54 protein-coding genes (1 of these 54 running past the window's edge) are annotated in these 57,671 nt (G+C 28.3%); 27 read left to right on the top strand and 27 right to left on the bottom strand.

Annotated elements, in window-relative coordinates:
* The 8 genes from BT997_RS02270 to BT997_RS02235 form a co-directional block, all read left to right on the top strand.
* Positions 1–305: the final stretch of a hypothetical protein gene (locus BT997_RS02270; RefSeq protein ID WP_072679780.1), read on the top strand. 1,000 nt of this gene lie to the left of the window's left edge; 305 of the gene's 1,305 nt are visible here — the last part of the coding sequence; its start codon lies beyond the left edge, outside the window; it ends in the stop codon at positions 303–305.
* Positions 306–373: 68 nt separating this feature from the next.
* Positions 374–1,966 carry an AAA family ATPase gene (locus BT997_RS02265; protein ID WP_072679779.1) on the top strand — a complete coding sequence of 531 codons (1,593 nt, stop codon included), beginning with the start codon at positions 374–376 and terminating at the stop codon, positions 1,964–1,966.
* A complete protein-coding gene (locus BT997_RS02260; protein ID WP_072679778.1) occupies positions 1,963–3,567 on the top strand; it encodes a CpaF family protein in 1,605 nt (534 codons plus the stop codon). Before BT997_RS02265 ends, BT997_RS02260 begins: the two co-directional genes overlap by 4 nt.
* Positions 3,568–4,497, top strand: a complete 930-nt coding sequence (locus tag BT997_RS02255; RefSeq protein WP_072679777.1) for a type II secretion system F family protein — start codon at positions 3,568–3,570, stop codon at positions 4,495–4,497.
* A gap of 1 nt (position 4,498) precedes the next feature.
* Positions 4,499–5,335, top strand: coding sequence for a type II secretion system F family protein (locus BT997_RS02250; RefSeq protein WP_072679776.1), 837 nt, complete (start codon positions 4,499–4,501; stop codon positions 5,333–5,335).
* Positions 5,336–5,353: 18 nt separating this feature from the next.
* Positions 5,354–6,529: a hypothetical protein gene (locus BT997_RS02245; protein WP_072679775.1), complete on the top strand. Its 1,176-nt coding sequence runs from the start codon at positions 5,354–5,356 to the stop codon at positions 6,527–6,529.
* 9 nt (positions 6,530–6,538) lie between these two features.
* Positions 6,539–7,000, top strand: a complete 462-nt coding sequence (locus BT997_RS02240) for a hypothetical protein (RefSeq protein WP_072679774.1) — start codon at positions 6,539–6,541, stop codon at positions 6,998–7,000.
* 8 nt (positions 7,001–7,008) lie between these two features.
* Positions 7,009–8,652: a type II and III secretion system protein gene (locus BT997_RS02235; protein ID WP_174247183.1), complete on the top strand. Its 1,644-nt coding sequence runs from the start codon at positions 7,009–7,011 to the stop codon at positions 8,650–8,652.
* A gap of 25 nt (positions 8,653–8,677) precedes the next feature.
* Here BT997_RS02235 and dxs read toward each other — a convergent pair whose 3' ends face one another.
* The 9 genes from dxs to gap all read right to left on the bottom strand — a co-directional run bounded on the left by dxs (position 8,678) and on the right by gap (position 18,659).
* Positions 8,678–10,480, bottom strand: coding sequence for a 1-deoxy-D-xylulose-5-phosphate synthase (gene dxs, locus BT997_RS02230; protein WP_072679772.1), 1,803 nt, complete (start codon positions 10,478–10,480; stop codon positions 8,678–8,680).
* A 16-nt stretch (positions 10,481–10,496) separates the two neighbouring features.
* Complete coding sequence (gene hisC, locus BT997_RS02225) at positions 10,497–11,618, bottom strand: histidinol-phosphate transaminase (protein WP_072679771.1); 1,122 nt, start codon at positions 11,616–11,618, stop codon at positions 10,497–10,499.
* Between the two features lie 8 nt (positions 11,619–11,626).
* The gene (gene pheA / locus BT997_RS02220) at positions 11,627–12,694 is read right to left on the bottom strand and encodes a chorismate mutase (protein ID WP_072679770.1); all 1,068 of its coding nucleotides are present in this window, start codon (positions 12,692–12,694) and stop codon (positions 11,627–11,629) included.
* The gene (locus BT997_RS02215; protein ID WP_072679769.1) at positions 12,691–13,470 is read right to left on the bottom strand and encodes an HAD-IIA family hydrolase; all 780 of its coding nucleotides are present in this window, start codon (positions 13,468–13,470) and stop codon (positions 12,691–12,693) included. The genes pheA and BT997_RS02215 overlap by 4 nt, the downstream gene beginning before the upstream one ends.
* 12 nt (positions 13,471–13,482) lie before the next feature.
* Entirely contained in the window at positions 13,483–14,691 is a 1,209-nt protein-coding gene (gene lysA / locus BT997_RS02210) for a diaminopimelate decarboxylase (RefSeq protein ID WP_072679768.1), read from the bottom strand.
* Between the two features lie 216 nt (positions 14,692–14,907).
* Complete coding sequence (gene fabI, locus BT997_RS02205; RefSeq protein ID WP_072679767.1) at positions 14,908–15,735, bottom strand: enoyl-ACP reductase FabI; 828 nt, start codon at positions 15,733–15,735, stop codon at positions 14,908–14,910.
* A 1-nt stretch (position 15,736) separates the two neighbouring features.
* Positions 15,737–16,447 (bottom strand): triose-phosphate isomerase, encoded by a 711-nt coding sequence (locus BT997_RS02200; RefSeq protein WP_072679766.1) that lies wholly within the window; start codon positions 16,445–16,447, stop codon positions 15,737–15,739.
* Positions 16,447–17,646: a phosphoglycerate kinase gene (locus BT997_RS02195; protein WP_072679765.1), complete on the bottom strand. Its 1,200-nt coding sequence runs from the start codon at positions 17,644–17,646 to the stop codon at positions 16,447–16,449. Before BT997_RS02195 ends, BT997_RS02200 begins: the two co-directional genes overlap by 1 nt.
* A gap of 14 nt (positions 17,647–17,660) precedes the next feature.
* Positions 17,661–18,659 carry a type I glyceraldehyde-3-phosphate dehydrogenase gene (gap, locus tag BT997_RS02190; RefSeq protein WP_072679764.1) on the bottom strand — a complete coding sequence of 333 codons (999 nt, stop codon included), beginning with the start codon at positions 18,657–18,659 and terminating at the stop codon, positions 17,661–17,663.
* A gap of 89 nt (positions 18,660–18,748) precedes the next feature.
* On the opposite strand from gap, the gene nadD reads away from it, so the two are divergent.
* Both nadD and rsfS read left to right on the top strand, forming a co-directional pair.
* The gene (gene nadD / locus BT997_RS02185; RefSeq protein ID WP_072679763.1) at positions 18,749–19,300 is read left to right on the top strand and encodes a nicotinate (nicotinamide) nucleotide adenylyltransferase; all 552 of its coding nucleotides are present in this window, start codon (positions 18,749–18,751) and stop codon (positions 19,298–19,300) included.
* Positions 19,297–19,623, top strand: a complete 327-nt coding sequence (gene rsfS / locus BT997_RS02180) for a ribosome silencing factor (protein ID WP_072679762.1) — start codon at positions 19,297–19,299, stop codon at positions 19,621–19,623. Before nadD ends, rsfS begins: the two co-directional genes overlap by 4 nt.
* A 21-nt stretch (positions 19,624–19,644) precedes the next feature.
* On the opposite strand, the gene BT997_RS15660 is transcribed toward rsfS, so the two are convergent.
* The 10 genes from BT997_RS15660 to BT997_RS02135 form a co-directional block, all read right to left on the bottom strand.
* Positions 19,645–19,779, bottom strand: a complete 135-nt coding sequence (locus BT997_RS15660; protein ID WP_258239408.1) for a hypothetical protein — start codon at positions 19,777–19,779, stop codon at positions 19,645–19,647.
* Positions 19,779–21,368 (bottom strand): arginine--tRNA ligase, encoded by a 1,590-nt coding sequence (gene argS / locus BT997_RS02175; RefSeq protein WP_072679761.1) that lies wholly within the window; start codon positions 21,366–21,368, stop codon positions 19,779–19,781. The genes BT997_RS15660 and argS overlap by 1 nt, the downstream gene beginning before the upstream one ends.
* Positions 21,369–21,377: 9 nt before the next feature.
* The gene (gene tatA / locus BT997_RS02170) at positions 21,378–21,605 is read right to left on the bottom strand and encodes a twin-arginine translocase TatA/TatE family subunit (protein WP_072679760.1); all 228 of its coding nucleotides are present in this window, start codon (positions 21,603–21,605) and stop codon (positions 21,378–21,380) included.
* 95 nt (positions 21,606–21,700) lie between these two features.
* Positions 21,701–22,087 carry a fluoride efflux transporter CrcB gene (gene crcB, locus BT997_RS02165; RefSeq protein ID WP_072679759.1) on the bottom strand — a complete coding sequence of 129 codons (387 nt, stop codon included), beginning with the start codon at positions 22,085–22,087 and terminating at the stop codon, positions 21,701–21,703.
* Positions 22,077–22,766 carry a 1-acyl-sn-glycerol-3-phosphate acyltransferase gene (locus BT997_RS02160; protein ID WP_072679758.1) on the bottom strand — a complete coding sequence of 230 codons (690 nt, stop codon included), beginning with the start codon at positions 22,764–22,766 and terminating at the stop codon, positions 22,077–22,079. Before BT997_RS02160 ends, crcB begins: the two co-directional genes overlap by 11 nt.
* A complete protein-coding gene (locus tag BT997_RS02155) occupies positions 22,750–23,904 on the bottom strand; it encodes a hypothetical protein (RefSeq protein WP_072679757.1) in 1,155 nt (384 codons plus the stop codon). Before BT997_RS02155 ends, BT997_RS02160 begins: the two co-directional genes overlap by 17 nt.
* Positions 23,904–24,575: a phosphoribosylformylglycinamidine synthase I gene (gene purQ / locus BT997_RS02150; RefSeq protein ID WP_072679756.1), complete on the bottom strand. Its 672-nt coding sequence runs from the start codon at positions 24,573–24,575 to the stop codon at positions 23,904–23,906. Before purQ ends, BT997_RS02155 begins: the two co-directional genes overlap by 1 nt.
* A 4-nt stretch (positions 24,576–24,579) precedes the next feature.
* Entirely contained in the window at positions 24,580–24,825 is a 246-nt protein-coding gene (gene purS, locus BT997_RS02145; protein WP_072679755.1) for a phosphoribosylformylglycinamidine synthase subunit PurS, read from the bottom strand.
* Positions 24,826–24,919: 94 nt separating this feature from the next.
* On the bottom strand, positions 24,920–25,873 hold the full coding sequence (locus BT997_RS02140) for a phosphoribosylaminoimidazolesuccinocarboxamide synthase (RefSeq protein ID WP_072679754.1): 954 nt from the start codon (positions 25,871–25,873) through the stop codon (positions 24,920–24,922).
* Between the two features lie 8 nt (positions 25,874–25,881).
* Positions 25,882–27,174: a S41 family peptidase gene (locus tag BT997_RS02135; protein WP_072679753.1), complete on the bottom strand. Its 1,293-nt coding sequence runs from the start codon at positions 27,172–27,174 to the stop codon at positions 25,882–25,884.
* Positions 27,175–27,286: 112 nt separating this feature from the next.
* Here BT997_RS02135 and BT997_RS02130 point away from each other — a divergent pair, with 112 nt between their 5' ends.
* The 3 genes from BT997_RS02130 to BT997_RS02120 all read left to right on the top strand — a co-directional run bounded on the left by BT997_RS02130 (position 27,287) and on the right by BT997_RS02120 (position 30,081).
* Positions 27,287–27,868, top strand: a complete 582-nt coding sequence (locus BT997_RS02130; protein WP_072679752.1) for a hypothetical protein — start codon at positions 27,287–27,289, stop codon at positions 27,866–27,868.
* A 10-nt stretch (positions 27,869–27,878) separates the two neighbouring features.
* Complete coding sequence (locus tag BT997_RS02125) at positions 27,879–28,853, top strand: hypothetical protein (protein WP_072679751.1); 975 nt, start codon at positions 27,879–27,881, stop codon at positions 28,851–28,853.
* Between the two features lie 136 nt (positions 28,854–28,989).
* Positions 28,990–30,081: an enolase C-terminal domain-like protein gene (locus BT997_RS02120; RefSeq protein ID WP_072679750.1), complete on the top strand. Its 1,092-nt coding sequence runs from the start codon at positions 28,990–28,992 to the stop codon at positions 30,079–30,081.
* A gap of 52 nt (positions 30,082–30,133) precedes the next feature.
* Here the strand turns inward: BT997_RS02120 and BT997_RS02115 are convergent, their stop codons facing one another.
* The 3 genes from BT997_RS02115 to BT997_RS02105 all read right to left on the bottom strand — a co-directional run bounded on the left by BT997_RS02115 (position 30,134) and on the right by BT997_RS02105 (position 33,267).
* Complete coding sequence (locus BT997_RS02115) at positions 30,134–30,928, bottom strand: ABC transporter ATP-binding protein (RefSeq protein ID WP_072679749.1); 795 nt, start codon at positions 30,926–30,928, stop codon at positions 30,134–30,136.
* Between the two features lie 11 nt (positions 30,929–30,939).
* Positions 30,940–31,749 carry a nitrate ABC transporter permease gene (gene ntrB / locus BT997_RS02110; RefSeq protein ID WP_072679748.1) on the bottom strand — a complete coding sequence of 270 codons (810 nt, stop codon included), beginning with the start codon at positions 31,747–31,749 and terminating at the stop codon, positions 30,940–30,942.
* A gap of 141 nt (positions 31,750–31,890) precedes the next feature.
* Positions 31,891–33,267 carry a CmpA/NrtA family ABC transporter substrate-binding protein gene (locus tag BT997_RS02105; protein ID WP_072679747.1) on the bottom strand — a complete coding sequence of 459 codons (1,377 nt, stop codon included), beginning with the start codon at positions 33,265–33,267 and terminating at the stop codon, positions 31,891–31,893.
* Between the two features lie 352 nt (positions 33,268–33,619).
* Here BT997_RS02105 and BT997_RS02100 point away from each other — a divergent pair, with 352 nt between their 5' ends.
* The 7 genes from BT997_RS02100 (at position 33,620) to BT997_RS02070 (ending at position 43,891) form a co-directional block, all read left to right on the top strand.
* A complete protein-coding gene (locus BT997_RS02100; protein ID WP_072679746.1) occupies positions 33,620–34,900 on the top strand; it encodes a nitrate/nitrite transporter in 1,281 nt (426 codons plus the stop codon).
* 110 nt (positions 34,901–35,010) lie between these two features.
* Positions 35,011–36,636, top strand: a complete 1,626-nt coding sequence (locus BT997_RS02095; protein ID WP_143145146.1) for a protein phosphatase 2C domain-containing protein — start codon at positions 35,011–35,013, stop codon at positions 36,634–36,636.
* Between the two features lie 83 nt (positions 36,637–36,719).
* Entirely contained in the window at positions 36,720–38,708 is a 1,989-nt protein-coding gene (locus tag BT997_RS02090) for a molybdopterin oxidoreductase family protein (RefSeq protein WP_072679745.1), read from the top strand.
* 136 nt (positions 38,709–38,844) lie between these two features.
* Positions 38,845–40,437, top strand: coding sequence for a DmsC/YnfH family molybdoenzyme membrane anchor subunit (locus tag BT997_RS02085; RefSeq protein WP_072679744.1), 1,593 nt, complete (start codon positions 38,845–38,847; stop codon positions 40,435–40,437).
* Between the two features lie 2 nt (positions 40,438–40,439).
* Positions 40,440–42,752 (top strand): molybdopterin oxidoreductase family protein, encoded by a 2,313-nt coding sequence (locus tag BT997_RS02080; protein ID WP_083568397.1) that lies wholly within the window; start codon positions 40,440–40,442, stop codon positions 42,750–42,752.
* A gap of 258 nt (positions 42,753–43,010) precedes the next feature.
* Positions 43,011–43,652, top strand: a complete 642-nt coding sequence (locus tag BT997_RS02075; RefSeq protein WP_072679742.1) for a LysE family translocator — start codon at positions 43,011–43,013, stop codon at positions 43,650–43,652.
* 20 nt (positions 43,653–43,672) lie between these two features.
* Positions 43,673–43,891, top strand: coding sequence for a hypothetical protein (locus BT997_RS02070; RefSeq protein ID WP_072679741.1), 219 nt, complete (start codon positions 43,673–43,675; stop codon positions 43,889–43,891).
* A gap of 4 nt (positions 43,892–43,895) precedes the next feature.
* Here BT997_RS02070 and BT997_RS02065 read toward each other — a convergent pair whose 3' ends face one another.
* Both BT997_RS02065 and BT997_RS02060 read right to left on the bottom strand, forming a co-directional pair.
* Positions 43,896–44,576 (bottom strand): response regulator transcription factor, encoded by a 681-nt coding sequence (locus BT997_RS02065; protein ID WP_083568394.1) that lies wholly within the window; start codon positions 44,574–44,576, stop codon positions 43,896–43,898.
* Positions 44,563–46,062: a DUF3365 domain-containing protein gene (locus BT997_RS02060; protein ID WP_072679740.1), complete on the bottom strand. Its 1,500-nt coding sequence runs from the start codon at positions 46,060–46,062 to the stop codon at positions 44,563–44,565. Before BT997_RS02060 ends, BT997_RS02065 begins: the two co-directional genes overlap by 14 nt.
* Positions 46,063–46,264: 202 nt before the next feature.
* Here BT997_RS02060 and BT997_RS02055 point away from each other — a divergent pair, with 202 nt between their 5' ends.
* From BT997_RS02055 to nirD, 5 genes are all read left to right on the top strand, one after another.
* A complete protein-coding gene (locus tag BT997_RS02055; RefSeq protein ID WP_072679739.1) occupies positions 46,265–47,101 on the top strand; it encodes a formate/nitrite transporter family protein in 837 nt (278 codons plus the stop codon).
* Positions 47,102–47,146: 45 nt separating this feature from the next.
* The gene (gene cynS, locus BT997_RS02050; protein WP_072679738.1) at positions 47,147–47,587 is read left to right on the top strand and encodes a cyanase; all 441 of its coding nucleotides are present in this window, start codon (positions 47,147–47,149) and stop codon (positions 47,585–47,587) included.
* A gap of 62 nt (positions 47,588–47,649) precedes the next feature.
* Positions 47,650–49,374 carry a bifunctional protein-serine/threonine kinase/phosphatase gene (locus BT997_RS02045; protein WP_072679737.1) on the top strand — a complete coding sequence of 575 codons (1,725 nt, stop codon included), beginning with the start codon at positions 47,650–47,652 and terminating at the stop codon, positions 49,372–49,374.
* A 185-nt stretch (positions 49,375–49,559) separates the two neighbouring features.
* A complete protein-coding gene (gene nirB, locus BT997_RS02040; RefSeq protein ID WP_072679736.1) occupies positions 49,560–52,025 on the top strand; it encodes a nitrite reductase large subunit NirB in 2,466 nt (821 codons plus the stop codon).
* Positions 52,025–52,333 (top strand): nitrite reductase small subunit NirD, encoded by a 309-nt coding sequence (nirD, locus tag BT997_RS02035; protein ID WP_072679735.1) that lies wholly within the window; start codon positions 52,025–52,027, stop codon positions 52,331–52,333. Before nirB ends, nirD begins: the two co-directional genes overlap by 1 nt.
* 16 nt (positions 52,334–52,349) lie before the next feature.
* Here nirD and BT997_RS02030 read toward each other — a convergent pair whose 3' ends face one another.
* Entirely contained in the window at positions 52,350–53,351 is a 1,002-nt protein-coding gene (locus BT997_RS02030; RefSeq protein ID WP_072679734.1) for a tRNA pseudouridine(13) synthase TruD, read from the bottom strand.
* 61 nt (positions 53,352–53,412) lie between these two features.
* Here BT997_RS02030 and BT997_RS02025 point away from each other — a divergent pair, with 61 nt between their 5' ends.
* Complete coding sequence (locus tag BT997_RS02025; protein WP_072679733.1) at positions 53,413–53,760, top strand: nucleotide pyrophosphohydrolase; 348 nt, start codon at positions 53,413–53,415, stop codon at positions 53,758–53,760.
* Between the two features lie 9 nt (positions 53,761–53,769).
* Complete coding sequence (locus BT997_RS02020; RefSeq protein ID WP_072679732.1) at positions 53,770–54,270, top strand: nucleoside 2-deoxyribosyltransferase; 501 nt, start codon at positions 53,770–53,772, stop codon at positions 54,268–54,270.
* On the opposite strand, the gene BT997_RS02015 is transcribed toward BT997_RS02020, so the two are convergent.
* On the bottom strand, positions 54,260–54,727 hold the full coding sequence (locus BT997_RS02015) for a DUF420 domain-containing protein (RefSeq protein ID WP_072679731.1): 468 nt from the start codon (positions 54,725–54,727) through the stop codon (positions 54,260–54,262). The genes BT997_RS02020 and BT997_RS02015 overlap by 11 nt on opposite strands.
* Before the next feature lie 7 nt (positions 54,728–54,734).
* Positions 54,735–57,506: a DUF3427 domain-containing protein gene (locus BT997_RS02010; protein WP_072679730.1), complete on the bottom strand. Its 2,772-nt coding sequence runs from the start codon at positions 57,504–57,506 to the stop codon at positions 54,735–54,737.
* Between the last annotated feature and the right edge of the window lie 165 nt (positions 57,507–57,671).

Genomic DNA, 57,671 nt, shown 5'->3' with positions numbered 1-57,671 from the left:
CAGAAGCCCAAGCATATTATGATAGCTTATCTACTGCAGAACAAGGAGTAGTAGGGAGTGCTCATACATTTGAAGATTGGGTTGAGTATGCAAATGATAATGGTATAGACTATTCAAAAGACCCAAAAGATGATTTTGTTTATGTATCAGAAGATTTATCAACTATTAATGGAGACGAACCATGGAATAGTGATAGGGATTTTACAGATATGTCTTTAAATTTAAAAAAAATTTATGTACCTGAACCGATTGATATTTCTTTAATATCAGCAGATTCAGTTATTACAACCACATGTACCCCATAAATATAAGTTTTTGTATGGCATAATAAGCTAAATTATTAAAAAATAATAGTTTTAAAATAGGAAATAAAATGGATTATAAAAGTTATCAAGAATATGCAAATGTCCAAGGTGCTTTAGATATTAGAAAAGAAAATGTAATTGAAATTTTACAATTATTTGTACTTATTTCAAATATCCAAAAACTTACATTTATGAAATATGATTTTAAATATAATAATTTTGTCTATGGATTTACAATTGATGGATATGAAATAATTGAAGATGATATAAACTTTATAAATAATAAATATTCTATAGTACTTAAAGATGGAGATATCATCTTTGGTAAAATTACCTTCAATAGGAGAATTTGGTATAGACAAGTATTAAGAGAATTACTTAAAAAATCAAAAATTGCTCTAAGAAAAATTTTTGAAATTGAAAAAGATTTATTATCACAAAATACACCACTAAATGTATACATAATAACAGATAAAAATACTATAAAATTTGCAAATAAACTACAAACTAACTTAGATATACTACTTAATGCTGAAATAAGTGTAATTCATGATATTACAAAAATTAATGAACCTTTAAATTTAAAAAATTCTAAAAATATTATTATTTATACAGTTCAAAATAATGAATTAATCAAAGATGATGAAGAATTGCTTAAAACTTTCAATGAATTTATTATAGTAGTTGGACCAAATGATCACAATCTCTCTTTAACTTGTGGAAAATTAAATATTGAAAATTATGTTTCAATAGATGAATTTTCACCTGAACACATTAAGAATATAATACTTGATACAAAACATAAACTAATTAACAAAAATAAACTTGACAATAAAATAATTGCAGTTAGTGGTGTTTCTGGAGGAATTGGTGCCACTACAATTTCAATGAATACTGCAGATATAATTGCAAGAAAAAATCCTAGCAAAAATGTTTTATATGTTGACTTATCAACAACAAAAGCAATTAGTAACTTATTTCTATCACAAAATCCAGTACCAAACTATACAATTATAGACTTAGTTAATATGAGTGACTTTAATATACAAAAAAATCTTGAAGTTGGATTAGTTAAAATAAGAGAAAATTTCTATTCTATTAATGGTATTCAAAAACATATTGATAAAGATTTAGTAGAAAAAGATAATTTTATTGAAAAACTACTTGATTATTTACTAAAAGCGAGTGAAAACTTTAATTATATAATAATTGATACGGGAGAGGCTGATGCTTCAAGTATGAAAAGTACCATATATGATTTAGTAAATGAAATATGGATTTTAACAGAAATGACGCTTCCTCATGTATCAAAATTAAAAACTTTTTATTCTTTAATGAAAAGAGCAGGACTTAAAGATAAAGTAAGTTTTATTGTTAATAGAGTTAACTCATTAAATGAAATTTCTGCTTCAGATTTTGATTCAATAATGAATACAAGTTCAAAAGAAGAAAAGTTAATGTATCTAAAAATTCCCAATGATTATGCTACCTTAGGTAAATGTTGGAACTATTGTGAATTAGCTTCTGAAGTTTCAAAAGATTCGATTTTTGTAAAAACATTAGAGGAAATCTTATTAGAAAAAGAATATATAAGTAATATTGTAGAAAAGAAGAAAAATAAAAAAGCATTATTCTCTTTTTTAAATAAGGAAAAAAGTTGAGAAACTTAAGATTACTAATAGCAGATGAAGAACAAAAAAAAGAAATTAAAAAACAGTCTTTTTCTTATGAAGAAGAAGAAAACGAAGATATAAATGAAAGAATAAATAAAGAAAAAATTGAAAAAGTAAAAAAGAGGTCTAAAGAAACAGGTTTAATATTTCCTAAAATTTATCTCGATGAAAAACTACTTGAAATTGCTTATGAAATAAATGATACTTTTATGATAAATTTAAAATCTGATAAAAAAATCACTAGAGATTCATTAGAAGAAGTTTTACCTGAATTTATACTTGGATTTAAGCAAACTAATCATCTTCCTAAGGATATATTAGATGATATCAAAGAATTCATAATCAATAATGTAATTGGATATGGACCAATAACTGCGCTCTTTGATATTGCAAAAGATGGATTAAATGATGTTATTGTAAATACAAAAAACTATATTGATATTATTTACAAAGGGAAAACAGTACAAACTCCATTTACTTTTAGAAGTGAAGATGAATTACGTAAAGTTATTGATAAAATGCTTGCTGAAAATAATAGAAAAATTGATGAAGCACATCCTATTATGTCAAGTAAACTAAAAGATGGTTCAAGAGTTGAAGTACAAATTCCTCCTATTGCTGCAAATGAAGGAAGTTGTATAACAATAAGAAAATTTAATGATTTACCTTTATTACTTGAGTTTCTAATAGATTCAGGGCAAATGGATTTCAAAATGGCCTACTTTTTATTAAAAGTTGCAAAAGGTAAATGTAATATAATTGTTTCAGGTGGTACATCAAGTGGTAAGACTACCTTTTTAAATGCAATGACAAGATTTGTAGATGATAATGAACAACTTATGGTTATTGAAGATACAAAAGAAATGCAACCACAGATGCCTTGTCATTCAATAAGATCATATGAAGCAAGAATGGCAAATGAAGAAGGAAAAGGAGCTATCCCTTTAGATTTCTTATTACGTTCTGCATTAAGGTCATCTCCAAGAAGAATTATAGTTGGGGAGTGTAGAGGACAAGAAATTGTTGTAATGTTAAATGCAATGAATACTGGACATCCTGGTTCTATGACTACAGTACATGCTGATAATACAAAAGAAGCTCTTGTAAGAATTGAAAATATGTATTTAGAAGCACGTCCTAGTGCAAATATTAACTTTATTCGTGCACAAATTGTATCAGCAGTAGATATTATTATTCAACTAGTAAGGTTCCCAGATGGAACAAGAAAATTAATTACTATCTCTGAAGTTGAAAGAAGAATTGAAGACAACGCAGTTATCTCCTTAAATAATATATTTGAATTTAAAAGAGATACTAGCGATATGACTAAAACAAAAGGAAGTTTTGAAGTTATTTCCACGCCAAGTAGAACAATTTCTCAAATGAATATGTTTGGAGTAGATATTGATATATCAATTTTCAATAAAGAATTTGAAATGCCAAAATCAATGTTAATTGATGAATTAGAAAAAGATTTACCAGATAAAATGTGTGGTTGGAAAGATGAATTTATAGATGTATTTTTACACCAAGATCCTCAAGTTTTCCATAAATGGCCTCATTTCCAAAAAATAGAAAGAACCATATAAATGACTACAGAGATAATTGTATTAATTATTATAATTCCTATATTATCAGTATTACTAGGGATTATAAGTTATAATTTATATATTAATTTTAATAAACAAAATAGAATAATTAAACAATTATCTGTTGACCCAAATGAAATCCTCGCAGAAAAGAAAAAACAATCCATATTCAATAAAAAAGAGAGAAACTGGTTAGGCAAGAAATTAACTTATGCAGGTTTTGATTCTCCATATTCAGAAATAGTATTTATAATTATTTCAACTTTATTTGGATTTTTATCTGCAACATTTATTAATTTTGCAATTACAAATCCTTTAGTTTTTATAATTGGATGGATAATATTCTCATTTTTCCCACTTTTAGTTCTAAAAAAAATAATTGATAATAGACAAGAAGAGTTTAACTTTGGTCTAAAAATCATTATAGATAAAGTTACTAGTATGATGAAAAGTGGAGTAGGATTTGAACAAGCATTAAAAAAATCTGTATTAACTTCAAAATCTAAGTTTACTGAAGAAGTTTTTAATATCTATTTAATAGAAAAAGATATTATTGGAGAGGAAAAATCTTTTGAAAAAATGTTTAAACTAGTAGAATCAAAAGAACTTAGAATTTTTTACCTAACAATTTCTATTGGTAGACAATCAGGTGGAAAGTTTTCAAACACACTTGAAAAACTGAGAAAAACTCTTCACGATCAAGGAGAGATAAAACAAGAAATTACTGCATCAACCAGAGAAGTAAAAGTAGGTAGTTATATGATAATTGCTTTAGTAATCTTTATTTATGAGATGATGGATAGTTCAATGGAAGGTGTTCTTGATGAACACTTTTTTGGTACAAATGAAGGTCAAATTCAAATGTTTTTTATAGCAGTATGGGTTGGATTTGGTTTATTTGTAAATAATTTATTGACAAAGGTAAAATAGTATGAATATTATTATTTTTCTTCCTATTTTTTTAGCAATCATTTTTTTAATTGGATGGTTTTTTTATGACTCTAAAAGTATAAAAAAACAAATTGTACTTTTATCTAAGTTAGATAGTTTAGCTATTATTGAAAAACAAAATGAAATTAAAAATAAAGCTGATGATACTCAAGACTTACATTTTAAATTAATTCAAGCAGGATTGACAAAAAAAGAATACAATGAAGGTAAATTAGTATTTGCTATTATGGGACTAGTTATTGGTATTTCATTCCCAATATTTTTCTCTTTTACAGTTGGAGTAACAGGTATACTTATTGGTATCTTATTATTGATATTTGGGGGTAAACTTTATTTATATATTTCAAAATCTGAACGAGTAGAAAAAATAAATACTGATTTAGGAGTATTTCTTGACTTAATTAATGTAATACTTGAAGCAGGAGGAGGATTGAAGAATGCTTTCTTTACTGTTTCAGTAAGAGCAAATGGAATTTTAAATGAAGAACTATTAAAAGAAATTGCAATATTAGAATATGAAATGACAAACTACTCAACAAAAAAAGCTTATGAAAATCTTAAAAAAAGAGTTGATTCGGAAGACGTTGCAAAAATTGTAGATTTTTTAATATTAAGTGAAGAAGCAGGAATAGGAGTTAAAAATATTTTTGCTTCACAATCAGATGAAATGAGACAAGAAAAGTTTTATAAAATAAAAGGTAAAGTAAATACATTAAATATGTATTTAATGCTTATTATATTTATTTTTGTATTACCTGCGCTGGGAGCATTTATTATTTTTCCTATGATGGCAGGTAGCTTAGAATTTGGATTGTAAAAAACAAAAGGAAAGAAAATGAAATTTAATAAACAGATTGCAATTATACTGGTTTTATTATCAATGTTATTATCAGCAATTGCCGTATCTTATTACTTTTATGATAAAAACAAACAAGTATTAGCAAGTCAGAATCAACTTGTAACAATATATGTAGCAAAAGATAATATAAAAAAAGATACGCTAATTACAGACCAACATATTAAACAAACTTCTATTGCAAGACAGTATATATTAACAAAACCTCTTCTAAAAAAAGAAATACTTAATAAATATGCAAAAGAAACAATATATAAAAATGAAGCTTTCTTAAAAGAAAAGTTAAGTATTAAAATTGTAAAAGTTATTGAGAAAAAAACTATTGATTATAAATATAATAGTTACAATATGTCATATAAACTATTTAAAAACCCTAACTATTCCCTTGAACCCAATGATATAATAAAAATTATTTCTGTATATCCAGATAATTCAGGAGAAGAAACTAACCAATTTTCAGTGCAATATGTTGCAAAAAATATCCGTTTATTAGGTTTTCTTAATTCAGGAAGACTTACTGAGAAATCAATTATTAAGAAAAAAATAAAAAAAGTTGTAAAGAAAAAACAAGTGGAAGAAATAATTGAATTAAGATCTGAAGAAATTATTTTAGATATAAAAGAAGAAGTTTTAATATCTTTAATTAATGATTATAATAAAGGTAAACAACTTTGGATGGTTAAATCAAAATTTGAAGAAGAAAAAGAGGAATTAGAAGTAGAAGAAAAAGAAGAAGTAAAAGAAAAGAAAACACTCATTAAGAAAAAAATAGTAAAAAGAAAATATATACCAAGAACATACCCTATAAAATGGTATCAGCCAAAAACATCAGTTAGTACAAAAACTGCTACTATTTCATATTCAGATAATTCTGATTTAGTGCAAACTAAAAAAGCAAAAATTTCATCTAATTATAAAGAAGAATGTTCTAAAAAAGATAAACTTTTATTAGTTACCTCAAATAAAGTATATATAAGAAAACATCCATCAATTAGATCTAAAATTCATAAAAAAATTTATAAAAACTATATATTACCTTATACTAATATTTCAAAAATAAATACTTCATGGTATATGTTATGTGATGGAAGTTATATACGAAAAAGTGATGTGAAAGAAATCAATTATGACGAATATATAAAACTGAGAAAATAGAGAAAAACTATGATTAAACAAAAAACTCAAAATATGAAACCTGCATATATTGAACAAATTCTTATGTGGATGGTATTATTTATAGGGTTTGTATGGCTATTCTTTTTTGTAATTAATTATGCTACAGCAATTAGAATAAAAGATAATATGGATGCACTTAGTGAATATGCAGTAAGAGTAGTATCAGGTACTTTAACACAATCTACTATGCCAACTGCTCAATTAGTAACAGACTTAAATAGTATTAGAATTCCTGCAATAGATACTATTGCAATTGGTGATATTGTTTGTAATATTGCTACTGCAGCACCTCAAAATACTAATTATCAAGCAATTTTTATTGTACAAGGAACTTATAATAAAAATTTCTTATCAGGTCAAGGTGCCAATAATTTTATAAGTAGAAAAGTAGTTTACAATGAGAATAGTGCAGCACAAATTACATGTACTTTAAGTATAGATATAAATTAGGAGAAAAAATGAAAATTTTAAATATATTTACTTTAGGATTTATAATATCTTTAAATGCCATATTTGCAAATGATGAAATTTTAATTCAAAGTCAATTTGAAAATAAAACAATATTTATTGATGTAAATAGTTATAAAATTCTACAATTTAATAAAAGAATTAAAAATATTGAAATTACAAACAGTGAAAATATTACTGCAGAACTTATTGAAAATAAGGAGAATCCATTAACTAGATTAAAAATTTATGGTAAAAACTCTGCAAATGAAAGTGCCTTAATAAGATTTCAAGATAGTACAGTTATTACTGTTGGATTTAATATTGTACCACATTTAAAAAATATTATATCATTTGCAGAAAATGTATATCCTGATTTAGATGTAGAACAAATCAATGACACTATATTTCTAAAAGGTACTGTTCAAAATCAAAAAGATAAAGAAAAGATTTTAGAAATGTTTAAAAAATTTGATGTAGACCCAGAAACAAAGATTGTAGATATGCTTTCAACATCCAACCCTAAAATGGTAAGAATAAAATTATATGCAGTTGAAATAAATAATTCTGATGGATTAACAATTAAAAATAACTGGGTTGCCTCAAGTAAAAATTATACAGCCACTGAAAATAATTACAATGTTCCTTTAAATAGTCTATATGTTCCTACAACAGAATATGATATCTATGATCCACTTGGAACAGGAACAGTAATAGGAAAAGGATATGCTCCTATTGTAGATGCTTCTAATGAACAATATCAAAAAATAAATAACCAATACAATGAATTGGTTAGTAGTAAAGTTGATACTATCATGTCTGAAGCTCTTACATTAACAGGAGGATTAACAGGTGCTGCAAATTTTTTAGGTAAATACTTTAATGCTGCACTTACTTTACAATATTTATCAGAAGAAGGTATTGCTAATGTTCTAGATGAATCTACTCTTATTACTCTTGAAAACAAAGAAGCTCAATTTAGAGCAGGAGGAGAACTCTATGTAAGATTAACATCTGATGAAAAAGCTGAGTTACAAAAGATTGACTATGGTTTAGAATTAACACTTACAGCAAAAGAAGTAATGAATGATGAATTTGTACACTTAAATATTGTTACAAAATCGAGAGATTTAGATTGGGCAAATGCAGTAGATAATATACCTAGTATAATAAATAAATCTATAGAGACAACTGTAATTATAAAAGATAAAGCTACTGTAGTTCTTGGAGGATTAGTTAATAGTGAAAATTCTAAAGATATAGAAAAGCTGCCAATATTAGGGGATATACCAATTCTTGGTTTTCTATTTAAAAGTAATATTTTTAAAGATGGTAAAAGTGAGTTAGTTTTTTTCATAACTCCTGAAATTGTTAAAGCTTCCACGAATGATCAAATTACAAAGTTTGAAAAAAATAAAAATAAAATGTTTAAAAAACATAAAGATAGTAAAAAGAAAAAATATTTAGATCTACTAAACCTAAATTTTTCGAGTGAAGATACCACATCAGATGAAAAGCTTGATAAAATAGAAAAAACAGTCACAGTTAAAAAAGAAAAACCTTCAACATCTAAAAATCTTTTTAAATCAAAAGAACCAAAAATGACTCCAGAACAAATTCACCAAAAAAGAGTAAATGAAATATTAGGATATTAATAGTAGTTTCAAACTACTATTAATTTTAGTTAATTTTATTAACTAATTGAGAAGGAAGAAGACCTAAATCTTCTTCTATTAATTTTGTATCTCCATGATTTATGAAATCATCTTTATATTCAAATGATCTAACATTTACACAGATTTTATCTTTATTTAAAAATTCAAGTATTGCACTTGCTACTCCACCTTCAAATTGTGAATCAGAGAAAACATACCAATCATTATATTTTTTAGATAGTTCTTTTAATTTTTCTTTATCAAGTGGTTTTACAAATCTTAAGTCTAAAACTGCAATATCTTCTTTATGAAGTTTTTCTGTTTCAATTGCTCTTGAAACTCCTGCCCCATAACCTATCAATAGTTTTTTAGAAGTCCCCTCTTTTAAAAGTTCTGCACATCCAAGCACAAATTTACTAGCTTTATAATCAATATCAACAAAAGCTCCTCTTGGATACCTTATTGCACATGGACTTTTTGCTTCATAACCAAATTCTAAGGCATAACTTAAAGTTTCATTGTCTCTTGGTGCACATAAAATCATATTTGGAATAAATCTTAAATAAGAGATATCAAAAGCACCTTGGTGTGTCTCTCCATCATTCCCAACAATTCCTGCTCTATCTATTGCAAAAACAACAGGAAGATCCATTAGACATACATCATGTATTATTTGGTCAAAACCTCTTTGTAAAAATGTAGAATAAATAGTAATAAAAGGCTTAAATCCCTCTTTTGCCATTGCAGCCATAGATGTTACTGCATGTTGCTCTGCAATTGCTACATCCCAAAATCTATCAGGGAATTCACTCATAAGTTTATCAATACCTGTTCCACTTGGCATTGCAGCAGTTACACCTACTACATTTTCATATTTTTTTGCTAAATCTAATAATCCATCAGCAAATACTGCTGTTGCAGATTTAACACTTGATTTTTTTACAAATTTTCCATCATCAACATTAAATGGACCTACTCCATGCCAATGTTCATGTTGACCCTCAGCAATAGAATAACCTTTTCCTTTAACTGTATGAGCGTGCACAATTACAGGTTTGCCCATTCCTTTTGCAAGTTCTAAAGTCTCTATAACTTCTTCTAAATTATGTCCATCAATTGGTCCGATATAATCAACACCCATTTCTTCAAATAAAATACCTGGAGTAATAAGTTTCATACTCTCTTCCATTTTTTTTGCAATATATGTTGCTCCATCAGGAAGTTTTTGCACAATATTTCTATCTACTCTATCTCTAAAGTTTTGATAAAATTTACCTGCAAGTATTTTTGAAAGATATTTAGAAATTGCTCCAATTGGTTTTGCTATTGACATTTCATTGTCATTTAAGATTATTACAACTGGAAGTTTTAAATCACCTAATTCATTTAAACCTTCATAAACCATTCCAGCAGTCATAGAACCATCTCCTATCATAACAACAGGGATTCTATCCTCTTTTCTTAGTTTGATACTTTTAGCAGCTCCTACGGCTAGAGAAATAGATGTAGAGCTATGTCCTGCAACAAAATAATCAGCTTCGGATTCTTTTGGCTTAGTAAATCCACTTAATCCACCAAATTGTCTAATTGTTTCAAATTCATCCCATCTACCATTTATAAGCTTATGAGGATAACATTGATGTGATACATCATAAATAAAAGGATCTTTTTTTACATCAAATACTTTATGCATAGCAACGGTAAGTTCAACTGCACCAAGTGTTGATGAAAAATGTCCACCTTTTCGTGAAACAACATCAATAATTCTAGCCCTAATATCAGAACAGATTTGTTCTAACTCTTCTAGATTTTTGTTTTTTATTTCCATAGTATTTTATACTTTATTATAGATTTTCTACTTTTTCTAACTGTGCTAACACTTCGTCTAACATTTTAAATACTCTTGTATTTTGATTTTGAGTTCCAATTGTAACTCTAATAGCATTTACACCATATCCAGTTAAATCTCTTACAATTACACCTCTTTCTAAAAGGTTTTGTGCAACTTCTGATGAAATATATTTATTATCAAATTTAAGTGTGATAAAATTTGTATAACTTTCAATATATGAGAAGCCTTTAGATATTGCATATTCTTCATATCTTTTCATCTCTTCAAAGTTTTTTGCAATACACTTATTTACAAATTCTTCATCTTTTAATGCTTCAATACCAGCAGCTAAAGAAAGTGTCGTAATATTAAAAGGTGGTCTTAATTTATACATAGTTTTTATAATACTTGTTTGAGCAATACCATAACCTGTTCTCATACCACCAAGAGCATAAGCTTTTGAAAATGTTCCTAAATAAATTGTATTTGGGAAATGCTCAATTAAATCAGCAGGATTTATTGCTTTCTTTGAATCTTTAAAAGTTGCATACTCCTGATAAGCACCATCAACTACAACTAAAGTATCTTTATCAACTTTTCCTAAGAATTCATAAACTGCTTCTTTATCTAAACATTCACCCAAAGGATTATTTGGTAAACACAAGAAAATAACATCTGCACCATGTTCTTTGTACATAGATTCAAATTGTTCTAAATTATGTTCATCATCTTCAGTTTTTAAAATTTCGCAACCTGTTTGTCTTCCATAAATTTCGTACATTGCAAAGGTTGTTTTACTCATAAGCATTTTTGAATTTTCATCACATTTTGCTTTTATTACAAAATCAATAATCTGGTCACTTCCGGCACCAATAATTACGTTTTCACTCTGAACATCAAATTTATTTGCTAAGGCTTCTTTTAATTCATACATAGAATCATCAGGATAAACAAACATATTTTGTGCTAATTCTTGAATCTTTTTTGTAACTTTAGGTGAAGTTCCATATGGATTCTCATTTGATGCTAGTTTAATAATATCTTTTTCATCAACACCATATTCTCTTACAACTAATTCAATTGGTTTTCCAGCTTCATATATTTTACAATTATCTAATACTTTATTAAATTCCATACTCTCTCCTAAATATCTTCTACTTCTTTTACATATGATCCTAAAAACTTAATAGAATCAGCATGTTTGTTAAAAATTTCTTGTACATTTTCATCATCTTTATGACCATTAAAATCAATAAAGAAAATTGAAACACCTTCCACAATATGTGACTTAATTTTTGTTAAGTTAATACCTGCATTATCAAAATCTGTTAAAAACTCAACTAGTGCTCCTGGTGTATTTGGAAGCTTTACTAAAACTGATGTTTTATCATCTCCACTTTGTGCATTTTCAAAATCACTTACAATGAAAAATCTTGTTTTATTATTATCCTTATCTTCAATATTTTCAAATAAAATAGGAAGATTATGAATTTTCGCTCCAACATGGGAACAAATTGCAGCTGCCCCTGGTTCAGTTAAAGCCATCTTTGCAGCTTTTGTTGTTGATTCAACTGGAATATGCTCAACTTCATCAAGTCCAAAATTCTCTAAAAATCTATGACACTGTTCAAATGCAATATCTTTTGAATAGATTCTTTTTATATCATTTACACTATCACATGTTGTAGCAAGTGTATGATGAACATCTAAAATCACTTCTGCAATAATCTTTAAATCATAATTACTTAAACAAGAAATTGTATCACTTACAATACCATTTGAAGAATTTTCAATTGGAATAACTCCAAATTTAGCTTTTTTTGTACTTACTTCTCTAAAAACACCTTTTATTGAACCAATCGAAAGATATGAGCTCATAGCCCCAAATCTAGCTTCTGCTGCTTGATGAGTAAAACTTCCTTCAGGTCCTAAGTATGCAATATTTTCAGGTAATTCAAGATTTCTAGAAATTGCAAATATTTCTAAAAATAGCGCTTCTATTGCACTTCTATTTAATTTACCTTCATTTAAGTCCTCAAGTCTATCAATAATTGCTCTTTCTCTCTCAGGTCTATAAATAGCCCCTCCACTATGAGCTTTTACTACTCCTACTTGATGGACAATTTCCATTCTTTCATTTATTAATTTTAATAACTCATTATCAATAGAATCTAACTTATCTCTTAATGCTTTTAATCCAGCTTCATTCATATTTCACCTTTTTTTAAAAGTTCTAAAACTTCACTCATATCTTTACAAATATTTTTTGGGATTTCTTCTACAGACAAAGTATTTAAAACTTCTTCTTTAGCTCTTACTTTTCCACTTAAAACTAAACATGCACTCATGTCAAGTTTTAAAGCTCCTAATAAATCCCCAATCATATCATCACTAATTACAGTAATATCTTTAAAATCTAAACTAGTTAATTCTCTTGCTTTATCATAAAATGACAAGCTAGGTTTTCCAACAACTTTATACTCTTTATTAACTGCAAATTTAATCATATGCATAATAGCACCAACACCTGGATAACGTTTCCCATTTTTAGAATAAGTTGATGTTTCATGCATACCAATAAGCTCTTTAGCTTTTATTGCACATTCAATCATATTCGCATAATCTTCGTTGGAATAATCTTTTTTAATAGATACAACTAAAGTATCAAATTTTTCATAATCAATTTCATATCCAAAAGATTTTAACACTTCCAAAAATTTATTAGTTCCAAAGGCTGCAATTTTTTTACTTTTTAAGTTTTCTGTTAAAATTGAAAAAGGGTCAATATAGTTTTTTATCTTTAACCCTTTTATCTTTAAATCTTCTAAGAAAACATCACTTTTTTCTTTAGTATTATTTGTAATAACAACATATGGAATATTTTCATTATTTAAAAAATCAATAAATTCACAAGCACCATTTATAGGTTCTTTGTTTATATCATCAATTAATGTACCTTGTACATCTATAAAAAATCCTCTAGTCATTTTACTCATATATTATTTTAAAAACTCCTCTTCCAAAGCAATAATATCTTCAAAAGTTTCTCTTTTTCTAATTAATCTATCTTGTCCATTTTCAACTGCAATTTCTGCAACTCTACCTCTAGTATTATAGTTACTAGCCATTGTAAAACAATATGCCCCTGCACTATAAATTGCAACTAAATCATTATGTTCTGTTTTAGGTAAATCAATATTCTTAGCAAAGAAATCACCACTTTCACAAACTGGACCAACTAAATTACAATCACTATGTTCTTCATTATCATTAAATACTTCAATTTTATGATATGCATTATAAAGTGATGGTCTAATTAAATCATTCATAGCTCCGTCAACAATAACAAATCTTTTTTCACCATTTACTTTTTCATATAAAACTTTTGTTACAAAAACCCCAGAATTTCCAACCATAAACCTACCTGGTTCACATACGATTGTAATATCAAGGCCGAACATAGTTTCTAGAACTGATTGTGCATAATCATTTGTATCAATTAATTTTTCATCATCATAAACAATACCTAATCCACCACCAATATCCATAAAAGACAATTCAATATTTATAGCTTTTAAGTTTCTTACTAAATCTGCAACAATTTTTACTGATTCTTTAATTGGATCAAGTTGAGTTAACTGTGACCCAATATGTAAATGAATCCCTGTAGGTTCTAAACTGTCAGAATTTTTACATTGGATATACATTCTTTTTGCAGTATCTATATCTACTCCAAATTTATTTTCATGTAAGCCTGTTGAAATATAAGGATGTGTTTGAGGATCAATATTTGGATTAACTCTTATTGAAATTCTTGCAACTTTTCCTAATTCTTTTGCAATTATTTCAACTCTATTTAACTCAGCATCACTTTCAACATTTATCATTAAAATATCTAATTCAAGAGCTTGTTTAATTTCATCATCTATTTTTCCAACACCAGAAAATATAATCTTATAAGGTGCAATTCCAACCTTCAATGCTCTTTTTACTTCACCAATAGATACACAATCAGCCCCTGCTCCAAGACTTGCTAAATGCTTAATAACTGATAAATTTGAATTTGCTTTTACAGCATATGCAACTAAAGACTTTCTAGCTTTAAAAGCATCTTTTAATTCCGTATATTGAGATGTAATATGGTCAAAATCATACACATAATAAGGTGTCTGGTATTTTTCTGCTAATTCTTTAAAATTAATATTCATTATTTATAATTTTCCTATTTCTTAAAATCTTAATTTAAAACTCCAATAAATTTTAAACAAAAACTTTTTCAAATAGTTCAAGTAATTAGAAAGCTAAGGTTTTGAGTAAAGACCAAGGCGGAGAGTAAATTTTAGGGAGGAGCTTACAAAAAGTAAGTGAGTCTCTAAAATTTACTTGACAACGCAGGTATTTGCCAAAAGCTTAGACTTTATAATCTACTTATCAGTTCCGTTCCAAGCTATGTGTGGTCTACCATTTTCGTCGAACTTAACCGCTGGCATACCCATAATGTTATATCCACAATCTACATAATGAATTTCACCTGTAACTGCACTTGATAAATCAGAAAGTAAATACATACCAGAATTTCCAACTTCATCTGTAGATACATTTTTCTTTAATGGAGCGTGTGCTTCATTCCATTTAAGCATAAATCTAAAATCACCAATACCAGCTGCTGCTAATGTTTTAATAGGTCCTGCAGAAATAGCATTTACTCTACATCCATCTTTTCCTAAATCTTCAGCTAAATATTTTGTAGTCATCTCTAATGCAGCTTTTGCTACACCCATTAAGTTATAGTTTGGAATATACTTAGCTCCACCATAATATGAAAGTGTTAAGATTGAAGAGTTATCTGATAATAAAGGTTTTAATTCTCTTGCAATTTCAATTAATGAGTAAACAGATACATCCATAGCAATATCAAATGCCTCTTTAGAAATATCATAAAATCTTCCAGATAAGCCCTCTTTTGGAGCAAAGGCAATTGAATGAACAATAAAATCAATTTGACCTAAATCTTTTTCTAAAGACTCTTTAAGTGCTTTGATTTCATCTGGATTTGAAACATCACATGGATAAACTAAATCTTCACTTCCAAATTCAGCTGCAATTGGTTCAACTCTTTTTTTAAGAGAATCATTTAAGTATGTAAAAGCAATTTGTGCACCTTGCGCAGCACACTGTTTTGCAATACCATAAGCAATAGATTTATTATTTGCAACACCTAATATTACACCTTTTTTACCATTCATTATCATCTTATAAATCCTTCGTATTTTCTATTATTTGTTTAAAATCTTCAACTATCCAAGATGCTGTTCCAATTAAAGCACCATCTACACCATCAAGTGCACAAATTTCAGCAACATTTGCCACTTTTACACTTCCACCATAAAGTAAAGGCTTTGGAATTCTTAGCTTAATAGCAGAGTGTACAGAAGTAATATCTTCATTTGTAGCAGTAACTCCAGTTCCAATGGCCCATACTGGTTCATAGGCTAAAATTAAGTTGTCATAGTTTGTATCAATTCCTTCAAACTGCTCATAAACATACTCTAAAGTTTTATCAAGTCCAGACTCTTTTACTTCTAAAGGTTCTCCAATACAATAAACAATTTTGTAGCCTTTATTTTTATAAAAATCATATTTTTTAGCAATCTCTTCTTGAGATTCACCTAATACATGTCTTCTCTCAGAATGTCCAATTAAAATTGTTTTAATTGCAAATTCATCAAGTTGGGTTGTTCCAATTTCACCTGTAAATGAACCTTTATCAACTGCATATGCATTTTGTGCACCTATAGTTAAATTTGATACTGTTTCAAATTCATCAAGAGAAGTAGCTGTAGGGAATACAATTACTTCATTTGAAATATTATTTGACTGTAAAAATTCACTAACTTCTTTTACAAAAGAAGCTGTTGATTTTCTAGTATGGTTTGTTTTAAAGTTTGAAGCAATTATTGCCATTAATCTTCCTCTAGTACCAGAGCTTTAACACCTGGTAAAATTTTACCTTCAATTAATTCTAAAGAAGCACCACCACCAGTAGAGATAAATGTCATATCATCTTCATCACCAGTTACTCTAACTAAATCAGCAGTATCTCCACCACCTACAACAGTTGTTGCAAAAGATTGAGCTACGGTGTTAGCTATTCTTGTACTTCCTTTAGCAAATTTTTCCATTTCATAAACACCCATTGGTCCATTCCATAAAATAGTATTTGCATCAGAAAGTGCTAATCTAAATAATTGAGCAGTTGCAGGCCCAATATCAAGTCCCATCCAATTTTTTGGAATTTCTTGAATTGTTACATGTTTTGCAATAGCTTCTGCATCAAAAGCTTCTGCTGCAACAATATCAACAGGTAAATAAAATTTAACCCCTAATTCTTCTGCTTCTTCCATAATCTTGATTGCTTCTGGAATTAAGTCCTCTTCAACTAAAGAGTTACCAATTTCATGTCCTAAAGCTTTTAAGAATGTAAATGCCATTCCCCCACCAATTAAGATTTTATCCACTTTTGGTACAAGATTATAAAGTGCTTCAAGTTTTCCAGAAACTTTTGAACCACCTACAATAGAAACAAAAGGTCTTTTAGGTTCATGAACAATATGATGGAAAAACTTAATTTCTTTTGCAAGTAAAAAACCAGCAGCTTTACTACCTTCATCAAAATATTTTGTAATAGCTTCAACAGAAGCATGTGCTCTATGTGAAACTCCAAAAGCATCATTGATATATACGTCTGCCATTGATGCAAGTTTTTGTGCAAACTCTTCATCATTTGCTTTTTCAGCTGGATTATATCTTAAATTTTCAAGAAGTAAAATTTCACCAGCTTGTAAATTTTTTGCAGTTTCTAAAGTATCATCTTGAACTACATTTTTAGCCATTTTAATCTCTTGTTTTAAAAGAGTATGTAATCTTTTTGCAACTGGTTTAAGTGAATATTTTTCTTCAAATGCTTCTTTAGGTCTACCAAAATGAGAAGCTAAAATAACTGAACAATCTCTATCAATACAGTACCTAATAGTATTTAATGCACTTCTAATTCTTCTATCATCAGAAATATTATTATACTCATCCATAGGAACATTAAAGTCACATCTTATGAATATTTTTTTACCATCAATATCTAAATTTCTAATTTCTTGTAATTTCATTTAAATTAAATTCCTTATTTGTTTGCTACAAAAACTGCCATATCAATAAGTCTTGAAGAGTAACCCCACTCATTGTCATACCAAGTCATAATTTTAATCATATCATCACCAATAACTTGTGTTAAATCTGAAGCTACAATTGTAGAATTTGTATTTCCTACTAAATCTGAAGATACTAACATATCGTTATCAACTGCAACTATTCCAGCAAGTTCTTTTGCTTTTGATTCAAATAAAGCATTTACTTCTTCTTTTGAAGTTTTTTTACTAACTACAAAGTTTACATCAACCATTGAAACGTTTGGAGTTGGAACTCTTACAGATTGACCATGTAGTTTTCCATCAAGTTGAGGCATGATTAATCTCATAGCTTTAGCAGCACCAGTAGAAGTAGGAATCATATTTTGAGCCCCTGCTCTTGCTCTTCTTTTATCTGATTTATGTTTTACATCTAAAATATTTTGATCATTTGTATACGAGTGAATTGTAGTCATAAGACCTTTTTCAATTCCATACGCATCATCAAGAATTTTCGCAACTGGACCTAAACAGTTTGTAGTACAAGAAGCATTTGAGATAATATCTTGACCAGCATATTCTGATTCATTAACACCCATTACAAATGTTGGTGTAGCATCTTTTGCAGGAGCAGAAATTACAACTTTTTTTGCACCATTATCTAAGTGAACTTGACATTTTTCTTGTGTAAGGTAAGCACCTGTACATTCTAAAATAACTTCAGCACCACACTCTTTAGTGAAAGTTAACTCTTTTGCATCTCTTGTTGAATAAAGTTTTGCATTAACTTTACCCATTTTTAAATATCCATTTTCAACTTTTAATTCTTCTTTAAATGTTCCGTGTACAGTATCATATTTTGTAATATATTCTAACATTTCTGGTGTCGCAGTATCATTGATTGCCACTAATTCAACATCTTCTCGTGACGCAATAATTCTTGCAACACATCTACCAATTCTCCCAAAACCATTGATTGCAACTTTAACAGCCATATTTACCCTTTGTTCTTTATAATTTGGTAGATATTTTATCCAAAAGTTGCTATAATATTAGTTAATCATAAATTAAAGGAAAAAATTAGGTGCAAATTGCAATTTTTGGAGGTAGTTTTGACCCACCTCATATAGGTCATCAAACTATTGCAAAAAAAATTCTCAAAAAATTAGATATTGATTTATTGATAGTTGTACCAGCATATTTAAATCCACTAAAAGTTAAATCATTTCTCGATGCAAAAACAAGATTTAAACTTCTAAAAAAACTATTTTCAAAAAAAGAAAATATAAAAGTTTCTGATTATGAAATAAAACAAGGTAGAGCTGTATATTCAATTGAAACTATAAGATATATAATTGAAAAATACAAGCCCTCAAAAGTTTATTTGGTTATAGGAGCTGATAACTATAAATCTTTTCACTTATGGGATAAGTATGGAGAGATTTTAGATTTAGTTACCTTAGTTGTTGTTACAAGAGATGGTATTAAATATAAAGAAAGTGATTATATAAAAAGATTAAAAGTAGATATAAAAATTAGTTCAACACAGCTAAGAAATACTTTTAATTTAAAATATATTCCAAAAAAAATTAGAAAAGATGTCAAAAAAATTTGGCATAAAAAAGGTAAAATTTGAGTAATAGATTAGAAAAAATTGAGCAAATATTAAATGAAAAAAAAGCTGAAAATATTGAAGTTATCGATTTAACTTCAAAAGATTATATTGTTGATTATGTAGTAATAGCTACAACGTTAAATCCTAAACATGCATTTGCATTGTTAAACTATTTAAAAACAGATTTAAAACCATTAGGTGAAGAATTTTTAAGAATTGATGATGATGACGAATGGACGATTATTGATTTAGGTGATGTATTTATTCACTTAATTAGTGAAAAATATAGAGAAAAATATTCAATTGAAGAGTTCTTAAGTGAACTAGAAAACAGAGTTCAATAAAAAATAAAAGGTTTAACCCTTTTATTTTTTTTGCGTAACTGGTTTTCCGGTCATAATTTTATTATAATTTCCTGCTGCATCTTTTGCGCCACCCATATAACCGGTTGAGATGGCAATACCAAGACCTATAACTAATATAATAATAAACCATTTCATTACATAATCTCCTTTGCTTTAATACCTAATAAATTTAAACAAACTCTTATTGTTTGAGCTGATAAACTTAATACTTTTAAATACTGTCTTTCTTCATCAGTCCCAACAATTTTATGCTCATTATAAAACCTATGAATAGATGAAGCTAAACTATAAAGATAATCTGTAATCTTTTGCATATCTCTTTTACTAAATGCTTCATTTAATACTGAAGGCAATAATAAAGATTCATATACTAAGTTTAATGCATCTTGATTTAAATTTTCATAAGAAATATCAACTACATCATCAAAGCTTTTTTCTGCTTTTTTAAATATTTGATTTATTCTTGCATAAGCATAATTAATATAAAAAATTGGATTTGAGCTATCTTGATTTTTCAACATATCTAAATCGAATTCTAGATGAGTATCACTTTTTTTAGTTAAAAAGATAAATCTAAGAGCATCAGCTCCTACTTCTTCTACTACATCACTCATTAAAATTACATTACCTGCTCGTTTACTCATTTTATATGGTTCACCACCTTTTAGTAATTGAACCATTTGAGATAACAATATTTCAAGTTTTTTAGAATCATTTCCTAAAAACTCAATTGCTGCATGAACTCTTTTTATATATCCATGGTGATCAGCACCCCAAATATTAATGTAATGATCATATCCTCTATCAAACTTGTCTTTATGATAGATAATATCTCCAGCTAAATACGTAGGAATACCATTCTCTCTCACAACTACTCTATCAGAATCATCTCCATGAAGAGTCGATTTTAAATAAAGCTTTTCATCTTTTGTATATAAAGAACCATTATCCAATAAAACAGCTTTTGTATCAGACCATGCATCATATAATGAAGCTTCAGAAACAAAATTATCAAACTCTATTCCTGCATCTTTTAAATCATCTGTAATTATAGTAAGAACTATATCTTTTGCAAATATTGCCATTTCTCTAAATCTTGATTCATCATGGAAAATGTCAGCTCCATGAAGTTCAAATACTTTTTTAGCAATATCAATTAAGTAGTCACCTCTATAATATGTTTCTGGATATTCAACTTCTTCATTTAATACAAACTCTCGTCCTGCTAAAGAAACTGATAAACCTAACATATCCATTTGAGCACCTGCATCATTTACATAATACTCAGTAACAATATCAAAACCTAAATGTTTTCCAACTCTAGCAATAGAATCTCCAAGAACAGCACCCCTCGCATGTCCAATATGTAAAGGACCAGTAGGATTTGCAGAAACATATTCTAATAAAATTTTTTCATCTTTTGAATTCTCTTTTGCAAAATCATTACCAGCTAAAAGGGCTTCTTTAGATAATTCTTCAAGAAAACTATTTGATAATTTAAAGTTAATAAAACCTTTTACAGCTTCTATTTTTTCAAACATTGAATTATCATCAAATTTTTTTACTAAATCATCTGCAATAATCATAGGAGATTTTCTTAGCTCTTTTGCTAAAGAAAATGCAACAGGTGTTGCAAAATGTCCTAAAGAAATATCTTTAGGTTTTTCTAATACAACACTTGTATCTAAAACTTTTTCTATATAATTTTTTACTCTATTTTGCAATATTTTATCTTATACAGTTTTAGTTTCGTTTGGTTCTTCTGATTTTGTTTCAGCTTTCTTCTCTATTTCATCAGCTTTGTCTGTAGATACAACTTCATCATCTTCTTTAACAGCTTTTTTGAAATTCTTAATTCCACTTCCTAAACCTTTTGCTAATTCAGGAATTTTCTTTCCTCCAAATAATAGTAATACTACTAGAGCAATTAATACCCATTCCATACCACCTGGCATACCCATATTAAATCCTTAATGTTTAATTTTTAAGGATTATTATATCTTCTTGAAGCTTAAAAAAAATGACTAAAGTCAAAGTTAAATAAAAGGAGTTTATATTATTTTATAAAAAAGTGTAAAAGTTTATATCCACTAGCTGCTGCTAAGACAGAACCTAAAAGGTTTAAAGCCATATTACTTATACCTAAAAGTAGTGATGTTTGAAGTAAAAAGAAACTTTCAATTGCAAATGTAGAATAAGTAGTTAATGCTCCTAAAAATCCAGTAGTTAAAAATGATTTTAAAGAATCATCAACTGTATAATTAGCAAAAATAGCAAATAAAACTCCAATAAGGAAACTACCTAATATATTTACAAAAAGAATTCCAACAGGAAATTCATAAGAAAAATGTTTATTGGAAAGATAGACAACATATGCTCTTGCAATTGCTCCTAAAAAACCACCAGTCCCAATAGCTAGAACTGTTTGCCAACTAAGAGTCATATTTTTTCATCTCTTTATTAAAAATATCATTCATATTTTTTTCAGTTTGCGCAAACCAATCACTCTTTTTATCTGCTTGAACCGAATCTAAATAGATAACTTTAACTCTTCCTGGAGTTGCTGTAAGTTTTTGAGAGTCTAATATATCTTTTGTATTAATAATAATTAAAGGTTGTACTTTTAAATTTAATTTATTTGCAACCATAGCAGCACCAGATTTAAACTTTAACATCTCTTTTCCAGTACTTCTTGTTCCTTCTGGGAACATTGCAATTGGTCTACCTTTAGAAAGCCGATTCTTTGCCTCTTTTAGCATATGAATTATTCCAGCTTTATTTTCCCTATCGATTGATATCATTCTTGGAGCTTTTATAATATGTCCAAAAAAGAAAAGATCAGATATCTCTTTTTTAGCTACCCATGCTAAATCTTTTGGATGTAAATGTTCCATAACTATTATGTCTAGTAAACTTTGGTGATTCATAATTACTAAATCACATGACTCGTCTAAAGTACCTTCTACTTCAAGTTTGATACCTAAAAGATAAATCTGAATTTTCATCCAAAATTTTATAATTTTATGAGTATAATTTCTAAAAAGATACATTGCTGCAATTACAACTGCAACAGTAATAGAAAATTGTATTAAAACAATTATACCTCTAATTCTTGATAACATCTTTTTCTTTTACCCACCCAATAAATTTATTATCGCCTGAACCAATCATAATTTTAACAAAGTCATTCTTTCTTTTCATATCTTCTACAACTATTTCTTTTTTAGTTTTTTGAAAAATAGTTGAATTTTTTGTTGGTAAAATATAAATAACACTATTTTCTTTTAATCTAATAGTTTTATTAGGCATTGCAAACAACATAAATACTATTGCTACTATTAAAAATAATACTAAAAATATATATTTTCTTTTCCAAACAAAAAGTATTAAAAGAATAATAGCTAAAACACCAACTGCTATTTTTTTATAAAATTCAAAACTAGAATTATTTGGATTTAAATCAGTTTGAGTACTAACTAATTCCTCTTCTAAAGTTATAGGAAGAATAATTTTTTCAAATTTATTATCAGTTGTATTATAGTAATTAAAAATTATAGATTTTTTATGTATAGGTATTACAATATAATATATTACATGTTGATTAGGATAATTATCCTCAATAACTGTAATTCCTTGTTCTTTAAAACCTTTTATATAAAAGTCTTCAAGATTAGAATGATTTGAAACAATATCAATTATTGTTAAAGCTTCTTTATTTGTATATTGTTTAGTCTTCGAAGTAACAATTTTAAAATCTTTTGCAATTACATTTGTAAATCTCTCATCACTTTTTGCAATTTCAGAAAATGTAACATTAAGACCAGAAATTCTTCTAGCTTCCATTAAAGTTTTACCCTTATAAAGTCTAACTTCAATTGTAGGCATTTGAAATTTACTCTCATAAGATTTAAAATAAAACTTATTTGTATATGTATTCTTAGTATTTGTAGATTTTTTCCATTTTTCTTTTGGATTTAATGGAATCATATTTTTTCCATTTAAAAATCTAGTTTGTATATAATCGTAATTTTTTCTTGTAATTAAAGCTTTTACTTCAATTTCAAATCTTTGGTTTTTATAGATATGCTTTGGATAATTTATATATGATAAATATAAATTTTTTGTTCCTACATAACTTTTTACAGGACTAGTAGTCTGCTTATTAATTGGTGTACCAAAAGCTGAACTCTCTTTATTTACAAATTCATTTGCAAATAAAAAACTTGCTAAAAATAAAAAGACTACTAGAAATTTTTTCACTATTTTAAAAACCCTTTTAACATAATAACACCGTCGTCACAACCCAGAATATCTTCCATCGCACGCTCTGGATGAGGCATAAGTCCAAAAATATTTTTTTCTTTATTACAAATTCCTGCAATATTAGAAACTGAACCATTTAAATTCTCTTCAGTTCCATTTTCATCACAATATTTTAAAATAATTTGTCCATTTTCTTCTAAGTCTTTTAATCCATCAGCATCAATAAAGTAGTTACCATCATGATGTGCTACAGGGATATTTAAAACTTCATCTTTTTTAAGTAAAGATAAAAATATATTATCATTCTTTACAACTTTTAGGTTATTAAATTTAGAAATAAAGTGTAAAGAGTCATTTCTTTTCATAGCACCAGGTAATAAACCAGCTTCTAAAAGAATTTGAAAACCATTACAAATACCTAAAACTTTTCCACCTTTAGCAGCATATTCTTGAACAGAATCCATGATATTAGCAAATCTAGCAATTGCACCACTTCTTAGATAATCTCCATAAGAAAATCCTCCAGGGATAACTAATAAATCCGTATTTTCAGGTATTTTAGTCTCTTTATGCCAAACTATTGTTACATCACACCCTATTTTTTCAAAAGCATATTGAGTGTCATATTCACAGTTAGTACCTGGGAATTGTAATACTGTTACATTCATAGTCTTAACCTATAATTTCAATATCGTAATCTTCAATTACTGTATTTGCTAAAAGTTTTTCACACATTTTTACAACTTCAGCATTTGCATCTTCTTTATTTGTTGAATTAAGTTCCATAATAATTTGTTTACCAATTCTTACATCTTTAACTACTTCTTTAAATCCTAAAGTATCTAAAGCATGATGAGTTGCTTTACCCTGATCGTCTAATACACCTTGCTTTAATGCTACATTTACAATTGCTTTCATTTATTACCCTCAAATTTATATTTTTGCGATTATATCTAAAACTGTCTTATATCAGTTTAGACTAAACGAGCACAAAAAGTACTCGTATTTAAAACTATTTACTTAATCTTTTATGGATAGTATTATAACCATCTAAAATCGTATCTTTTATAGATTGTGGAACTTCCACTTCTAGTTTTTCCCCTGCTTTTAAATCTTTTGATTTTTCTTTCCAATTATTAGCTTTTCCAAAATCTCTAAGAATTTGCTTATCCATTGAAATATAATTTTGTGCATCAAAATCTTCTTTTGCAATAAATCTAGAACTCTCTGGTGTTAAAACTTCATCACCAAGAACCCATTCTCCATTTGCATCAATAAAGATTTCAAATTTTGTATCAACAACAACAATCCCATTGTCTTCAGCATATTTTGTAAAATCTTTAAATAATTTTTCCATACTTGTAATAATTTCTGGAAAAACTTCTCTAACTTTTGCAGAATTTAAAGGCTCATCTTTAATTCCTTTAGTTGTAGGAGTAAAAATTGGAGTTTCAAACTTATGCCATTGTTTTAAATCAGTAGGTAAATCTAAACCATATGGATCATTTCCATTTTGAATTGCATCAAATAAAGAACCTGTTAGATAGTTTCTAAATATAAATTCAAACTGAACAACTTCTCCATCAATTTCTGCTTCTAATGGTTTACATAATTCCATAAGTTGACATCTTGGTGCAACAGATAAACTTAGATCTATTGTTTCAGATAAAATCGCTGTTCTAATACCTGCTTCTCGTGCAAATTCTGCTCCACTATTTGAAATAGTAGTTTGAGAAACACCTTTTCCTTCAATCTCAAGATTTAAAGGAATATCAAATACTGAACATCTATCACTTCTTACAAGTAATACTTTTTGTTCATCACCAGGACATGTGTAAAGATCTGCATTTTTACCGATATAAAATAGATTATATCCTAACTCTTCTAACTCAGAAATACCTTTTTGGTTTGTAGTTTTCTTTGACTGCGGCCAAAGACCAAGTGCTACAATATCACTTATTTTCATTTACTCTCCTATGATTTATTAATAATTATTAATGACTTTAAAATACCAATACTTGTATTAAGTTGGTTATCTTTTGCTACATCTTCTTTTGTAATAATTTTTTTACTTTTTGGTTCTATTTTTTCTTTTTTAATCCCATTATCTTTATCTAATTCAACTTCTAAATGCTTTTTTAAATCAGCCTCTTTAATTTTAAATTCTGAATTAGTTTCACTTACTGCTTCACCTGCATAAGATATAACATCTGGAGTAATACCAGTTGCTTGAATAGTTCTTCCACTTGGTAAATAGTACTTAGCAATTGTTAATTTAATATTTTCACTTCTATCTTGAGTAATTGGTAAAATTGCTTGAACTGAACCTTTTCCAAAAGTTTTTTCTCCAATTACAATTGCTCTTTTATGATCTTGTAAAGCACCGCTTACAATTTCTGATGCTGATGCAGACCCTCCATTTACTAAAACAACAACAGGAACAGTTGTTATTGTATTTGACTGTTTTGCATTAAATTTTTCTTCATCAGCTGCACTTCTTCCTTTTTGAGAAACAATTACACCTTGATCAACAAATAAATCAACAACACCAATTGCTTGTGTTAAAAGTCCACCTGGATTATTTCTTAAATCTAAAATTATACCTTTTGTTGAAGGTCTATTTTTTATTGCTTTTCTTAAACTATTTGTAACTTTTCTATCAAAGCTTGAAACTCTTAAATACAATAAATCTTCATCTTCAATAGTTTTTGCAAATACAGATTGTATTTTAATTATATCTCTGATGATATCTATTTTGATTGGCTTAGTTTCGCCTTTTCTAACAATTGTTAAAACAATTGGAGTTTTAGGTTTACCTCTCATTAAAGATACAGCTTCATCTAAAGTCATGTTTAAAGTAGATGTAGTATCTATTTTTAAAATTATATCTCCAGCTTTAACTCCAGCATTAAACGCAGGAGTATCATCAATTGGAGAAATAACAGTTAATGCTGAATCTCTCATTCCAACTGTAATTCCTAATCCACCAAATTCACCTTGAGTTTGAATACTCATCTCTTTTGAAGATTTTCTATCAAGATAATTTGAATGTGCATCAAGTTCCTGCATTAAACCTTTTAAAGACTTATTTACTATTTCTTCGAGCTTTATATCATCAACGTAGTATTTCTCAACCGTACCAATAACTTGAGTTAACTTAGATAATGATTCGAATCTAGTCTGATTTAACTCTTTTACTTCTTCTTTTGCAACTATTGATTGAGATAAACATAAAACTAATGATGAAATTATTAAAAATTTATTCATTATTTACCTTTTATTTATTATAAGAGTATGTATTATATAAAATTTTATATAAAAGTAAGGTTTTATGATTTTTTTTGTATTATATAGTCTTAATTTTTGAAGAAGGTTTTAAATGAGTCTAAAAGAAAATGTTAATTACGTAAAAGAAGAACTTAACAGTGAAGAAAAATTCTTAGAGAGTTTTGTAAAAGTAGAAAGATTTTATAAAAAAAATAAATTAATTATAATAGCAGCAGTTGTAATTGTTATTGGTGCAGTTATTGGTTTATACACAACAAAGAATATCCAAGAGTCTAATAAATTAGATGCAAATATTGCATATAATAAATTAATTGAAAACCCTAAAGATAGTGCAGCGATGGCTACATTAAAAGAAAAAAACCTACAGTTATATCAAGTAGCTCAGTTTGTACAAGCTACAAAAGATGGTAAAGAGGCAGATATTCAAGTTAAGTATTTAAAAGAATTAAATGATTATCAAAAAGCACTTAATGCAAAAGATATTAACAAGTTAAATTCAGTGTCAATGCAAAATGATTTTTTACTTAAAGAATTTGCAATTTTTAATAAAGCTTTAATACAAGTAAATGACGGAAAGTTTGAAGATGCAAAAGCTACTTTAAAACTTATTCCTGTTGATTCAAAAGCAAGTGAATTAGTAAACATATTAAACCACTATTTAGTTACAAAATAAGGACAAATAAATGAAGCACTTACTTCTTTTCGCTGGATTAATTTTTATTCTTGCAGGTTGTGCAGGAAAAGAGTTTTATGAACCTGAATATACTGTTGGTGATTATGAAAATAATAAAGCATCTCTAGCAGGAGATATTATATCAATGAATAAAGATGGAGCAACACTTGATAGTGGTGAGATTATCACTAAAAGAGGTGTTTCAAAATTTAAAATTCCTGAAGGTTATAATTTTTTAAATATAAGTGATGATGTTGTTATTGCATCTAATTATAAAGATTCTGTTTTATTAGATAAAAAAGAGATAAAAGTTGGTGGAGTTGTTATTGCTGCAACACTAAAAGAGAATAAACTTGCACTTTTATTTTCTGATAATTCAATTCAACTATACAATACAGATACTGATAAAATATTACTTAAAGAATATTTTACTCACTCATATGTAAATGATACAAGAATTGCAAACCCTCACTTTATGAGTAATATTATTCTATTCCCAACTTTGGATGGAAAAATTGTAGTAGTATCAGAAGCAAATAATAAAGTTATTAAAAACATTGTAGTTGATGCAAATGGTGAGTTTAATAATATAATTTTCCTAGATGTTATTAAAGATACTTTAGTTGCAGCAACAGCGAATAAAGTTATCTCTGTTGGTGATGGTGTATTAAATTTAAAAGATTACAATGTAAGAGATATTATTTCAGTTGATGATAATATTTATATTGCAACAATTGATGGTCAAATTGTTAAAACTGATATTTCACTAAATATTATTAATAGAAAAAAATATAAATATGCTAAATTCTATGCTTTAGCATATGGAACTTCATTATATGCCTTAGAATCACAAGGTTTTTTAATCAATATCTCAAATGATTTTGAAACAGAAACAATTTATGATTTTGACTTTGATAATGAACAAAAAGTAATTGCTCTTGATGATACAATCTATTACGATGATGAGTATATGATTCTAAAATAAAATTTGATATAACTTAACATAAAAAAGGTGAAGAATTCGTTCTTCACCTTTTTTTTACTTAACTCTTGACTAGATATTCTAATTTTGATAAACTTTTACTTGACTGATTAGTCAAATAATAGATAAAGGATATTTAATGAGTGAAAATATATCGACTATCAAATCTATTCGAGTTAGACCTGTTGTTGTTCCAATGCAAACACCACACCAAACAGCAAGTGGAATTATTACTGAATCACCTCTAATTCTTATAGATATATCAATGAGTGACGGAAATATTGGCCATAGTATGATTTTTACCTATACTAAACTAGCGTTAAAAGCCACAGCTGATTTTATTCAAAATCTAGAACCTTTAGTTATAGGAGAGAGATTAGTTCCTTTGGATATCTTTTTAAAATTAAATAAACAATTTAGATTATTAGGAACTCAAGGTTTAGTTGGAATGTCAATTGCAGGTATTGATATGGCCTTGTGGGATGCCCTTGCTAGACAAAAAGACCTATCTTTGACAAATCTATTAGGTGGAAAAGCTAAGCCAATTAAAGCATATGGAGCAGTAGGTTATGATGGAGCTGAAGTTTGTGCTAAAGTTGCTAAAGAATGGTCAGAAAAAGGTCTTAAGGGGATAAAAGCAAAAATAGGTTATCCAACAGTAGAAGAAGATATTGAAGTAATCCAAGCAATGAGAGAAGCTACTGGTGAAGATATGTCAATTATGGTTGATTATAACCAAAGTTTAACTCCAATAGAAGCTATTAAAAGACATCGAATATTAGACAAAGAAAAATTAGCATGGATAGAAGAACCAACTTTAGCCCATGATTATATTGGACATTCAAAAATTGCAAAAGAGACAAAAACTCCTATTCAATGTGGTGAAAATTGGTGGGGAATTCTTGATATGCAACATGCAATTCAAGCCAATGCTTCAGATTATATTATGTTAGATGTGATGAAAATTGGTGGAGTAACAGGATGGATTAGAGCAGCTGCTATTGCTAATGCTCATAATATAGAAATTTCAAGTCATCTTTGGCCAGAAATTAGTGCTCAACTTCTATGTTGTACACCAACTACAAACTGGCTTGAATATTGTGATTGGTGGAATCCAATATTAAAAAATCCTCTTGTTTTAGAAAATGGAAATGCGATAATTAGTGATTGTAAAGGAAGTGGAATCCAATGGGATGAAAAAGCTGCAGAGAAATATTCTGTGATTTTATAATTTACATTAAAGAAAAAGAGCTCTGTTCTCTTCTTCTTTAAAACTATTTTTATTATTCATCTTCTTTTGCAAATTTTTCATAAAGAAAACTTAAAATTGCTTCTCTACATCTAATATATTCTGGATCGTGTTGAAGTTCAACTCTATTTCTTGGTCTTTCTAAGTTTACTTCTAAAACTTCACCAATAGTTGCTTCTGGACCATTTGTCATCATAATTACTTTATCACTTAAAAGTACTGCTTCATCAATATCATGTGTAATTATAATAACTGTATTTTCAACTTTTTGCTGAATTCTCATTAGATGTTCTTGTAAGTTTGCACGAGTTAATGAATCAAGTGCACCAAAAGGTTCATCCATAAGTAAAACATCTGGTTTGATTGATAAAGCTCTTGCTATACCAACTCTTTGTTTCATACCACCAGAAATTTCCCCTGGAAATTTATCTTTTGCATGGTCAAGATTTACCATAGAAACAAACTTTTCAACTCTTTCTCTAAGTTCTGATGAACTTAAACCAGGCATTACTTTTTTAACTGCCATTTCAATATTTTGATATACAGTTAACCATGGTAGTAAAGAGTGATTTTGAAAAACGACAGCTCTTTCAGGACCTGGTCCTTTTATCTCTTTATTATTTAAAATAATATTACCTTCTGTTTGAGCATCTAATCCTGCAATCATATTTAAAAGTGTTGATTTACCACAACCACTATGCCCAATAATTGAAATAATTTCATTTTTAGCTATTTTCACGTCTACATCAACAACGGCTTTATACTCTTTTCCACCTGGAAGGGGAAAAGTTTTATGGATATTTTCTAATTCTAAAAAGTTCTTACTCATTGTTTATGTCCTTACATCTTTTTTCTATAATCAAAATAATCAGCGATTTTACCCATCATAACATCTAAGATAAAACCAATAATACCAACAACTATAATACCAATAATGATATTGTGGTAAGCAAGATTGTTATACTCATCCCAAATCCAGAATCCAATACCAATACCACCTGTTAACATCTCAGCTGCGACAATTACAAGCCATGCAATACCTAAAGATAATCTCATTCCTGTAAAAATAAAAGGAACAGCAACAGGTAAAATTATTTGAAAGATTTTTTCAATTGGAGTAAACTGTAAAACCTTTGCAACATTTAAATAGTCTTCATTTACATTTTTAACACCAAGTGCAGTATTTATAATAATTGGCCAAATCGATGTAATAAAAATCGTTGAAACTGCAGTTGTATTAATATCTTGAAACACAAATAACAATAATGGAAGCCATGCAAGTGGTGAAACTGGTTTAAAAATTTGAATAAAAGGATCAAGTGCATATTGCATATTTTTACTCATACCAATTAATAAACCAATTGGAACACCAACTAAAACTGCTAGTGCAAACCCACCAAATACCCTTTCAAGAGATGCTAAGATTTGCCAAAAAAGTCCTTTATCATCTTGGTTCTCGATATAAAAAGGATCAGATAAAACACCATCAATTTCATCACCATCTGTTGTAATTCCACCAAAAGCATATACATAAGTATCACTTGGAGTTGGGAAATCCTCAACAATCTTAGCAATACCCGACCATACTTGTATTATTAAAACTAATACAATCAATGGAAGAAATATCTTTTTTAGTGTTTCTTTGTTCATAAATTTAACCTTTTGTTTTTTTAATTTGTTCTTTTAAATGCCTAGTATCTTAAATAGAAGGAAATGAAAATATAACTAGGCATTTAAAAAGACAAGGCCCCTAGGGCTTTATCTTTTTTTATTTTTTATAAATTTGATACTTTATTTAGTAACATATTTTGGATCTGCACATCCAGCAGGACCATAATGACAAGTATAACCAGGTTGTTTAGTTTCAACTTTCCATGAGTTAGCTTTCATTAAATCTTCTTTTGAAACAAGTGAGTTTTGAACTTTGAAATCAAAGATATAATCAACTGCTTTATTTGGATCCCAAACTTTTCCATCTAAGAATTTATTATATTCATCAACACCATCTTTTTTCCATGGACTTGGAGGTAACTTATAATCAACTTCTTTTGCAACTTCAGCAAATAAATCAGGTCTATAAACTTTTTCAATTAATGCTTTCATATCAACTGGTTTATCAAGTTGTCCCCATCTATACATTTGAGTAACAAACCACATTCCATGTGAATAAAATGGATACGCTGCGTAGTTGTTTGCAAATACATTAAACATTGGATTAGCAGAATCTACACCTTTGTTATAAAGGAATGTTCCTGACATAGATTTTCTAAGTACATTTTTTGGGGCTTTTACATAGTTTTTCTTAGCTAAATAACCAATAGCTTCTTCTCTATTTTCCCATGATTCATCTAACCATTTTTGAGCTTTAATAACTGCTCGCATAACAGCTTTTGTAGTTTCAGGGTTTTTCTTAACAAAATCAGCTCTTGCTTGTAGAACTTTTTCTGGATTATTGTTCCAGATATCATAATTTGTTACAAGTGCCGAACCTTTACCTTTAAGTACAATTCTTGAATTCCAAGGCTCACCAACACAATAACCCTCAATATTTCCAGCAATTAAGTTTGATGGCATTGTTGGTGGTGGAAATGGTTTGATAGTACAATCTTGGTCTGGCTTAATTCCAGAAGCAGACATCCAATATCTTAACTCATAGTTGTGAGTTGAAACTGGGTGAACCATACCAAAGTTAAGTGGGGCATACTTATCACCCTCTTTTGCTCTTTTTGCATCAATATATTTTTTTAGAGATTCAGCAGATACTGGTCTTTTTGTTTTATCTAAACCATATTTTTCCATCTCTGCAATAATATTATTACCATATGTAATTGCATTACCATTAAAGTCTAATGATAATAAAGCTTGTAAATGAGCATTTCCATTGATTCCAAGTGTTGCAGCAATAGGCATACCTGCTAGTGCATGAGAAAAATCATATTCACCAGAAATTACTTTTTGCTGAATACCTGGCCATCCACCACCTTCTTTTGCAACATGTACATCAAGACCTTCAGCTTTAAAGAATCCTTTCTCTTTTGCAATTACTAATGGAGCACAGTCAGTTAGTGCAATAAAACCTATTTTTAATTTTGTTTTCTCTGGGGCTGCTAATAAAGTTGAAGCAACAACTGAAACACCTAAACCAATTTTTAATACCTGTTTTAACATCTACTCTCCTTAATTTAACACTGTATATGTTTTGATAAGAGTATTGTATCAGTAAATTCTGATAAAACATACATTATTATTGTTCATTTTTTATACATATAATTCTTAATTTTTCATTAAATTAATTTCTTGAACCCTATATATTAGCTTTTTTATATTATATTTGATTTCCTTTTATTAAATTTTCATTAAAATAAATTTATATATCAAGTATATTTATTGTTCATCTATTTTGTATATTTTATATCTGTTTATATAGTATTTATATATTGGATATATTTTATACACATTTATATACTTTTTTTTTATCATTAATTATATACTTTCACAAAACAGTTACAGAAGGATATATATGGCAGGATTAAAAGACTTAAAAGGACAAGGACACGCAACTACTTTGTTCATGGCTTTTTTATATTTTGATATGAGTTTTATGGTGTGGACAATGTTAGGACCACTTAGTACAGAAATTTCTGAAGCTTTAGCTTTAGGTGGTCATATAATGACAGCAAGTGAAAAAGCTACATTATTATCACTTCCTATTTTATCAGGAGCAATATTAAGAATTGTATTAGGGTTTGGAGTTGACAAACTAGGTGCAAAAATGACAGCACTTATCTCACAAGCAATTGTTATTGCTGCATTATTAACTGCTTATTTACAAGGTGACAATATTACATATAATCAACTACTAATAGTTGCTCTTGGTCTTGGTTTTGCAGGTGCCTCATTTGCAGTTGCTTTACCACAAGCTGGACAATGGTATCCGCCAAAACTTCAAGGTGTAGTTTTAGGTATTGCTGGTGCTGGTAATATTGGTGTTGTAATTGATTTCTTATTTGCGCCAAAAATTGCAGAAATCTGGGGATGGGATTCAGTATTTGGAGTTGGTGCAGCAATGGCAATTGTCGTTTTTGTTGCTTATCTTTTCTTAGCAAAAGATGCACCTGAATCTGTATATAAAGCAAATCCTAAAAAATTAAAAGATTATGGAAAACTATTAAAAGATAAAGATACATGGTGGTTTTCATTATTTTACGCAGTTTCATTTGGTGGATTTGTTGGATTTGCTGGATATATGAAAGTATATTTAATGAATACTTATCAAGTAGATATGGCTGCATTTGGTATAGATGTATTAGATGAAGGAAATGTAAAAGTAATTGCTGGTTACTTTGGTGCTTTATGTATATTTGCAGGTGCAGTATTAAGACCTGTTGGTGGAAATATTGCAGATAAAATTGGTGGAGTTAGATCTCTATATTTTTTCTATGGTATTGTTGCCTTACTAGCAATTATAAATGCAACCGTTGAATTACCATTTGCAGTGGCTATTTTAGTACTGTTCTTAATTATGGCAAATCTTGGAATGGCAAATGGTGCAGTATTCCAGTTAGTTCCACAAAGATTTGGTAAAGATATTGGTATAATGACAGGAATTGTTGGATGTGCTGGTGGTCTTGGAGGAACAGCTCTGATTAAAACACTAGGTTGGTCAAAAGGTGCATTTGACGGATATACAGCAGGTTTTTTGATCTTTGCAGTAGTTGTAATCGTAGCAATTTCAGGAATCAGTTTAGTTAAAACTAGATGGAGAACAACTTGGGGTGTTACCGCTGGTGGTAGAATCTAAAAAACTTATAAAAAGGTCTCTTAATAAAAGAGTCTCTTTTTATATTTAAATTAAGAATTTATTTGAAGTTTTAATTTAAATATATACATAATACTTTAGGAGTTGTTAACTTGAGTAAAAATAATATAAAAGCGACAGGATTTATGTTAGCAAAAAGAGCTGAGCTAACAGGAGATGATTTTTACGATATTAAAGTATCTGATAATATAACTGTTGCCGTTCTTTGCGATGGTGTTGGTTCTGCAATAGCAGGAGCAGAAGCTGCAAAAAGAGTTACAACTCATTTAATTAATAACTTCAAAAATAGACCTATTGCATGGACAATTGAAAAATCTATCAAATCTTTTATTAAATCTATTAACTCAATTTTATATAAAGAATCTATAGATCAATACGAAAGACCAGAACTTGTCACAACATTAACTATCGTTGTAATTGATGGAAATAGATTATATGGTGCAAATGTTGGAGATAGCCGTATATATATAAAAAGAGATGAAGAACTAAAACAACTTTCATATGACCATAATGAAGAAGGAATGCATAGTGTTTTATCAAATGCTATTGGAATAAATGATGAATTAGAAATTTTTTATTTTGAAAATAACATACAAAAAGATGACTCAATTCTCTTATGTAGTGATGGATTATACTCAGTTATGAGTAATGATATGTTATCAAAACACATGAGAAATGGAGCAATACCACTTGTAAAAAAAGCTAGTAAACTAATGGAAGATAACCTTCCTGATGATACTTCTGCAATAGTAATTGATATTTTAGATATTGATGAAGTAAGTAAATTAAAAAAATTATCACTAAACATCCCTGAAAAATTAAAAAAAGGTGATGAAATTGATGGTTATAAACTTAAGTTGTCATTAATTCAAAATGACAGAACTTGGATTTGTGAAAAAAAAGGTATTGAATATGTAATAAAGTTTGCTCCAGCTGAAGCAGTAGAAAATCCAGATATTTTAGATTTATATGTAAAAGAAGTATGGAATGCAAAAAGATTAAAAGCTGGATTTTTTCCAAAAAGTGTAGTTCCTAAAAATAGAACTGCAAGATATTATCTTATGACTAAACTTGATGGGATTACATTAAAACAGTATCTTAAAAAAAGAACACTATCAATTGAAGAATCCATAGTTTTAGCCAAAACTTTACTTAGTATGAGTCAGTATTTATTAAAGTATGACTTAGTTCATGGAGATATAAAACCAGAAAATATTATTGTATGTGAACGTGATGGAAAAAGAATTTTTAAAATCATTGATTTTGGTTCTATTACTGAAGTCTATTCAATAAATAATAAAGCTGGAACGCCTTCTTATCTGGCTCCTGAGAGATTTAAAGATGCTTTTATCAATGAAAAAACAGAGATATTTTCTATTGGAGTTACTTTATATGAAAGTTTAACAGGTAAGTTTCCATATGGAGAAATTGAACCTTTTCAAAACCCTACATTTAAAAAAGCAAAACTACCAAGAACTTATAACAATAATATTCCAAATTGGTTAGAAAGTATTATATTAAGAGCCATAAGTGTAGATGAAAACTTGAGGTATGAAAATTATACTCTTATGAATTATGAAGTGGAAAACTCTGATAAGGTAAAACCATTTTTTAATAAAAATACACCATTACTTCAAAGAGATCCTTTGAAGTTTTATAAGTTTGGATTTTACTTTCTACTAATCCTTAATTTTATTATGTGGATAAAAACTTCATAATTGTTTATCTTTTAAACAGAATATTCTTAATTTTACATTAATTTTATATATAATAAATCCTATAAAAATATATAGGATTTTTGATGATAAAGTCAGTTTGTGGATATTGTGGTGTTGGTTGTGGTCTAGAATTTGAAGAAGATAAATTAAGAGGAGATTTAGTTTATCCAGTAAATGAAGGAAAAGTTTGTTCAAAAGGAGTTTCTGAACTTTTAAGTATTCAAACTCCTACTAGATTATTACGTCCACACATTAGAGAAACACTCCATGATGAACTTAAGACTACCTCTTGGGATAATGCAGTAGATGTTATAGCAAAAAAAATCAAAGCTACTACTAGTGATAAAATTGGATTTTATTTATCAGGTCAACTGCTAACCGAAGATTATTATATTGCAAATAAATTAGTAAAAGGTTTTTTAGGTACAAATAACGTAGATACAAATAGTAGAACATGTATGTCAAGTGCAGTTGTAGCCCATAAAAAAGCCTTTGGAATAGATTTTGTTCCAGTTAGAATGGAAGATGTTTTTAAAGCAAATCTTCTTATTTTAGCAGGTGCGAATACTGCCGAGGCACATGTAGTTTTTCATAATAATATTAAAAGAGCAAAGAAAAAAGGTCTTAAGATTATCGTTCTAGACCCAAGATTTACTGATACTGCTAAGATTGCTGATTTATATCTTCCACTAAAAGTAGGAAGTGATATAGATTTTTTTAATCTAGTTTCAAAAAGAATTATTGATGAAAATTTAGTTGATGAAAAATTTATAAAAGAAAATGTAAATAATTATGAACTATTAAAAAATAAATTTAAAAGAGTTCCTATAACTAAAATGCTAAAAAGAACTGGACTTTCAAAAGAACAATTTGAAGAGTTTTGGGAAATATATAAAAACAGTGAAAATATAATATCAGCATGGACAATGGGATTAAACCAATCAGTTCAAGGAGTAGATAAAAATCTATCTCTTATAAACACTCATTTACTTACAGGAAAAATCTATAAAGAAGGGAATGGACCATTTTCATTAACTGGTCAACCAAATGCAATGGGAGGAAGGGAAGTTGGTGGACTTTCCACTATGCTTGCAGTACATTTAGGTTTTGAAAAAGAGTCTATAAAAAAAGTTTCACAGTTTTGGGATACAAATAAGATTGATAATAAAGTAGGATTAACTGCAACACAAATGCTAAGTGCAAATTTAGATGTGCTTGTTATTTGTCACACAGATCCTGTTTATCATCTTCCAAATAGAAATAAAGTTGAAAGACTAATGAAAAAAATACCTACTGTTATAGAAATCAATGCTTATGATAACTCTGAAACATCTGATTTTGCACATATCAAACTCCCTGCTTCTCCATGGGGAGAAAAAGAAGGAACTCAAACAAATCTAGATAGAACAATCACAAAACAAGAAAAACTAACACGAACTTCAATTGATTGTAAACCAGATTGGGAGATTTTTCAATTAATTGCACAAAAACTTGGATTTAAAAATGCTTTTAATTTTCAATCTTCAAAAGAAATTTTTCAAGAATATCAAGAGATGACAAAATTATCTAATCATATGGATATACATAAAGCAGACTATGATGATTTATCAAAAAAACCTTTTGTATGGGGAAAAGATATTGTTTTAAAAAAAGAATTTTTTACAAAAAACAAAAAAGCAAATCTTCATTTTGTACAAAATAAACTTTTAAGTGAAAAGACAAGTATAAAATATCCATTTATTTTAATAACAGGAAGAACAAGAGACCAATGGCATAGTGGAACAAAAACAAATCTTCCAAAAACTCTTCTAAAATTTAAAGATTTAGACTTTTGTGAAATGAACCCTTTAAATGCTAAAAAATTAGGATTAGTAGATAATGACAAAATAAAAATTCAATCTATTAGAGGAGAAATTGAATCAAAAGTTTTAATCACAGACACGATAAGAGTAGATACAATATTTATACCTGTTAGTAATAGAAATATAAATTATCTTACAAATGATTTACTAGATAAAGATTCCCTACAACCAGATTATAACCATAGTGCAGTAAGAATAGAAAAATTGTAATCTTAATTTTACATTAATTATCTTATTTTATAGATATAAAAATATTTTATTGTATATTTTATATATAGATTAACTTTAAATTTACATAAAATTATTGCTACAATATTCAATTATAGATAATAATAGGATATTGAGAATGAGTATAAATGAAGAGACTCCCTTAGAAAGTTTTATAAATCATAAAGCACAAACCGGTATGCAATGTGGTAACTACAATATTGATATAGAAAAACCCAAAGAAGGAGAACAGTATAGGTTTCACTTTGATGCAACAGCCTGTGTAGGGTGTCACTGTTGTGAAGTTGCCTGTAATGAACAAAATAATAACTCTGCTGATATAAAATGGAGAAGAGTAGGAGAAACTCAAAGTGGTATCTTCCCAAATGTTTCAAATCATTTTAACTCAATGTCTTGTAACCACTGTATTGACCCAGAATGTTTAAAAGGTTGTCCTACAGAATCTTATATAAAATTTGACAATGGAATAGTTTTTCACGATGATGATACGTGTATTGGATGTCAATACTGTACATGGAACTGTCCTTATGAAGTACCTGTATTTAATGAAGACCGAGGAATAGTAACTAAGTGTCACATGTGTCATGATAAGTTAGATATAGGACAAACTCCAGCCTGTGTACAAGCCTGTCCAGCAGGTGCAATTGAAATAGAAGTTGTAAATACACAAGAATGGCTTGATACTGGTTTAGAAAAAGAAGGAATTGCACCTCATCTTCCAGATACAGAAGTAACTAAACCAACTACTAGATATACAATTGATGATGCTACAGAAAAAGTAATCCCAGCAGATGCACATATTGTAAAACCAAATCATTCAGAATGGCCACTTGTATTTATGACAATTTTAACTCAAATTTCTGTTGGAGGATTTATAGCTTTAGTTGCAGGAGAGTTTGCAAGCTTACTTGGATTTAATCTTGCTATTCCAAATATATGGATGTTGATTGCCATTTTTATACCAGCAGCAATTGGGTTACCACTATCTGCTTTACACCTTGGACGTCCAATATTAGCATATACAGCTATGAAAAATATTAAAACTTCTTGGTTAAGTAGAGAAGCTTTAGCCCTTAGTCTTTATGCAGGAGGATTAACACTTCTTCTTCCAATATTCTTTTTTGAATTTAACCAAGTGTTTAGATTTATTATAGAAGTTGGTGTATTAGCAATTGGTATTTATGGAATCTATGCTCAATCTATGATTTATAGAATTAAAGCTAGACCATCTTGGAATAAAAAAGAAACAACAAATATTTTCTTCAATGTTTCATATATTGGAATTTTATTAATAGGCTTTATTCTTATATTAAATGCGTACTATGCAAGTGCAAGTGTTGTTATACCTATAGCACTATTTATTTCATTTTTTCAATATAAAGAGTTTGCAAATCAAAATGATTTTTATAAATATCTAGATAAAGAGAATAAACACTTTTATCAACTAAATAAAACAAAGATTTTATATGAAGAACATTTTAAAAAATATAATGATTATAGAGAGATGTCTTTATATATTGGAGCATTAGCATTACCTCTATTTGCTATGCTTCTTCTAGCTGCTGGTAACTATCCAGATTCAATTTTTGTATTAGGTCTTGCAATTATTATTTCATTTTCTAGTGAAATTATTTCAAGACTACTATTTTATAAAACTGCAGTTGCTCAAGGACTTGCAGGAAACTTTTTTGCAGGGAACCAAAGGGGCTAATGATGATTAATAAAATTAAAAACTTTCTAGGTGTAGATATTAAAAATGATAAATACTCACTTGTAGATGATAAAGTATTTGGAAAAGTAGCTAAAGAGAAAGCTCCAACTTCTTGGGTTAGAAGTACTTGTGGATATTGTGGTGTTGGTTGTGGCTTATATATTGGTGTACAAAATGGAAAACCTACATATACAAAAGGTGACCCAGCTCATCCTGTAAATAAAGGAACTCTTTGTCCAAAAGGTTTAAGCGAACATGACATGGTTCAAAGTGAAAATAGACTTACATCTCCAATGATTAGAAAAAATGGTCAATTAGTGAGTTCTTCTTGGGAAGAAGCTTTTCAAACAACAAGTGATAAATTTAAAGAAATACAATCAAAATATGGTAACCAAGCTATATCAGTAATCTCTACAGGACAACTTTTAACAGAAGAGTTTTATACTCTAGGTAAGTTTGTTCAAATGGGATTAAAGACAAACAACTACGATGGCAATACAACACTTTGTATGGCAAGTGCAGTTATGGGATATAAACAAACTTTTGGAAGTGATGGACCAGTTGGATGTTATGAAGATTTCTCTTATGCAGATACTATTGTTTTAATAGGTGCAAATATTGCAGATAACCACCCTATTTTGAAACTTCATATTGCAAAAAATGAAAAGATTACTGGTAAGAAACCAACTATTATAGTAATTGACCCAAGGTTTTCAAAAACTGCAAAAATGGCAGATATCTTTGTAGCAATAAAACCTAGAAGCGATTTAGCCTTGATGAATGGACTTTGTCATATTATTTTAGAACAAGGTTGGGAAGACGAAAAGTTTATTAAAAAAAGAACAACTGGATATAAAGAGTTTAGAAAACATGTCATGGCAAACTATAAACCACAAGATGTTGCCCAGATAACGGGTATTGAGGTAAAAGATTTATATAACCTTGCTCGTGTTTATGCAAAATCACCAGCAGCTATGTCAGCATGGACTATGGGAGTAAATCAAAGTTCAATAGGAACTGATACAGTTAGTGCGATTTGTAATCTTGCACTTATTACTGGTAACCTTGGAAGAAAAGGTGCAACGGCACTTTCTATTACAGGTCAATGTAACGCAATGGGTACTAGAGAAACTGGATTTACTTCTTCAATACCAGGATATAGAAACTTTGCAAGCGAAAAAGATAGACAAGAGTATGCAAACATTGTGAATCTTCCAGTAGAAGATGTACCAACTTCACGTGGTTACTCATATCCACAAATAATAGATGCTATAGAAAAAGGTGAGATAAAAGCTTTATGGCTTGTTGCAACTAATCCCTTAGTATCTTTTCCTGATCAAAACAAATTACGAAAAGCACTTAGAAAACTTGAGCTACTTGTAGTTCAAGATGCATTTAAAAGTGAAACCATTATGAAAGCTGATATAGTATTTTCTGCTGCTACGTGGAGTGAGAAAGAAGGAACATATACAAATAGTGAAAGAAGATGTAACTATGCTAAAAAAGCTGTAGAACCTCTTGGTATTTGTAAAAGTGACTTTGATATTGTATTAGAGTTTTCAAAATACTTTGGACTAGATGAAAAACTATATCCAAATTGGAAAGAACCAAGAGATGCTTTTAATGAATGGAAAAAATTAAGTGATGGAAGACTTTGTGATTATACAGGTATGACGTATGAACTAATAGAAGAACTTGGAGGAATCCAATGGCCTTGTAATACAAAAAATCCAAAAGGAACTGCAAGACTTTATGATGAAAATATGCCTTGTAATACTAGTGATGGAAAAGCAAATTTATTAGCTCTTGATTGGTTACCACTTCTAGAGTCTGAAAACAGTGATTTTCCACTTATGTTAAATACTGGTCGTACAGTTGAACAATGGCACACAAGAACAAAAACAAAAACTATCTCTATACTAAATGACCTAGCACCTGAAGCATGGATTGAAATAAATCCAAAAGATGCCCTTAAACTAGAAGTTAAAAGTGGAGATAGAATGGATATATCTTCAAGTAGAGGAAAAATCAAAGATATCATAGTAAGAGAGTCACAAAATGTAAGACCTGGTTCAGTTTTTGTACCATTTCATTATAATGAACAACTAATAAATGCAATCACAATCGCAGATTTTGATCCAAAATCTTTTGAACCAAATTATAAACAGTGTGCAGTTCAACTTCATAGTGTTAAAGTTCCAGATGGGATTAAGATGAAAGAGACAGAAGTTATTGGAGAACTTGAACATATTGTGGTTAAAAATGAGAGTATTTTTGCAAATGAAATAATGAAAAAAAATTCTATTAATAAATAATATCAGTTTTTTTCTATTTTTTTCCGATTAATTTCACATTTTTATTAGTTATATTTAGATGTTGAAAATGGTACAAAACTGTCCATTTAAGAAAAAGGTTTATCTAAGAAGATAAAACAAATTAAAAAAATAAAATTAAATCATTAAGCTACAAGTTTTATACTTGTAGCTTCTTTACTTACTTTACTATATATTTCTATTACTCTTATAGCTTATCTTAGATATAATCTCTATTCAATAAATACGTAAAGGAATAATATGTTCTTAGACTCAATCCCTTATTTAAATGAAATACTAACTATGAGTTTTATAGCAATATTTATGGCAATTAGTCCTGGTTCTGATTTTGTGATGGTTACAAGAAACAGTATTTTCTATGGTAGAAAAGCTGGTTTATATTCTGCTCTTGGGATAAGTACTGCGGTATGGTTTCATGTTGCATACTCTATTGCTGGACTAGCTGTTATTATCTCAAACTCTATAATCTTATTTTCAATTTTAAAGTATCTAGGTGCTGCATATCTAATCTATATTGGATGGAAAACTTTTACTTCAAAATCAATAGTTGATATTGAACAGAATAAAAGCCATTTAGATATATCTAATCTTGAAGCTTTTAAAACTGGATTTATTTCAAATGTACTGAACCCTAAAACAACAATATTCTTTTTAAGTATCTTTACTCAGGTAGTTACTATAGAAACTCCTATTTGGATACAACTAGTATATGGAATGATTATATCTTTTGCACATCTAATTTGGTTTATTACCGTAAGCTATTTGTTTACTCACCCAATTTTATTAGATAAATTTTATAAATCAAAGAAAACAATAGAAAGAATTATTGGTAGTGTATTAATTGCATTTGGATTAAAAGTTGCACTTACTAGTAATAACTAAAATATAGAAGGAATCAAATTTTGAGAAACTATTTTAAAACACCTTTTGGAATATTCTTTATCTCAGCAGCACCATATGGTGGATATAATCTAACTATAAATGATGACGTAATAAACTGGTCAGAAAAAGCGGAAGAGTTAGCTTTGCAAGTTTATGAAAAAACATCAGGATTTGAAGAGTGGGACAATTGTGAACTAGAAGCTCCTAAAACTTTAGAAGATTGGAATGTAAAGATTTAAAAAACTATCTTAACCTATAACCAGTCCCTGATACATTTAAAATATAATCTTGTCCTATCTTTTTTCTTAGATCTCTTACAACACTTCTAATTGCAGCTAAACTCATAGAAGCGCTTCCCCAAATTTGATACTCTATTTCTTCATAAGTTATTGTTTTATCCATATCTTTACAAAGCAAAGTTAGAAACTGGGTCTCTTTTTTATTTATATGAATTTCTTCACTATTTACTACTACAAACGCTTTATCAAAATTAATAGTTATACTTGAACTAAGCTCAATAACTTTAGGTAACTCTTCATCTATTTTTTTAAAATATGCTTCAAAAGCTTCAAAAAGTTCATCTTCTGTTACTGGTTTTATTATATATCTATCTACGCCATTGTGAATTGCATCAAGTAAAAGTTCTGTATCTGTATGAGCTGATACAATTATCGTATATGCTTTACATGATCTAGTTCTAAGTTCTTCAATAAGTTCAAAACCATTCATAACTGGCATCTTTAAATCTGTCATAACTATATCAGGAAGATGCTCTTCATATTTATCAATACCATCATAACCATCAATTGCAGTATATACTTCTTTAAAAAAGAATTTTAACATCGAAGCAATATTTTCTCTTATGATATCTTCATCTTCAACTAGTAAGATAGTTTTAGTTTTTAGTCTCTCAAGTATCTGCATGATTTTCCTTTTTTACTCTTGGTATTGAGATTATAAAACTAGCTCCATCTTTGCCATTTTCTACTCTTAACATACCTTTCATATGTTTATGTATTATCTCTTTTGATATGTATAATCCTATTCCAGTACCGTGATGTTCTTTTGTTGTAAAGTATGGTTCAAAAATTCTATCAATATATTTTTCTTCTATTCCACCAGCATTATCTTTTATCTCACAATATATATTTTGTTCATCTTTTGATAAATGTATTTCTATCTTTGAGTTTTCTATTTTTCTTTCAACTAATACATATTTTGCATTTGAAATTATATTTAATACAACTTGCGAAAATTCATTTGCATAACCATAAGCTTCTATTGTTGTATTAGAATATATTTGAAGATTGATATTTTCATTTTCAAGAGAGGCCCTTAAAATCTTATATGCTTTTCGTACTTCTTCTTTTAAATCAAAGTACTCTTTTTCTTTATTTGGTTTAAAAAAAGTTCTAAAGTCATCAATAGTTTGAGACATATATTTTAATTGTTCATTTGCCTCTTTCATTCTTTCATCTAAAAAGTTTTTATCTGCGCCTTGGGCTATTGCTGTCCATTTTATATTCATCATGATTGCACTTACTGCGCTTATTGGTTGTCTCCATTGATGGGCAATATTTCCTATCATTTCTCCAAGTGCTGCAAGTTTAGATTGTTGGATTAAAAGATTCTCTTTTTCTCTTTGTTTTTCAACCTCTTTTTTTACTTTTATTTCTAAAGTTTTATTAAAATCATCAAGTTCTTTTACTTTTGTTTCTAAAGTACTATTTAGATTTGAAATTTTCATCTCGTCTACTCTTTTAATACGCTGATAAACAATCAAGGTAATAATAGTACCAATAGCAGCAATAACCAAAAAGAAAATAGTCTGTTCTTTATCTTTATTAATCTCTTCAAGCTGTTTATACTCTTTCTTCGCATCAAAAGATACAGAGATACCACCTCTTACATCTCCTACTTTATACCCTTGATGGGCATGACATTCAAGACAACTTTCCTCAGTTTTCAAAGCACCCATAAACCTAAAAGTATTATTATCCATACTCCAATAATATGGTACATCAATATTATTATCAAAATATTTTAATATCTTTCTCTCTTCTTCATCTGGAGCATTATTTTTATTAATTAGTTTATTACTTGTGATTTTCAGTTTAAAGCCATCTCTTTTACTTGCAATATCAGATATTTGTCTAGTCATAAAAGCTGGATTTACCCAGATGAGTTTTTCATTGTTTTTTGATTTTATAAAACCAGGTTTTAAATATGGATTAGGTTCTAATTTATCACTTCTAACATAAACACCTTTATATTGGGCATTCCAATGTCTCATATCAACTATAAGATTGAAAATAGCAAGTGCTTTATTTTTTAGACTTTCATTTAAAAGATTTTCTTGAACTTTATATGAGTCTTTAATAGTACTTCCAATTAATAAAAAAAGTGACAATAAAAAAAATATAAATAGATATATGATTGATTTTCTGATGAGATTCCTTTTTATATATGTAATTATAAAACTTTATTAAACAGTTTTAATTACTCACTTTGTATATTTTGTATACATAGAATCTCAAAAATCCTATTTTTTTCCTCACTTCTTTTGTTTTAATACTCTCATCTAAAAATTATAAACAAAACAAGGAGAGTTTATGGCGTATATAGAACCGTCTGAGTTTGCTACCAAAATGGTTGATGCTGGTGAGCAAAAAGTATTCATGTCTACAAAAGATACATTAATTAGAGCATATATGGCAGGTGCAATTTTAGCACTAGCAGCAGTTTTTGCAATTACAGTTGCAATGAAATCAGGGTCACCAATTTTAGGGGCTTGTTTATTCCCTGTTGGTTTTATCATGCTTTATTTTATGAAATTTGACCTTTTAACTGGTGTATTTACTTTAGTTCCATTAGCATGGATTGATAAAAGACCTGGGGTTACATGGAAACAAATTCTAAGAAACTGGGGATTAGTTGCTCTTGGTAACTTTGGTGGTGCATTTACAGTTGCAGTGATGATGGCATTTATCTTTACTATGGGATTCAATACTGATGGTGGAGCAATTGCTGCAAAGGTTGCAACTATAGGTGAGTCTAGAACAGTTGGGTACTCTGAATATGGAATTGCTGGGTGGATTACAGTATTTATTAGAGGTATGTTATGTAACTGGATGGTATCTATGGGTGTAGTTGGAGCTATGATTTCTACTTCTGTTTCAGGAAAGTGGCTTGCAATGTGGATGCCAATTATGCTGTTCTTCTTTATGGGGTTTGAACACTCTATTGTAAATATGTTCCTTTTTCCATTCTCTTTAATCATGGGTGGAGATTTTACAATTGCTGATTACTTATTATGGAATGAACTTCCAGTTGCACTTGGTAACTTGGTAGGTGGTTTAGTGTTTGTTGGTCTAATGATTTACTATACACACGTTAAAACTGATAAAAGAAGAGATTTAGGTGTTTCTTCGGATAAATACGCAGCATAAAACTTTATAGGCTTTTTGCCTATAAAGTAATTTAGGAGATAAAGAATGACAAAAATAGAAATGACAGAAGAAATAATAATTTCAAAAAAAGAACTTGGTTTATCTTGGGAAGACATCTCTTCAAAAGTTGGATTAGGAAGTGTATTTTTAACTTCAGCTTGTTTAGGAAAAAATTCTTTAACAAAAGAGCAAGCTAAAAAGCTTTGTAAAGTTCTAAAACTTAGTAAAAACGTTGAAAAAGTTTTACAAGAGTATCCATATAAATCTTGGGATCAAGTTATTCCTACAGACCCCGTAGTATATAGATTCTATGAAGTTATAGGTGTTTATGGAGATACAATAAAAGAGATTATAGGTGAAAAATTTGGTGATGGAATTATGAGTGCAATTGATTTCTCAATGGATATCGAAAAAGAAAAGAATCCAGCTGGAGATAGAGTTGTAATTACTATGAATGGAAAATTCCTAGGTTATAAATCTTGGTAAACTAGATTTTAATGCAGACTAAATTTTTTAACCTTTTTTAGTCTGCATTAAGGTTTAATAGTATGAATAATAAATTACAAATCACGAGCGGTCAATACTCTACTAAAGGAGTAAAGGAAGTAAATCAAGATTTCCATGGTATTTCTATACCAAATGATCATCTACTAAAATATAAAGGTCTAGCAATAGCCCTAGCAGATGGAATAAGCACCAGCAACGTAAGTGATATAGCAAGTAAAGTTTCTGTAAATTCCTTTTTAGAAGACTACTATTGTACCTCCCAGACTTGGTCTGTTAAAAAATCAGCCCAAAGAGTTTTAACAGCAACCAATTCTTGGTTATATTCACAAACAAGACAAAGCCAACATAGATATGATAAAGACAAAGGATATGTCTGTACTTTTAGTTCTATAATCATAAAATCAACTACTGCACATATTTTTCATCTTGGTGATTCAAGAATATATAGATTAAAAGATAATAACCTTCAACAACTTACAACTGATCATCGACTTTGGGTTTCAAAAGATAAAAGTTATTTAAGTAGAGCTATGGGTATTGATTCACAGCTTACAATTGATTATGATTCAATCCCTGTTGATAAAGATGATATTTTTTTACTTATGACTGATGGTGTTTATGAATTTATTAAAAAAGATTTTATGCTTGATACTTTGAAAAAATACAAAGATAATTACGAAGAGGCTGCCAAAATTTTCGCAGAAGAAGCTTTAAAAAATGGAAGCGATGATAATTTAACTATTCAACTTGTAAGAATCGATGCTCTTCCAAATAAAGAATTAAAAGAGATAAATCAGCAACTTGATGAAAAACCTCTTCCTCCAATACTTGAAGCAAGACAAACTTTTGATGGATATACAATTATAAGAAATTTAAGTTCAAGTCCAAGAAGCCATGTTTATCTTGCAGTCGATAATGAAACAAAAACATCTGTTGTTATAAAAACTCCATCAACAGAATTACAAAATGATAAAGCATACTTAGAACGATTTATATTAGAAGATTGGATTGCAAAAAAAATCAACAATGCCTATGTAGTAAAATCCTATGTTCAAACAAGAAAGCAAAATTATTTATATAATGTCACAGAGTTTATAGAAGGTCAAACCCTAAGCCAATGGATAATAGATAATCCAAAACCTAAGTTAGAGAAAATAAGAAATATTATAGAACAAATAGCAAAAGGACTTTTTGCTTTTCATAGACTTGAAATGATACATCAAGATATAAGACCTGAAAATATTCTAATAGATAACACAGGCTCAATAAAAATCATTGACTTTGGTTCTACAAGAGTTGAAGGAATACAAGATATCAATTCAATAATAGAACAAGAACACCTACAAGGCACTGCTTTATATTCTGCTCCTGAATATTTCCTTGGTTTTAAAGGTTCAAATCGTTCAGATATCTTTTCACTAGCAGTAATTACATATCAAATGATTTCAGGAAAGTTTCCATATGGAATAAATGTAGCAAAATCTCATACAACATCTTTACAGAAAAAACTAAAATATTATAGCTTAGCCTATGAAGATGAATCTATAATTCCTACGTGGGTAGATGAAGCATTAAAAAAAGCATTGGAAATTAACCCAAATGATAGATACTCAGAATTGTCAGAATTTATTTATGATTTACATCATCCAAATCAAAACTTTTTGAACAAAACAAAACCAGCACTGATAAAAAGAAACCCTGTTTTCTTTTGGAAAATAGTTAGCTTTATTTTAGCCATGTGTATAGTTTTCTTAGTTTTAAAATAAAGTGGATACCTTGGGATATTTAATGTAAAATAAAGCTATAAAAGCTAAATAGATACATTCAAATACTTATTTTCTAGATAATTTTATTAAGAATTAAGTTTATTGAATATTTTATATACACTTTTTTTGATACAAAATGTAGATTTTTTGGAATAATTAAAACATAAGATTTAGAAGGAATAATCGTGAAAGAAAAATTAGTAATAATTGGAAATGGAATGAGTGGTCTTCGTACAGTTGAAGATTTATTAGATATTACAAAAGAGAAATATGATATTACAGTTTTTGGTGAAGAACCTTATGTAAACTACAATAGAATTATGCTTTCATATATACTATCACAAGAAAAAACTTTTGAAGATACTATTATTAATCACCAATCATGGTACGATGAACATAATATCACTTTATACAAAGGTGACAAAGTTACTTCTATAAATAAAGAATCAAAAACAATCAAAAGTGAAAGTGGAAAAGAAACCTCATATGACAAACTTTTAATAGCTACTGGGTCAAAGCCTTTTGTTCCTAAAACAACGGGAAGCGATTTAAAAAATGTAATTGCATTTAGAACAAAACATGATGTAGATACTATTATTGATACTATAGATAAAGAAAAAACTGCTGTAGTTGTTGGTGGAGGATTACTTGGTCTTGAAGCTGCATATGGTATAGCAATGCATGGAATTAAAACTATTTTAGTACATAGAAGTGGTTCTATTCTTTCACAACAATTAGACACAACTGGTGGAAAACTTTTACAAAAAAACCTTGAATCATATGGAATAGAGTTTAAACTAAATACTACTATTGAAGAAATTACAGGAAAAAATACAGTTGAAAGTGTAAGTTTTACAGATGGTGAAACAGTAAGTTCAAATATCGTAGTTTTTGCAACAGGGATTATTCCAAATACTACTTTAGCTAAAGAAGCTGGACTTGAGACTAAAAAAGGTATCGCAGTTGATGATTTTATGAAAACAAGTGATGACTCAATTTTTGCAATTGGAGAATGTGTTGAACATAAAGGAAATACATATGGTTTAGTTGCTCCTTTATATGAGCAAGCAAAAGTATTAGCTAAAAAACTTGCAGATAAAGATATAGATGGATACTCTGGTTCTACTTTATCAACTAGGCTTAAAATTTCTGGCGTTGACTTATTTTCAGCTGGAGACTACTTAGGTGATGAGACTACAGAAGAACTTATCTTACTTGATGAAAAAGTTGGAGTTTATAAAAAACTTGTAATCTATGATAATAAAATCATTGGTATTGTACTTTATGGTGATACAGTGGATGCTTCTTGGTATTTAAAACTTTTAAAAGAACATACTGATATAAGCGACTTAAGAACAAAAATACTATTTGGTAAGTCTGCACTTTCAGGAGATGCAGGTCACGGTGGTGATGATGTAAATGCCATGAGTGATGATGAGGAAGTTTGTGGATGTAATGGTGTTTGTAAAGGTGATATTGTAAGTGCTATTAAAGACAAAGATTTAAAAACACTTGGTGATGTAAAATCATGTACAAAAGCTGGAGCATCATGTGGTTCATGTTTAGGTTTAGTTGAACAAATTTTAGTAAACACTTTAGGTGATGAATACAATGATACAGTTGAAGGTATCTGTGATTGTTGTGATGTTGGACACCAAGAAATAAAAGATACTATTAACTCAAATGATTTTAACAATGTATATGAAGTATTTAGAAAACTTGATTGGAAAACAGAAGATGGATGTGTTAAATGTAGACCTGCTATTAACTACTACTTACTTGTTAAATACAATGATGATAAATATCAAAATGACAAAAGATCTGCCCTTGTAAATGATAGAGTATTTGCAAATATACAAAAAGATGGTACATATTCAGTAGTTCCAAGAATTTGGGGTGGATTAACAACAGCTCAAGAGCTTAAAGATATGGCAGATATTGCTGTTAAATATAATGTACCAACTGTAAAGTTTACAGGGGGACAAAGACTTGATATGTTTGGTGTAACAAAAGAACAATTAGAACCTATGTGGAAAGATTTAAATGATGCAGGTTTCGTATCTGGTCAAGCATATGCTAAAGGTCTTAGAACTGTAAAAACTTGTGTAGGAAATACTTATTGTAGATTTGGTACACAAGATTCAATGGGAATGGGTGTACTACTAGAAAAATTAACATGGGGTTCATGGACACCACATAAATATAAAATTGCAGTATCAGGATGTCCAAGAAACTGTGCCGAAGCAACAATTAAAGACTTTGGAGTTATAGGTGTTGATTCAGGATGGGAAATCCATATAGCAGGTAATGGTGGTATCAAAGTTAGAGTTACTGATTTCTTATGTAAAGTAGAAACGGATGAAGAATTATTCGAATATACAAAAGCTTATATGCAATTTTATAGAGAAGATGCGTACTATCTAGAAAGAACAGCTCACTGGATAGAAAGAGTTGGATTAGAGTATATAAAAGAAGTTATGTTTGACGATGAAAAAAGAAAAATGTACGCAGCTTCATTTGATGAATCACAAAAATCAGCACAAGTTGACCCTTGGGCAAAAGCAATTGAGGATGGATATACAAAAGAGTTTAATCCAATTGTAATTGATACAGAAAATTTACCAAACTATGTAGCAAAGGAGACAGTATAATGGCAACTTGGATTAAAGTAATAGAAGCAGAAAATATCCCAGCTATGGGTTCAAGAAAAGTGGTTATAGGGGAAGAAGAAATCGCTTTATTTAAAAATAGAGATGGTTCTATTTTTGCAATCAACAATATCTGTCCACATAAGCAAGGAAAATTAAGTGAAGGTCTAGTTCATGAATCAGTGGTTACTTGTCCATTACACAACTGGGATATAGATTTAGCTACGGGTGAAGCACTTGGAAATGATAGTGGTTGTACTAATGTTTACGAAAGTAAAGTAGATGGCGGTTTTTTATATCTTAATCTATAAAATATAAGACAGGAATCTAAGCTTTTAGATTCCTATTCATAATATTCTCAATTAATACAGTGGCATAAGAGCCTTTAGGAAGTGAGAACTTCACTTTACATTTACTAGTTTGTTTATTGTAGTTTACTGATATATCTTTTGGATAGACAATAGCGTCTCTTCTATAGCCTTTTTCTTGAATATATGCATCATCATACTTCTGCTCAATAGTTCTTGCCTCATGCATACTTCTAAAGGCTTGACGACCTGGAAGTAGTCCTGTTGGTACTATTTTTTTATCTTCAAAATCTTTTAGAATATTTTCATTTAAATTTTTTGGTGTAAAAAATTTATCTTTTGAATATTCTCTAAAAACATCGCCAGATAAAGGTTTAAAAAAGTCTGTACTATTTTTTAATCTTTCTACTAACCATTTATTGAAAAAATCACTTTGGTAAGCTGAGACTAACATTTTAGATATTTTTCTATCTTTTATAATCAAGTCTTCATAGATATATTTTCTAGCTTTCTCAAGATTTTCTTCCCCTTCAAAGCCAAATCTCTGAAACCCAAAATAGTTTGGCATTCCTACTTTTGAAATTTGTTTTAAAAGTTTTTCAATCTTTCCAACATCTTCTATTTTTACATCATGAAGATTTATTTCAAATTTATTTCCTTCTAGATCACCAATATTTAATTTTGAACCATGAAGAGTTGTTTCTAGAATCTCAATTTTATTATGTCTAAAGTTTTTTAAATCTTTTGAATACTTTTTTGGAATAGAGATATACTGTGTAGTTGTTGCATTTTTATCTTTTAATCCTGCATAACCTAATTCATTTTCATAGATTCTAAGTCCACGTCCTAGGCTCTCTATTAAATCCCAAGTTCCAAGTTGTTTTTTTTTAATCTTTGCAATAATAAAATTTCCACGTCCTGCAAATTTTATTGGAAGCTCTTCAACTATAAAATCATCAACATTTTGGTAAAACTTAAAATCAATTGCTTTGTGTTTTTGTAAAAACATTCTTTTTATCATTATTTTTCTTTTTTTAAAATTTCGGTATTATATAATACTTTATCATTTAAAGAGGTTTAACATGAATATGCAAAAAATTGAAGGTATTATTAAAGACTTTTCGGAACAAAGAGATTGGGAAAAATTTCATAACCCAAAAAATTTATCTATGGCTTTAAGTGTTGAGGCATCAGAACTACTTGAAATATTTCAATGGCTCGAACTTGAACAAGCAAATAATCTAAGTGATGATAAAAAAGAACATGCAAAACAAGAGATAGCTGATATTGCAGTATACCTTATACGAATGTGTATGAAACTAGATATAAATCTAGAAGATGCAATAATTGAAAAAATGAAATTAAATGAAAAAAAATATCCTTTAATTGATGAAAATGGAAAGAGAATAGAATATGGTAAAAAGAAATAAGGAATCAATATGAAAAAAATATATATAGCAGGGCCAGATGTATTTGAAATGGACTCTATAGAAATTGGTCAAAGATATGTAGAACTTTGCAAAGATTATGGCTTTATAGGTCTATATCCACTTGATAATGTTATTGATTTCAACCAAGCAAAACAAAAAATTGCTAAAGATATTTTTGAAGCAAATAAAAATTTGATAGATGAATGCGATCTTGTAGTTGCAAACTTAAACTCTTTTAGAGGAAAAGAGAGTGATAGTGGAACTATTTGGGAGTGTGGTTATGCTTCAGCTCTTGGTAAAAAAGTTTATGGATATCTTTTTAGAGAGACTACATATTTAGAACAATTTCATGAAGATGAAATACTAGCTCATGGAGATACTTATTGTGATCTAAATGGAAAAATGATTGAAGATTTTAATCATCCTGTAAATCTTATGATTGCGTGTTCCGTTGAAGATATTGTTATAGGTGACTTTGAAAAAGTTTTAAAAAAAATATCTAATATCTAAAAAACAAAAAGATATATATAAATAATCCTGTAATTGAACTAACAGTCAGAGCGATAAATATAGATATTCCAATTTTTTTATGTTTTATTTTATTAAAAGAGTTTGGACTTTTTTTGTTTATTGCTTTTAAAGAACTAATATAAAGATATATCCATCCTCCCAATGAAATAGAGGCTAAAATAATATGGAAAATCAAAAACCCTAATAAAAAAGGATATGGAACAAAACTATCATTTGCAAAATCTAAAAAACCTCCATAAATTCTAATCATAATCTCAAAGTATAAAACAAAAAGTAAAGTCAATCCTAGAAGAAAAGTTTGAGAGATAAAGTGCAGTTTTATTTTTTTTCTTTTTGCTAAAAAAATACTAAGTAAAAAGAAAAAAGGCAGAAAAAATATATAAACTGTAAAAACTGTCATATAAGTTGGAGCATTATTAAAAATCGATAACATCATTGTTTTCCTATATTATTCGTGTAAACTCTTCATAAAGTTTATCATTTAGTGGAGTTTCTAATTTAAGTTCTAAATCAATTGGTTTATTGTTCTTATAACTTTGTGCATTTGCAAGACCTAGATAGATAAATCCTTGTACTTTCTTATCCACATGGGAAAATTTTCTAACAAAAATATGAAGTCTGACTCCATATTTTTTATTTTCACAGAGCCTTTGTCCATCGCCTTTTTCTTGCGAATGGCTAGGTTTACTAGAATATGTAAAAATTTCTTTAGAAAGAAAAGCATTATGATAACTTGAAGCTTTTGAAAACTTATCTTTCTCTAAAGTTATAAATAAAAAGAAATCATCTTTATACTTTAAAAAACCACTACCTCTAAAAGAAGAGTGTATCTTATTAAAGTTACAAAGCTGTGCTATATTTAGCATATTGTATTTTTCATATAATTTTAAAAATGGCACTCCAAAGTCTTTTATTCCAAAATCTTTTTCATAAGTTACTATTGCATAATTTAAACTATCTTCGAAAATTTCTTTGTATTTTTTATTTGCTAATATTTGAGTGAATTCTTTTGTTTTTTCTAGTTTTCCATCTTTTAGATTTGCTAATTTTAGATATCTACTTATCTGTCCAGAGTCAAAATAGTTTTGATTTAAATACTCAAAACTATGTTTTATAGTATCTTCACAAACCCTTTCTAAATATTTATTTAGTAAGTTCTTAGCCTGCTTAATATCACAAAGTTCATTATCAAGTAAGTGTTTTAATATAACAAACTCATAAACTCTTTTTATAGGAAAAAATGACTGTGTAAATCTAATAGCTTTTATAAAATCTTCATTCGTACATAAATCTTTTAACTCTTCTGTTTTTTCTACTTTTGATAAAAATTCTATATATGATTTTGATTCACTTATAAAAGAAAGTGGTGAGACTATTTCATCATGGAATATAAAATCACAAAGAGTCGGAATCTTATTTCCTGTATTTGATTTAAATTCAAAGTATTGTTCTTTTAAGTATTTTAAAGTATTGAAATTTTCATTATCAATTTGTTCTAAAATTCTTTGTTTAGAAATTTCATCCATTTGAATAAAAGCATTATCAATATTTGCAAAATTGTTTAGTAGTGATATTTTGATACTCTCTTTATCAATTGCTTTATTTCCAACTAAAGCAAGTGCGATAAGATATGCTTTATTATGGTTTCCAATAAAATCAAGTAAAGTTAAAAACTCTTTATTTTTATACTTTCGTAAACCACGTCCAAGTTGTTGAATAAATATAATTGGAGAGTTTGTAGGTCTTAAAAGAAGTACAGTATTTATAGATGGGATATCGACACCTTCGTTGAAAATATCAACGGTGAAGACTACTTCTAGTTTATCATTTTCATCTTCAAGCTTTTTTATAATATCTTCTCTTTTTTGTATAGAATCATCACTTATTAAAGAAGTAGAGGTTATTCCTTTTTTATTAAACTCTTCACTCATAAATAGTGCATGTTCTTTTGAAGCACAGAAGCCTAAAACTTTTCTTTTTAATCCAGAGTGTCCATAAAAATTCATCTTATCAATTATATAATCAACTCTTCTATTTACCATCAAAAGTTTTGCAAGCTCTGAAATCTTTGTTAAATCAATACCTTCATAATCTATACTATTTATATCACTTATTCCATAATAATGAAAAGGTGAAACAAGACTATATTCAAGAGCGTCATTTAATCTTATATCACAAGCTATATTATCATCAAAGACTTCATATATAGACTTTTTATCACTTCTATTTGGCGTTGCAGTAAGTCCAAGTAAAAACTTAGGAGTAAAATATTCACAAACTTTTTTATAGCTAGGACTTGTAATATGATGAGCTTCATCTACAATAATATAATCAAACTCTTCTTTTCTAAAATTTTCATAATTTGAACTAAGCGTTTGAATAGTTGCAAAAATATAATCCTTAGATTCTTCTTTTTTATTTCCAGTATATAAACCACATGAAAAGTCATGAATAATAGATTCAAAAGTCTGTTTTGCTTTTAGTAAAATATTTTCCCTATGTACTATAAAAAGCACTCTTTTAGGCTTGTATTTTTCTACATCAAAAGCACCTAGATATGTTTTCCCAGTTCCAGTTGCAGCAATAGCTAAAGCTTTTTTCTCACCTTTTTTTCGTAAAAATTCTAATCTTTCTAAAGCATCTTTTTGCATAAAATTAATAGTAAATTCTTTTTTATATTTAAATTGTTCTATCTTTTGTGAAATTTGAAAGTTTTTATATGAAGTTAAAAAATCATCATCAACAAAAAAAGAATCTTGCCAAAGAGAACCAAACTCTTGCAACACCTCTTTTAAGAACAGATCATCTTTTTTTGAAACAGTTTTAATATTCCATTCAATATTTGTTTTAAAAGCACTCGCAGTTATATTTGATGAACCAAGTAAAATTTTATACGCATCTTCAAATTCAAAAATATAAGTCTTTGCATGAAAACCAATATTTTTTTCTGAAGACTCAAATATCTTCAACTCAATATTTTCAAACTCTTTTAATCGTTCTAAAGCTTTTGCTTCTGTAAAATTTAAATAAGTAGAAGTAAGAACTTTTCCTTTTATTCCTCTTTTCTCACAAGAATCTAAAGAATCCAATAATAATTGTAAGCCAGAAAAATTAATAAATGCAACATTAAAAATAAAAGAATCACATTCATGTAGAAGTTTTGTGAAATGATTATAAAAATTAGAAGTAGAATTGTTAGTAATAAACTCGTTCAAAAAAAACCTTAAATTTAATATGTGATTATAGGGAATTTATGCTAAAAGGTTTTATCTATATTTTTTTAATATAAGCTATTTTGATAATGTACTAATATATTTTTTGATAATATTGATATATATTAAATAATAAGACAAATAAAGGATAATAGGTAATTATGAATT

It is taken from the genome of Arcobacter sp. LA11 (assembly GCF_001895145.1).
Classification (GTDB): Bacteria; Campylobacterota; Campylobacteria; order Campylobacterales; family Arcobacteraceae; genus Halarcobacter.
The sequence above is the reverse complement of the archived record's forward strand: the minus strand, read 5'-3'. Positions and strand labels throughout refer to the sequence as shown.

Excerpts from the sequence above, each read along its gene's own strand:
- BT997_RS02265 (WP_072679779.1), top strand. The coding sequence starts at position 374 with ATGGATTATAAAAGTTATCAAGAATATGCAAATGTCCAAGGTGCTTTA.
- BT997_RS02255 (WP_072679777.1), top strand. The coding sequence starts at position 3,568 with ATGACTACAGAGATAATTGTATTAATTATTATAATTCCTATATTATCA.
- BT997_RS02250 (WP_072679776.1), top strand. The coding sequence starts at position 4,499 with ATGAATATTATTATTTTTCTTCCTATTTTTTTAGCAATCATTTTTTTA.
- BT997_RS02245 (WP_072679775.1), top strand. The coding sequence starts at position 5,354 with ATGAAATTTAATAAACAGATTGCAATTATACTGGTTTTATTATCAATG.
- BT997_RS02240 (WP_072679774.1), top strand. The coding sequence starts at position 6,539 with ATGATTAAACAAAAAACTCAAAATATGAAACCTGCATATATTGAACAA.
- BT997_RS02235 (WP_174247183.1), top strand. The coding sequence starts at position 7,009 with ATGAAAATTTTAAATATATTTACTTTAGGATTTATAATATCTTTAAAT.
- dxs (WP_072679772.1), bottom strand. The coding sequence starts at position 10,480 with ATGGAAATAAAAAACAAAAATCTAGAAGAGTTAGAACAAATCTGTTCT.
- hisC (WP_072679771.1), bottom strand. The coding sequence starts at position 11,618 with ATGGAATTTAATAAAGTATTAGATAATTGTAAAATATATGAAGCTGGA.
- pheA (WP_072679770.1), bottom strand. The coding sequence starts at position 12,694 with ATGAATGAAGCTGGATTAAAAGCATTAAGAGATAAGTTAGATTCTATT.
- BT997_RS02215 (WP_072679769.1), bottom strand. The coding sequence starts at position 13,470 with ATGACTAGAGGATTTTTTATAGATGTACAAGGTACATTAATTGATGAT.
- lysA (WP_072679768.1), bottom strand. The coding sequence starts at position 14,691 with ATGAATATTAATTTTAAAGAATTAGCAGAAAAATACCAGACACCTTAT.
- fabI (WP_072679767.1), bottom strand. The coding sequence starts at position 15,735 with ATGATAATGAATGGTAAAAAAGGTGTAATATTAGGTGTTGCAAATAAT.
- BT997_RS02200 (WP_072679766.1), bottom strand. The coding sequence starts at position 16,447 with ATGGCAATAATTGCTTCAAACTTTAAAACAAACCATACTAGAAAATCA.
- BT997_RS02195 (WP_072679765.1), bottom strand. The coding sequence starts at position 17,646 with ATGAAATTACAAGAAATTAGAAATTTAGATATTGATGGTAAAAAAATA.
- gap (WP_072679764.1), bottom strand. The coding sequence starts at position 18,659 with ATGGCTGTTAAAGTTGCAATCAATGGTTTTGGGAGAATTGGTAGATGT.
- BT997_RS15660 (WP_258239408.1), bottom strand. The coding sequence starts at position 19,779 with ATGAAATGGTTTATTATTATATTAGTTATAGGTCTTGGTATTGCCATC.
- tatA (WP_072679760.1), bottom strand. The coding sequence starts at position 21,605 with ATGGGTATGCCAGGTGGTATGGAATGGGTATTAATTGCTCTAGTAGTA.
- crcB (WP_072679759.1), bottom strand. The coding sequence starts at position 22,087 with ATGACTCTTAGTTGGCAAACAGTTCTAGCTATTGGGACTGGTGGTTTT.
- BT997_RS02160 (WP_072679758.1), bottom strand. The coding sequence starts at position 22,766 with ATGTTATCAAGAATTAGAGGTATAATTGTTTTAATACAATTTTCTATT.
- purQ (WP_072679756.1), bottom strand. The coding sequence starts at position 24,575 with ATGAATGTAACAGTATTACAATTCCCAGGTACTAACTGTGAATATGAC.
- purS (WP_072679755.1), bottom strand. The coding sequence starts at position 24,825 with ATGAAAGCAATTGTAAATGTAGCATTAAAGCAAGGTGTATTAGACGAT.
- BT997_RS02140 (WP_072679754.1), bottom strand. The coding sequence starts at position 25,873 with ATGAAAATAAGTGATATTGTAGCACTTGGTCTTTGGCCGCAGTCAAAG.
- BT997_RS02135 (WP_072679753.1), bottom strand. The coding sequence starts at position 27,174 with ATGAATAAATTTTTAATAATTTCATCATTAGTTTTATGTTTATCTCAA.
- BT997_RS02130 (WP_072679752.1), top strand. The coding sequence starts at position 27,287 with ATGAGTCTAAAAGAAAATGTTAATTACGTAAAAGAAGAACTTAACAGT.
- BT997_RS02125 (WP_072679751.1), top strand. The coding sequence starts at position 27,879 with ATGAAGCACTTACTTCTTTTCGCTGGATTAATTTTTATTCTTGCAGGT.
- BT997_RS02120 (WP_072679750.1), top strand. The coding sequence starts at position 28,990 with ATGAGTGAAAATATATCGACTATCAAATCTATTCGAGTTAGACCTGTT.
- BT997_RS02115 (WP_072679749.1), bottom strand. The coding sequence starts at position 30,928 with ATGAGTAAGAACTTTTTAGAATTAGAAAATATCCATAAAACTTTTCCC.
- ntrB (WP_072679748.1), bottom strand. The coding sequence starts at position 31,749 with ATGAACAAAGAAACACTAAAAAAGATATTTCTTCCATTGATTGTATTA.
- BT997_RS02105 (WP_072679747.1), bottom strand. The coding sequence starts at position 33,267 with ATGTTAAAACAGGTATTAAAAATTGGTTTAGGTGTTTCAGTTGTTGCT.
- BT997_RS02100 (WP_072679746.1), top strand. The coding sequence starts at position 33,620 with ATGGCAGGATTAAAAGACTTAAAAGGACAAGGACACGCAACTACTTTG.
- BT997_RS02090 (WP_072679745.1), top strand. The coding sequence starts at position 36,720 with ATGATAAAGTCAGTTTGTGGATATTGTGGTGTTGGTTGTGGTCTAGAA.
- BT997_RS02085 (WP_072679744.1), top strand. The coding sequence starts at position 38,845 with ATGAGTATAAATGAAGAGACTCCCTTAGAAAGTTTTATAAATCATAAA.
- BT997_RS02080 (WP_083568397.1), top strand. The coding sequence starts at position 40,440 with ATGATTAATAAAATTAAAAACTTTCTAGGTGTAGATATTAAAAATGAT.
- BT997_RS02075 (WP_072679742.1), top strand. The coding sequence starts at position 43,011 with ATGTTCTTAGACTCAATCCCTTATTTAAATGAAATACTAACTATGAGT.
- BT997_RS02065 (WP_083568394.1), bottom strand. The coding sequence starts at position 44,576 with ATGCAGATACTTGAGAGACTAAAAACTAAAACTATCTTACTAGTTGAA.
- BT997_RS02055 (WP_072679739.1), top strand. The coding sequence starts at position 46,265 with ATGGCGTATATAGAACCGTCTGAGTTTGCTACCAAAATGGTTGATGCT.
- cynS (WP_072679738.1), top strand. The coding sequence starts at position 47,147 with ATGACAAAAATAGAAATGACAGAAGAAATAATAATTTCAAAAAAAGAA.
- BT997_RS02045 (WP_072679737.1), top strand. The coding sequence starts at position 47,650 with ATGAATAATAAATTACAAATCACGAGCGGTCAATACTCTACTAAAGGA.
- nirD (WP_072679735.1), top strand. The coding sequence starts at position 52,025 with ATGGCAACTTGGATTAAAGTAATAGAAGCAGAAAATATCCCAGCTATG.
- BT997_RS02030 (WP_072679734.1), bottom strand. The coding sequence starts at position 53,351 with ATGATAAAAAGAATGTTTTTACAAAAACACAAAGCAATTGATTTTAAG.
- BT997_RS02025 (WP_072679733.1), top strand. The coding sequence starts at position 53,413 with ATGAATATGCAAAAAATTGAAGGTATTATTAAAGACTTTTCGGAACAA.
- BT997_RS02020 (WP_072679732.1), top strand. The coding sequence starts at position 53,770 with ATGAAAAAAATATATATAGCAGGGCCAGATGTATTTGAAATGGACTCT.
- BT997_RS02015 (WP_072679731.1), bottom strand. The coding sequence starts at position 54,727 with ATGATGTTATCGATTTTTAATAATGCTCCAACTTATATGACAGTTTTT.